Below are 56,440 nucleotides of genomic sequence, written 5' to 3'. Positions count from 1 at the left end.
CGGGCACGACCAGCGTCGCCGATATCGTCACCGACCCGACCGCGATTCCCGTGCTGCACGAGTCGGGCCTGCATGGCATCACCTACTGGGAGGTGATGAGCTGGACCAACGAGGACTGGCAGGACCGGGGCCGTCAGCTCATCGTGGAGGAGCTCGATCGCATCCCCACCACGCCCGGCGCCGGGCTCTCCCCGCACGCGCCGTATTCGCTCGATGCGATTCCCCTGCTCGATATCCCCGACATCGTGCGCCAGCGCGGGCTGCGCACGCACCTGCACCTCGGCGAGGCCGCGTTCGAGGGTGAGCGCGATGGCAGCGGCGTCGACGGCGAGCCCTGGCAGATGGTGAAGCTCGAGAGCTTCCGGGCGATGCGCTCGGCGGGCTTCGGGATGAGCGCGACCGAGTTCGTCGACCAGCTCGGCGTGCTCGGCCCCGACTGCCACGTCGCGCACGGCGTGTATATGACGGCGTCGGACCGGGCGCTGCTGCGCAAGCGCGGCACGAGCGTCGCCCTGTGCCCGCGGTCGAACGAGGTCATCGGCCTCGATGCGCCTCCGGTCGCCGAGTACCTCGTGGAGGGCAGTCCGATCGCGATCGGCACTGACTCGCTCTCGTCGAGTCCGTCGCTCGACCTCATGCACGACGTCGCGACGCTCGTCGAGGTGGCGCGCTCGCAGGGGTATCGGGGCGACGACCTGCACGAGCGGATCCTGTCGGCGGCGACGCTCGGCGGGGCGCACGCGCTGGGCCTCGACCTCGGTCCCGACCGCACCGGGTACCTCGCCGTGGGCGCGCGCGCCGACCTGGCGTTCTTCGACGTGCCCGTGGTGTCGGTGGCTGACGGTATCGTCGCGCTCGCCGAGGCGGGGGCAGGCCGTGCGTCCGCGACCATGATCGGCGGCGAGCTCGTCTGGGCCGCCGACACCACTGAGCTGGAGGTTTCACGTGGCTGAGCAGGGGAACGCAGAGCAGCAGCAGGGCGAGACGCAGGCGACTGCAGCCGAAGGGTCAGCTGCGCAGGGGCGTCGGGATGCGGACGCGCGCGAGCCGTCCCCCGTGCCCGCGCGCGCCAGGGAGCTGGGCCTCGAGCCCCATCCCGAGGGCGGCTGGTATCGCCGCACGTGGACATCGGGCGACCGCCTGCAGACACCAAACGGCGAGCGGCCCGCGGCCACGCTCATCCACTTCCTGCTCCCGCCAGGCGAGTCGTCGGCCTGGCACCTCGTGACGAGCGACGAGATCTGGATGTGGCACGGCCCCGGCTCGCTCGAGCTGCAGCTGGGCGGCAACGGATCTGCGCCGGATGCCAGCGAGCCTGTCACGCTCGACCTCCGGCACGCGCAGGCCCTTGTCCCCGCCGGGCACTGGCAGCGCACGCTGCCGGGCGAGGACGAGGTGCTCGTGAGCTGCCTCGTCTCCCCCGGTTTCAGCTTCGACGATTTCACGCTGGTCGACGATCACGAGGCGTGAGCCTGCCTTGCCTGCAACCAGGCGTAATGGGCGCATGCCTGCGTGCGCCTTCCCTTATCTTCAGCAGTGAACGAAAGGCTTGTCATGACTCTCTCCTCCCGCATCCGCAAGGGCGCTGCCGCCGCTGGCGTCATCGCCGCGCTGTTCGCGCTTTCCGCGTGCTCCGGCACGTCCACGACTGAGCCGGCTGCCGAGGGTGACGGGCTGCAGACGCTCACGCCGGGCAAGCTGACGATCGCGACCGGCGAGCCGGCGTACTACCCGTGGGTCATCGACAACGCTCCGGAGACGGGCGAGGGCTTCGAGGCCGCCGTCGCGTTGGCGGTTGCCGAGGAGCTGGGGTACGCGCCGGAGGATGTGGAGTGGGTGCGCACGACCTTCGACAGCGCCGTCGCGCCGGGGCCGAAGGACTTCGATCTGAACCTGCAGCAGTTCACGATCTCCGAGGAGCGGAAGAACGCCGTCGACTTCTCGTCGCCGTACTACACGACGACGCAGGCGATCATCACGACAGAGGGGTCGAGCGTCGCAAGTGCTGCATCGATCGCCGATTTCGCGGACGCCAAGGTTGGTGTCGCCGCGGCGTCGACGAGCTACTCGGTTGCGAAGGATGCGCTCGGCAAGGATCCTGAGGTCTTCAACTCGAACGAGGACACGGTGCTGGCGCTGAAGAGCGGCCAGATCGACGCGCTGGTCACCGACCTGCCGACGGCGTTCTACCTCACCGGGGTGGAGCTCGAGGATGGCAAGATCATCGGCCAGTTCGACTCGACCGAGGGTGGCGACGAGTTCGGCATCGTGCTGCCGAAGGACTCGGCGCTGACGGCGCCGGTCACGGCCGCGGTGGATGCGCTGCGTGACAACGGCAAGCTCGGCGAGCTCGAGACCGAGTGGCTCGAGACGTCGGTTGACGTTCCGACGCTGAAGTAGCTCGTGTCGCAGGTCCCTCCTCCTTCCGCCGACGTGTCGGCGAGCGCCGCGGCCGCCGAGCCGTGGTCGCCGAGTGCGATCGAGCTCGAGCGGCGCGCGTTCCGGCGACGCCAGTCGCAGCGTTCGGTGCTGGTGGCGCTCGTCTCGACGCTCGCGTTCGCGGTCATCGTGTGGGCGACGCTCATCAACACGCCTGGTTGGGCGGCGGTGTCTGAGACGTTCTTCGATCTCGACTACGCGATCGAGGTGCTGCCGACGGTGCTCGAGGGCCTGTGGTTGAACATCCGCGTGCTGGCCGTCGCCGTGGTGGGGGTCGCGATCTTCGCGACGCTGCTGGCGGTCATCCGCACGCTGCGCGGACCGGTCTTCTTCCCGTTGCGTGCCGTCGCGACGGTGTACACGGACCTGTTCCGGGGCATGCCGATCATCATCGTGCTCTACCTGGTGGGCATCGGCGTTCCGGCGTTGGGCATCTTCCCTCGCGTGGATGCGGCCGTCTGGGGCACCCTCGCGCTTGTGCTCGTGTACTCGGCGTATGTCGCCGAGGTGCTGCGGGCGGGTATGGAGTCGGTGCATCCGACGCAGCGCGTGGCCGCACGTTCGCTTGGCCTCTCGCACGCTGCCACGTTGCGCCTGGTGGTGATGCCGCAGGGTGTGCGGAAGGTGACGCCGGCCCTCATGAACGACTTCATCTCCATGCAGAAGGACGTCGGTCTCATCTCGATCCTGGGTGCGGTGGATGCGGTGCGGGCAGCGCAGATCGAGACGGCGCTCACCTACAACTACACGCCGTACGTGGTCGCGGGTCTGCTGTTCGTGCTGATCAGCCTGCCGATGATCCGTCTCACGGATTGGTACACGGCTCGGGCGCAGAAGCGCGAGCAGATCGGGGGCACGGTATGAGCGACGTGTACGCGTACGACGACGAGCCTGCCGCCGCGGGCGCTGCTGCATCCGCTGGCACCACCGTTGACCTGAAGCCGGTCCTGGAAGTTCGGGGCGTGCACAAGCAGTTCGGTGACGTGCAGGTGCTGCGCGGCATCGATCTTTCCGTGCTGCCGCATCAGGTGATCGTGCTGGTGGGATCGAGCGGTTCGGGCAAGTCGACGCTGCTGAAGACGATCAACCTGATCGAGCGGGTCGACGATGGGCAGATCTTCCTCGACGGCGAGGACATCTCCGACCCGCGCGCGAATGCCGACGCGGTGCGGAGCCGCATCGGTGTGGTTTTCCAGCATTTCAACCTGTTCCCGCACATGACGGTGCTCGACAACGTGACGCTCGCTGCCCGGAAGGTGCACAAGACGCCTCGGGCTGAGGCGGCAGCGCGGGGCACGGCCATCCTCGAGCGCGTGGGCCTGGGTGCGCATGCGACGAGTTATCCGGATCGCCTGTCGGGTGGTCAGCAGCAACGGGTGGCGATCGCCCGGGCCATCATGACGGAGCCGAAGGTGCTGCTGCTAGATGAGATCACGAGCGCGCTCGACCCGCAGTTGGTGGGTGAGGTGCTGGATGTGGTGCTCGAGTTGAAGGAGCAGGGAGCCACGATCCTGATGGCGACGCACGAGATGAGCTTCGCGCGCCGCGTGGCCGACCAGATCGTGTTCCTCAAGGACGGCGTGCTCATCGAACGCGCGGCACCCGAGCAGTTCTTCACGAACCCGCAGCGGCCCGAGACGGTGGAGTTCCTGTCGCGGGTGAACCTCGGGGCGTAGGTGCAAGCGCGCAGGGCTTTCGCGGTTGGGACATCTACGGGGCAGGGGTCGGCAGGAGTCCTGCGACCTGGCGCTGGGGCTTGCCCGAATCGCGGGGCAACGCATCTAAGTTGCTGGCGACGACCAGCTCAGCGAGGCGACGGGGCGCGGCGCGGCGCGGCGCGGCGCGGCGCGGCGCCGATGACGCCGAACCGGCCAGATGGGGCAGCTGTGACGCCGAAGTTTTGTGGATCGTCAGCGGATCGGGGTGACGGTGCGGCTCCAGCAAGACCATGGCGCGACCCAGTTTCCCGGGTGCCCGGGGAATGTTATCGGTCTTCTCCAGCGGGTCTAGGCTCGACGGAGGCCACACACGGGTCTTCCCGGAGAGCCGTCGTTCCAATGTCGGTGGCATCGACGACACTGAAGTCATCGCACTCGAGAGTCGTCCAACGATTTCAGGGGCCACAGCAACGGGCGCAGCGACTGAACCGACAAGAGGACAGATGAAGAGTTTCCGTCTAGGTGAGTTTTTCTCGGGACCCGGCGGCCTGGCGCTCGGCGCACTGGCCGCAGCGAAGGACGTCTCGGGCCTTGTGGCCTTGGAACACGAATGGGCCGTCGACATCGACCCTGATTCATGCCGGACATTCGTCGAAAACGTCCCCGGGGCTTCGGATGACTCAGTGCATGTCGGTGATGCCCGTGCTTTCTCGCGCCCGGACAAGCTCGCTGAGCTTGGCGATATCGATGGCTTCGCTTTCGGGTTCCCCTGCAACGACTTCAGCGTCGTCGGTGAGCACAAGGGACTCCAAGGGAACTTCGGAGGCCTCTACCGGACCGGCGTCAAGGTCTTGAAAGCGAAACAGCCCGAGTGGTTCGTGGCCGAGAACGTCGGTGGTATCCGGAGCGCCAACGGGGGTCTGGCCTTCCAGGTCATCCTCAGCGAGCTCGAGGCGGTCGGCTATGAGGTGACGCCACACTTCTACAGGTTCGAGGAGTACGGCGTTCCGCAGACGCGTCATCGTGTGATCATCGTGGGCATCCGCAAGGACCTTGTCGCTGACGGTATTCGATTCAAGGTGCCTGCTCCAACCCATGCGAGACCTGAGCTCGCCCCGCACCTCGGCCTGATTCCGTTCGTGACCTCGAGAGATGCGCTGGAGAAGGCGCTCCCACCCGGGACAACGCACACCGAGCTCACTCGCCAGTCTCAACGCGTCGTGGACCGTCTGAACCAGATCGATCCAGGTGAGAACGCCTTCAACGCGAAACGGCTGGAAGCGGACCTCAAATTGAATGTCCGCGGTGCCACCATCAGCCAGATCTACCGTCGACTGCACCCTGAGAAGCCCTCGTACACCGTGACGGGGTCCGGCGGCGGCGGAACGCACATGTATCACTGGGACGTACCTCGTGCCCTTACGAATCGCGAGCGTGCGAGGTTGCAGACATTCCCGGACGAGCACAAGTTCTCCGGAAATCGTGACTCCGTGCGAAAGCAGATCGGTATGGCAGTGCCGGTCAACGGAGCACGCGCGATATTCCAGGCTCTCTTCAAGACGATGCTCGGGCTTGAGTACGCGTCGATCGAGCCGAACCTCAAGGCTCACGTCCCTGAACCCGCACTTCATCCGGCCTGATCACCTAGCCTGCTGAACGAGCACCGACCGAACCTTTCGCGAATGGAGCCGCATTGGACACTCGATTTCTCGTTGAGACCATGGTCCAGAAGTTTCAACTCGACGCATCATTCGACGATGCCTTAAGACAGACCAAGCTCTTCTTCGAAGGCCAGGCACTGGACGGCCTTGACGAAGCACTCCAGCAAGTCGAGAGCAATCACTACGCAAGCGTGTCCTCTGCAACCAAATTGCACGAGACCTCGATCTCCCAGAAGCTGGACATGTTGCAGCAGCGCTGGTACGCGGGCCCGTTGAAGAACGGCCTCTGGCAGGAGCTTGCAGATCGGATGCGTTCGAATGGCCCGAAGGGGGCAGTCGAGGCCGTGGACGGTTCGACGGAGGCCATCGTCGCCGCGATGGCCGAGCCTCGCGTCGAACATGATCGGCGGCTTGGACTCGTCGTCGGAAACGTCCAGTCTGGCAAGACCGCCAACTACTCGGGTGTGATCGCCAAGGCCCTGGATCAGAACTACAAGCTCGTGATCGTGCTATCTGGCATTCACAACAATCTCCGCCGCCAGACCCAGATTCGCCTCGAGCGTGATCTCGGGGTGTCTGACAACCCCAGCGCCTGGCACGGGCTCACGTCGCCGGAAGCCGACTTCGGGACCACAGCGAAGCGAAACGCGAGCAGCATCATTTCGAACAACGCACGAATTCTCGCAGTTGTGAAGAAAAATAAGAATCGACTCGAGAATCTTCTGGAGTTCCTGCGCGCCCTCGACTCGGACGTGGTCCGTAGGACTCCGATCCTGATCATCGACGATGAATCCGATCAGGCGACGCCCGACTCCTCTCCGAAAGGCAAGGAGGAAGCATCGACCATCAGCAGGCTCATGCGTGAGCTCTGGGCCGAGGTCGTGAACGGAACCTACATCGGCTACACGGCGACCCCGTTCGCAAACGTCTTCATGAATCCGAGCGCGGAAGCTGCTGAGCTCTACCCGAGCAACTTCATCCACGTGATGCCCACTCCTGATGCGTACTTCGGAGCGGCACGGCTCTTCGGGCTTGACGCCGACTTGGCGGCCGTGGAAGTCGAAGCTCACGACGTACTCCGCTACATTCCCGACGCCGAGCTCGATGCGCTTCGTCCAGCTGGAAGGGATGCGGTATTCGACGCCGGAGTGACACCAGCACTGGCCGACGCCATCCGGTGGTTCATCGTGGCCGCCGCCGTCCGACGCGTGCGTGGTCAGCATGAGAAGCACTCGACAATGCTCATCCATACGACGCACAACGTAGACCCGCACTTCGACCTCCGCGATGCAGTGGTCAACTTCCTGGAACCGCGGCGAGCGCGTGCCCGCGACGGAGACGTCCGGGAGTTCTATACGACGTTCCACGAGGAGATAGACCGTGCTCCGGAACTGCTGACCGGCAATGCTCAGGAAGCGACGTGGCCGCGTGTGGAGCAGGAGATCCTCAGCGTGATGCGCAATCTCCGTGTCTCCGTCGACAACGGCCAGGCAGATGCGAGTGAGCGCCTTGATTATCGGGATGAGGACCCGCAGACCGTCATCGTGATCGGCGGGGGCACCCTTTCACGTGGGCTCACGCTGGAAGGACTGTTCGTCTCGTTTTTCACGCGTTCCTCGAATGCCTACGACACGCTCCTGCAAATGGGGCGCTGGTTCGGATATAGGAGCGGCTATGAGGATCTGCAGAGGATCTGGCTCAGTAGCGGTCTCGATGAGGACTACCGATTCCTTGCGCAGGTCGAGTATGAGTTGCGCCAGGACATCGACAGGCTGATTCGCTCGGGGCAGGCGCCATCGCAGATCGCTGTTCGGGTGCGTCAGCACCCGGGTCGCCTGCAGATCACGAATCCGAACAAGATGAAGCACGCGCACGAAGTCGAAGTCGATTTCGAGGGATACCCGATGCAGACCTACGTCTTCGATGTTGGATCTGAGGAGGCGCTCGAATCCAATCGACAGGCGGCTCGAGGCCTGCTCGAGCGCATCAGTGACCGGGTCGCCCAAGGTCAGCGCGCAGACGCCGGGGAATCTCGGGTATTCACGGGGGTTCCTGTCGAAGAAGTGGAGAGGTTCTTCCAGGACTTCTCGGTTCACAGCCATTTCGGCGACTCCTTCGCTGCTGCAGTGGCCTGGTCGGCGACCAAGCTCCCCGAGAAGCCCTGGAACGTGGTCCTTGCAAGTGGCAGCGAACACGGACAATTCGAGGCGGCAGGCTTCACGGTCTCCTCGGTCCGACGAGCCCCAATCAGCCCTGATGAGGACGCTGTCAAGGGAAAACACATCAACATCCGTGCACTCATGAGCGGTGACGACATGCTGCTCGATCTCAAACTCCTCGACACGGGTCCCGATTCCGAGCGTTCGAAGTACTCGAGGAGAGACCGCACATCTCAGAAGGCGATGCGGGCGGCGGTCAACGATGGCGACGGGAATGGCCTCTTGATCCTCTACCCGCTGAGTCCCCGATCCACTCCGACGACAAGGAGCCGAGTAGAGATGCAAGAGGCGCTCAGGAGGGTCAACCCCGATGCGAAGTTCAGCGACCAGCCCATCGTCGGGGTGGCGCTGGTCGCACCGATCGACAGTCGCCAGGAGCTGACCTCCAAGGGAACGTTCCTAGCCGTCACCCCGCACTTCCAAGCGGACGAGGACGTGGACGAGCTCCCGACACCCGACACGGAGAAGAACTTCACAGGTGTCGTCTGATGCGAGCAGAGGAGACCTTTCGTCAGGCACGGCTCCTAGGCGACGTCCTTCGCATCGATGAAGCTCGCGTCGCTCCCGTAGCCGGGACGCCTTCAGGACGTGCCGTCTGGTTGGGGTTGGATAGCAACGACGTGGCCGTCGCCTACTTCCAGGTTTCAGGTAGGCCCGATGTCTCGTTCGCAGTGAGCCAGCTGATGCTGGTCTCGACTGTGAACATCGGACTCAACGCCGACGGTGCTCACTACACTGCCATCAAGGTCGCCTGTCTCGATCGTTCTCTCGCTGCGATCTTCACGACGTTCATCGAGGACCTGATCAGCGAGCTGACGCTGCAGACGGACGTCCCGCAGCTGATCGTGGCATCGGCCGCCCGTTGGCGTCGTCTGCTGCAGGTGGCCGGCCGAGAGCTCTCGACGCACGCGATGGCAGGGATCTACGGTGAACTCCTGTTCCTCGAACGTGCAGTGGCAGAACTCGGCGCTTCGAGTCTGCACGATTGGCAACGGCAGAAGCACGATTCCCATGATTTCAGCGGTGCAACTGGGTGCGTGGAAGTCAAGACCACTGGAATGCAGTCAAGGGCCGCCGTAGGCGTCCACGGTCTGCAACAGCTGCTCCCCTGTTCACCGGCACCCCTTACACTCGCCGTAGCCGAGGTCGCTGTCACAGGAGCTGGCGAGTCGATCGATGATGTCATCGAACGCGTTCTGACCACCGGGGTCGACTCGGAGCTGTTCGCCGACAAGCTGGCCGACCAGGGGTATGTCTACAAGATGCCGGTGTCCGAGAAGATCTCTTTCGAGTTGCGGACATGGAGATTCTGGAGGATCGACGAGAACTCGCCGGTGCTCAGCTCGAGGCAGCTGAGCGAAGAAGTCATGATGGCTCTCGCCAATGTCTCATATGACCTCGTGCTCTCTGCGCTTGGCGAAGCTGACTCGAGTTTCGACTTCGCCGCGCTGGATGCGACCGGAGGCAGCGGATCATGATCACACACCCCTCGCTTCGACGGTTCTCCAAGCCCAGGCGTGCCGGAGACCAGACCAGCGGCGGGCGCGGGAAGCTACTTAAGACGAATTCTGATCTGACGCGAGTCGAGCTGCTGATCCGGGAGACGTTGCAGAATTCCTGGGACGCACGGCGTGACGACTTGCGTCCGACTTACGGTGTGCGCGTTCGCGAATCCGATGCCAAGCTCAAGTACCTCCTGCTGAACAACGTCTTCACCGACCTCCCGGAGTCGCTCGAGGGGCTGCGACGCAACCTAACCGCCGCAGGTTCCCACGTGCTCGAGATCTTCGATCGTGGAACCACGGGCCTCGATGGCCCGATTCGCGCATCGGTAGAATCGGCGCCCGGCGAACCCAACAATTTCAACTCATTCGTGTTCGACATAGGGACTACCAAGTCGACACCTGGCTCCGGCGGGACCTACGGCTTCGGCAAGACGGCGGCGTTCGAGGTTTCGGGGGCGCATGCCGTTGTCTACTGGTCAGTCTGCATCGGGGCCGATGGAGACCCAGAGCATCGGCTGATCGCGTCGGTCCTGCACGACCCATATGCCGAGGGGGGAGCCAGGTACACCGGGGCCCATTGGTGGGGTGACCCCGATGACGCAGACGTGATCCCGCTCACGGGATCGAGAGCCGATGAGCTCGGCCAGGCGCTGTTCCAGACGCCGTTCGACGCGGGTGAGCTCGGCACATCGATTCTCATCATCGATCCGGTCATCACCGTCGACTCCGGCCAGACGGACGAGGCCAGTCGACGGGTTGCCGTCCGCAACAGCGATCTCGCCGACCGTCTGACTGCGCAGATCGAGAGAGCAGTCGGGATTCATGCCTGGCCCAAGGTCACTCCAGATTCAAATGGCCAGGCGCCAATGTCGGTGCAGGTCTTCAGTCAGGATCGCGATCGCGAGCTTGGCCTGCAGATAAGGGAACGCTACTCACGTTTCGGCGACGCGCTCATGCAGGTTCGAGATGCGCAGGCGCCACTAGCAACCACGACGCAGACGCCTCGCCCGAGTCATATCGTTCGCGAGGAGACGTTCGCGATCCAGCTCCGTCCGTCTAGATCGCAGAAGCAGGACGATTCGGAGTTCTTCGGCGGCCGTGCGGACAACGTCGCCGGCCACGTTCACCTCAGCCTAAGTCTTGCAGACCCGGTCCCTCGTTCCGGCCTGATCAGCCCCTCGAACACACTCTGCCTGATGCGCTCACAAGCGGAGCTGGTCGTCTACTACGACGAGATCCTCCCCTTCGATGAGCCCGGACTCAGCTGGCACGCGGTGTTCAAGCCCACACCCGAATGCGACAAGCACTTCGCCTCCTCTGAGCCCTCAACGCACGACGCGTGGACGCCGAACGCAGCCGAGAACGAAGTGGCCACCTACGTCGTGAGCAAGTCGCTGGCTCAGATCCGACGCAAGGCTCGCAACTTCCTCGAGGAGACCAGGGCGATCAATGCCAAAGAGGAACGGAGTGTGCGACGAGTGGCCACTGCCCTGAGATCGTTCGTGCCTCTGGGACCGGAGTCCTCTGAGCAGGACAAGGTTGGAGCCGTCACCACGCCCAGAAGCAAGTCGGGCGCAGCCAGGCGGCAACCCAAGGTTCGTGCCGAAGTTACTGCGTCTCTGCCGGACATCGACGGCCTCGGTCACACGCTTTCCGTGCTCGTCAGCGCACTGGAAAACACCAACGTGCAGGTCAGGGCCACCCTCTTCGCGCGCACGCCGGACGGCAGAATGGAGTTGCTCGAGGACGAGGCCCGATTGTCCTGGAACCTCGGCGCAGAGTCCGTGAGCACAGCTTTCGAGCATTCGGTCCCATCGAACTCCTCGATCGAACTGCACGTGCGTACACGGACAGCTGTAGCACTTGAGGTAGTTCTCGATACTCTGGAGCAGGCATGAGCCGCACTCTCTTGTACCCGTATCCCCGACTCCAGCCTGCTGCCCTTTCTTGGTCAGTGTGGAAGCTCGTCGTGGACAGCCACGAGGTGAGCCCCGCAGAGTTCACCGATTCTTGGGACGCGAACTCTGCCATGGAGTTCAGTCTGTCGGTGTCGATCCCGGGTGAGGCGATGCTGCGGACGCGAGGCAGTGACCCCGTTCTCCTTCTGAGCGCGAGTTGCGCCGAGACCGCATTCACCCACACAGCGGAGACCCCCTTCATCGCCTCCCCGACGTCGTTGACCGCAGCTGGAAGCTTGTCGCTCTCCGGATCGGACATCAGCCAGAAGCTGACTCTGAGGGCTCAAGTTCTCCTGCCCGCCGCGGCCGAAGGTAGTGCACCCGAATGGACAAGTAGACGCATCCTCGGTGAGGCCCGCGCGCTCGAGCTGGAGCTCGATTCGGATCTCTCAGGCTTTCCGACCTCGGCGCGTTCATTCAGCGCCGCGCACCTGCCTGATGCGCCGTGGGATATCAAGGTCACCGCGACAGATCTCTCGGACTCGTTCTCCAACTCGATACGGCTGTACCTCAATGAGGACTACCCGCTGATCCGGGAGCTCATGAATGGGAAGCCAAAGCCCCACGTGGAAGCAGAGCTCTCTGCTTCCATAGCCCGTACTCTGCTGAACACCTCGAGGAGACTCTGGGATATGGCTCCGGAAGTCAGAAGTCCTGATGCCGTGGCCGAGGAACACCCGGACTCCATCGCTGCCGCCGGCAAGCGCGCGGCTGGCACCTATCTCCGTGTGAACCTGGCTGAGGCTATTCACCTGATGCGGTCAAGACCCGAGACCGTCGAATTCAGGATCGCATCGGCCGCGGGCGTGCTGAAGGGAAGATCATGACCGGACAGGTGCTGTTTCCCAGACTCACTCCCAGCCGTCGAGCTATTCTGCGCCTCGAGCTCGAGGAAGCGGATTCTCCTGGAGATGTGGTCTTCGCCTTACAGGCACTCCAGGATGCCTATGATGATTCGAGTGCATTCCCCGCGACTGGAGGTCGTCGGGTCACGATCGGTGAGCTAATCGAATTTCGAACGCGATGTCTCGAGGCAGCCGAACGTGTCCAGACGACCTCGGAGATCGAACGTGGACAGCTCTTCGACCTCGCCATCGGCCGTGTGATCTATGACTCGACGCGTGATTCTCGAGGACAGATGGGCCACCCGCAGGTCTGGGACTTCATCACCCTCGTGCTGCTCCGAGATCTGGCTTCGGCGCGCTTCGAGCCGTCTCGCAGTGTGCGGGCAGGCAGGTTCGACGGCGGGAGTCGCCGTCACGTATTCCAACGTCTCTGGAAGCGCTGGCAGTCGTTGGGGCCCGATCTCGTCGAGTCAGGTCGACTCACTGAAGATGACTATGTTGCGCTCATGGAACGGAAGATAACTCTGGAGCGGTCACCAGTCGCGCGCGCGGCGGCGAACGCGATCGTGAGCTCCCGGCTGACTGGGGGCCAGCGCCGCGAATACGCGCGCATCCTGATGCGGCACCTCGTCCAGATCTCCGGGATCGTGGCCGTCGGCGGTGAAGATGCCGAGCACCTCGAGGTGCTCTTCGCCCATCTGGACTCGAGTGCGCGAGAGGCCCTGCGAGAACGACCCAGCGTCGAGTTCGCGCACGCCGCCGGCTGATCTGAAACCATCTCTCTTGAGTTCCTGGGCCACAAGCGCCGCCACGCGGCGCACGATGATCGGCAACAAGCGTCGAGATACCAAGCCGGAGCTCGAGATACGTCGTCGGCTCCACGCGCTCGGGCTCAGGTACCGTGTCGACTTCCGGCTCGATGCGACATCCCGGACTCGGGCGGACATCGTCTTCACACGGCGTCGAGTAGCCGTGTTTGTGGACGGCTGTTTCTGGCACGGATGCCCGTTACACGCTGTCATGCCCAAGAGCAACGTCGACTACTGGGGGCCGAAGCTGCAACGAAACCAGGAGCGTGATCAAGCGACTAACTCGCACCTCAGGGAGACGGGCTGGCTAGTGTTGCGATTCTGGGAGCACGAGAACCCGGATGACGTCGCCGGCGTGATCTTTACAGCATGGACGGCTAAAGACCCCGCTTCGCGGACAGCCCCGGTCGAACTCCACCAACGAACGTGAGAACTAGAACCGACCAGATCTGAACGATGCCACAGGCTCAAGCCGGATCGACAACGGGAAGACCCCTGAGTGTCATTAACCCGAATCACGGCGGCCACTCAGCGCTCTTCGCTCATCTGGACGCCAGCACTCGGGACATAGTCAACCCGATGCCGCGCTTCGACACCACGGTGGCTGCAGGTTAAAGCAATTAGTACACCGGAGTTGGATTCATGAGCGAGCAGTGACGCTTCTCGCCGAACGATGCCTGGAAACAAGCGGCGCGACACAAAGCCGGAGCCAGGGGTCCGACTATTGCTCCACGCGGCTGGACCGCGATATCGAGTTGATTGCCCTCCCTCAACGAGCCTGCGCACGCATCAAGATATTGGTTTCACGCGTCGGAGGATCGCCGTCCTCATTAACGGATGTTCCTGGCACAGTTGCCCGTTGCACGCGGTCTCGCCGAGGAGCAACGCAGCCTACTGGGGGCCTAAGCACCCGCGCAACGGAGAACGCGATCAAACTACGAACCTCGCCCTGGGTGCGCTGGCTGGCGAGTGCGCCGATTCTGGGAGCATGAAGACCCCGACGGAGTCATGTGGCGAATACTAGGCGTCTGGCGCCAAAAATGAATGCACCTCTGCAATCCCAAAAACGCTAGTCGTCCGTTGAAAATCACTCAATGCTGTCACCCTCGGCCTGAGTCCGCCGAAGAGCACGGTTCGCAAATCGCAAGGCGGCGTGGCCCGCGGCATTTCTAGCTCTATCGACCCCTTGGGTCCCGAAGCGCTTCGCTTCTCCAAGTCGATCGCCAACGAGTTCGATTCCGGTGTCGCGAACATCGATGGCAGCATCCAACCACCGCCTCGCTTCAAGCGAACGCTCATCGTCCTCAATCTCAAGCCGGTCATGGAAATCCGCGACAGCTCCTGCAACTCCGCTGCTCAAACGGACGACGTTCACCGCGGCAAACGGATTGAGAAGTACTCTGCCATTGGCCATGTCGGCTGTGATCTGCATTCGTTGCAAGAGCACGGTAGTGGTTTGCGAGATGTGGATCAGTCGGTCCCGACGAGCAGTAAGCACTCCCACACGGTGACTTTCGAGGTCCGCAACTGAACTCTCCAGCGCGTGATCAATTTCCAGAAGGGCGAGCGCGTCGTTCACCTGGACACTGTGGGCGAGAACCGCCAGCCATTCCCGAGCTCTGACCTCGACGCCCTTGAGGGTCTTCTCCATGTCGTTCACACTCTGCGTCTCGAGCTTCTCTGCGAGCCCGGCCAACTGACGCAGGGCATAGGCCTGCGTGCGCGCCACTGTGAATGCGCCACCCTGCACCTTCGACCACGTCGTTTCAGAGACACGGCCAGTCGATTCCCGAATTGTCATGGCTTCTCGTATGACCATCTCTACACCGATCAGGTCGGCGAAGACATCATCTTTTTGTGCGCGGATGATGTCGTCGATTTTCTGATCGATCTCGGCAAGGTAGTCCTGGATGTCATCCATGGCCTGCTGGACTGCCATCTGCGTCATCAAGGCACCCGCGCTCGTGAGCACGGCAGGGTTCGAGAGGAACGATGCGGGTGTCCTCACGATCTCGATAAGGCCCGTGATTCTCCCTTTATCAGTGAGCACTGCGCGTTTGAGGCCCGGCGCCGATCCCTTCATGAGGCTCATCTGCTGCATCTTCCGTGCGGATTCCTCGGTGATTTTCACCCAGCGTCCGGATGACTCGGCGATCGCGCTCACTGCTTGGAATGCAGCACCACCGATGTTGCTGGCGGAACTCAGGCGCGGCAAGTTGAGATCACGTGCGGTCAAGCCTGCCTGGGCCAGAAGGCGATCAAGGACCGCAGGGTCACCGATGAACGCGACTCCGGTGCCGTCGCTGACCACTTCGATCCCTTGATCATCGTTGCTGCTGTCTGCGGATTCGAGCTCGGTCATCGAACACTCCAAGGTCATCGGCACCAGAACATGTTGAGTCAGTGCGGGGTGCGCCGAGTCGTCCTCGATCGGCGTCACCAACTCTATTCGCGATACTGCGGAAATGACCTCACTCCACTCCCGGTGCGATTCCACCGAACGAGAGGTAACGCACGTACCACCCCCGCGTCGCCTCGGGAACAGATGCGCCTGACGAGCAGGTCCATTCCTGCCCTCGTGAGGGATCTAGGTCGATGCTGCCTAGCTCCCCTGCACGCACCCCGGCGGCTGCGAGTTCCCGCTGATGGCGAAATCGTCGCAGGTGAGGAAGTGCGCCTGGTTGAGGCCGAGCACGTAGGCCACCACGACGATGCCGCCGACCACGGCGACGATCAGCCAGCGCCGATGCCGTGAGGTGCGGTCGACGAGGTCGGGCCACACGATGCGCAGCAGCACCCAGAGGGTGAAGGGCACGCACACGAGCACGACGAGGATCGCGGCGAGGTCCACGAAGGCGACACCGAGGTTGCCCGAGTCGTCGTCGACGAGGAAGTTGAGGACCAGCCACATCGTCGGCACGAGCAGCAGCCCCGCGCGCCACAGCCTGCCCCACACCCTCCGCCGTTCGAGCAGCACGAACACGAACGCGGCTGTCGATGCCGCCCAGAACCCGAGGATGTCGTCGAAGAACACCTCTCCCCACGCTCCGAGCGTGAACGCCGGCCACCAGGCGACCGCCGCCATGCCCACCATGACGACGCCGAGCGGCACGTCGCGCTGGCGCTCGTCGGCGGGCTCGTCGACCTCTCCTGGAGTGCTCACCCTCGAAACGTAGCGCCGATGCCGCCGACTCGGAAGCCTCCGCGGCGACCCGCGGTCCCGGCCGAGCGCTTGTGCGTGATCTCAGCCCCACATCCACCCATCGCCACCCAGCAATTCGCTCCGCCTTCGCGTGTAGCTTTCTCTCACCCCGTGTGAGAAGTTGAGTCCACCGGCACCCGAGATTCACCAGAATCCCCGTAGCGCTTCGTACGAAGGAGCACCAGATGTCGTTCCCCGCGCGCGCATGAGCGCCATTCTCGAGCTGCCCATCGTCGACTCGCCCGCGATGTGGATCATCTACCTCGTCGCGGTCGCCCTCACGATCACGCTGCTCGTGCGGGACCCCGACCCGAAGTGGTTCGTGCGCGCCTCCATCGGCGCCGTCGCGGGAGCGCTTCTCGGCATGGGCACCTACTTCGCCGGCAACCTGCTCGACCTCTTCGGCGTGAACCTGCCCCTCATGGTGGGCGTGTGGACGACCGCCATGTTCGCGGGCGTCGGCCTCGCCATCGCCTCCTTCCCGGACGCGAAGCCGTGGCGCAAGGTCGTCGCGAGCGTCGCCATCCTCGCCTACCTCCTCGCGGGGGCAACCGGCATCAACGCGTTCTACGGCCTCAACCCCACCCTCGGCTCCGTCTTCGGCGACGTCGAAGAAGCGCAGATCTCGCTCCCGGACTCCAACCCAGACAACCGGGCCGCACCCGCGCAGCCCCTCGCGGCAACCTGGCAGGCGCCAAGCAACATGCCCTCCGTCGGCGAGCGGGGCTCGGCCCCCATCCCCGGGACCGAATCCGGCTTCGTGGCGCGAGACGCGGGCATCTACCTGCCCCCGGCGGCTCTGGTCGACAACGCCCCCGCCCTCCCCGTGGTCATCATGATGATGGGGTACCCGGGAAACCCCGACGGCACGATCATCAGCGACGTGCTCGACGAGTTCGCCGCCAAGAACAACGGCCTCGCGCCGATCGTCATCATCGCCGACCAACTCGGCGCCGCCGGCGTCCAGGACCCGGCCTGCGCCGACTCCGCAAAATACGGGAACGCCGAGACCTACATCACGACGGACGTCGTCAACTGGGCGAACACGAACCTCAACGTCATCAAAGACCCCAAGTACTGGACCATCGCCGGCTACTCGAACGGCGGCGGATGCGCCGCGAAATACGGCGCCAAGCACCCCGACCTCTTCAAGAACGTCATCAGCGTCTCGGGCGAGGAGTTCCCCGGTTCCGAGGGCGCCGATGCTGCGACCGCCGACATCTACGGCGGTGACGCGACCGCTTTCGAAGCCTCCAAGCCCATCAACATCATGAAGGCTGCCCCCGCCGGCAGCTACTCCGGTATGACCGCGATCTTCACCGCTGGCAGCGAAGACCCCACGTTCGCCGCGGCGGCAACGGCCGTCTCGCAAGCGGCCGAGGCAGTCGGCATCGCCACAACCCTGTTCCTCGTGCAGGGCGCCGACCACGGCGGCGACGCCGTCAGCGGCGGCCTCACCGAGGGCTTCGACGTGCTCTACCCCATACTCGGACTCTCCACCGGCACCTGAACGAGCTCCCGCCAGCCCTCGGCCACCACGCTCACGAGCGACAGCTAGGGGCGGGCCGCCCCTACAGCGTCACGCGCTTCCGCAACGCGCCCCACCCGACGCCTCACGAGCGTCCACGCGATGCCGAGAACGACGAACCACACCGGGGTCAACAGCAGCGGCCCCCGAGTGTCGTCGAACATGCCGAGCACCACGAGCATGAAGACGAAGAACCCGAGCACCACCCACGAGAGCGGCACCCCGAAACGCAGCCGGTAGGCGGATGCGGCATGCAGCTCGGGACGGCGGCGCCGGTACACGAGGTACGACGCGAGGATCATCGACCACACGAAGATGAAGAGAATCGACGAAACAGCTGTGACGAGCTGGAACGCGTCGTCGAAGATCAACCCGAGCGATCCGCCCAGCAGCACGACCCCACACGACAGCAGCAGGGCACGGCCAGGCACGGCTGTCCGTGTCAGCTTCCCGAACATCGCGGGAGCCTGCCTCCTCGTCGCGAGGCCGTAGGCCATGCGACTCGAGGAGAAGAAGCCGCTGTTCGCGGCTGACACCGCCGACGTCATCACCACGGCGTTGATGAGGGCCGCCGCCCCACCGAGACCGATGAGCAGGAAGAGCGCCACGAATGGGCTCTCGCTCGGGTCGATCTCGCTCCACGGCGTCACGCACATGATGACGCCGAGCGCGAGCACATAGAAGAAGAGGATGCGCATCGGCACCTGGTTGATCGCCTTCGGCAGGTTCTTCTCAGGATCCTTCGCCTCGGCCGCCGTCGTGCCGACGAGCTCGATACCCGCGAACGCGAAGATCGCGATCTGGAAGCCGCCAAGGAACCCGATGAGACCGTTCGGGAAGAAGCCGCCGTCGTCCCACAGATGCGTGACGCTCGCCGTATCCCCGTTCGGAGCCGTGAACGCCGTCGCGATGAGGAAGATGCCGACCACGATCAGCCCGAGAATCGTGACCACCTTGATGAGCGCGAACCAGAACTCGGCCTCTCCGAACGCCTTCACGGCGATGAGATTCAACGCCAGCACAAACGCGACCGCGATGACCATCGGCACCCAACCGGGAAGATCCGGCCACCAGAACCTCGCATACGTCTGCACGCCCACCATGTCGGCCGTCGCGATCGAGATGAGACACAGCCAATACGTCCAGCCGATGAAGAAGCGCGCCCATTCACCGAGATAGTCGGCGGCGAAGTCCTGGAAGGTGCGATAGCCGAGATTCGAGAGCAGCAGCTCCCCCATCGCCCGCATCATCACGAACAGCATCGCCCCGACGACGACATACACGAGCAGAATCGACGGGCCAGCCTTATGGATGCCGATGCCGGAACCCAGGAAGAGTCCCGTTCCGATCGCACCGCCGATAGCGATCAGCTGAATGTGTCGGTTGCTGAGACCGCGCTCAAGGGATGGCCCGGCAGTTGGGGAATCGCCTTCGATACCGCTCATGGCCAGAGCCTAGATCCAGTGAGAGGAAAACTCACCAGAAAAGATTGGTGGAGGACTCTGGAATTGCACCAGACAAGGCGTCTCAAGAACGCATCCCCCAAGGATTCGAGTCTAAGCCCATGATCGTTCCGGGAGCAAGTTGGAAACGCCGAGAACGGATGCGAGAACCGGCGCTTTCCACCCGTCAGCCGCCGCGCTTCTGCGCATCGAGATCCCACACGAGCTCGAGCGGGGAGAAGCCCTCCTCACCATCGGAGTTTCGATACAGCTCGACGAAGCGTCCGATGTCCTCCTGCCAGCGCGCATTCGCCGGATCGACGTCGAGCGCGGCGATGGCCGCATCCCAGTCGTCGCAGATCACGTCGTGGAAGAGCCGATGCCCGGAGCGGAAGATCGTCCAGCTACGGATACCGACCCGGTCGAACGCGGCCATGAGCTCGTCAGGCACGACGGCGTGGCTGGCGCGGTACCCCTCGATCGATCCCGGCTTGATCTCCGAGTGGAGCGCGACCCTCATCGTGAGACTCGCATCCAGCGCTCGCCGCGGGCTGCAGCACACGTCTCGTCTTGAAGAAGGGCTCCATCGGTAGCTTCCATACTCGAATGCTAGCGACATCGTGTCCCCCGGGAGCGCAGCACATGGCATGCAGAATGGCCCAGCCACCTCGGGAGCGGTGACTGGGCCATTCGAGGCAGGGACCTAGGCCAGGGCGGCCTGCTGGTTGCTCGCGTTGCGCGAGTCGATCGACTTGGCGAGCACACCCGTGACGGCGATGAGGATCGCGACCGCGAGGGCGACGACGCCGACGAGCGTCGACTCGGGTGCATCCGCGAGCCGCCCGAATCCAACCCAGGCGACACCCCAGATGATGGCCGCCGACACGGCGAGGTTCTTCCAGCGCCACACGTAGAACGTCGCGAGTCCGAGGACGGCGACGAGGGCCGCGGTGGTCGAGATCTCGCCGAGCGTGCTCTCCGCAGCCACCCCGGTCGAGACGATGGCCGCCCCGAGGTTCGCGAGGGTCGCAACCGACACCCAGCCGAGGTAGAGGCCGAAGGTCGTGTCGACCGCGAGGCGCTCGCCCCAGTTCTCGGCAGGGCGCGCGGCGATGCGGCTCACCAGCGAGATGCACACGGCGAGCAGCGCGACGATGACGACGACGCTCACCCAGATCAGGCCGAACTGGGTGACAAGGAGCCATCCGGCGTTCAGGAGCATCGACAGCGCGGCCAGCCAGCCCGTGGAGCGAGCCTTGGCCGACGTGGCCTGCTTCGGCAGCCACTGCCAGACGACGTAGGCGAACAGGCCGAGGTAGATGACCGACCAGATCGAGAAGGCCGTGCCGGCCGGGGCGATGAGCGTTGCGTCGGCGGAGAGGTTGCCGCTCGACGACTGATTGACCTCAGTGCCGCCGAAGAGACCCACCCCGTAGAGGGTCCCGACGACGCAGAGGATTCCGGAGACGGTCACGAACAGACGGCGGAGAAGATCGGAGGACATGCAAAGAAGCTAAACGATCTAACTGAATGCGGCGTGGATGTTGACACTCTCGCGTGCCAGAGGCGATCGAGTCGCCGCAGCATGAGAAAACGCCCCCGACCATGAAGCGCACCGCGTGGTGCTCATGGTCGAGGGCGTCAGAGGAGTCCGGCTCCGAGCCGCCCGCGTGCCTGTTACAGCTCGACCTTGCCGCTGTCACCCTCGATGGGCTCTCCGGAGACCTTCGACTTGATGAAGCTGAAGACCGTCGCGATGCGGCCGCCCGGGGTGTCCCAGTACTCGCCACCGCTCGCCGTGAACTTCAGGACGCCCACGTTCGGGTCCTCGGGTCCGTCAGGGAACCACGCCTCGGCCGCAGGGTTCCAGAGCTCGCGCAGCTTCTCCGGCGCATCCACGATCCCCGCCGTCCCGGAGAGCGAGACCCACGAGTCGTTCGAGCTCAGTGAGACCCCGGCGCGAGCATCCGCTGCGAGGTTGCGGACCGTCGTCGAGTCCTTCTGGATGAGGAACCACAGGTCGCCGTCGAACTCCGCCTCCTGAATCGTGAGCGGATGCGCGACCAGCGACCCCGAGCCCTCGATCGTCGTGAGCATGGCGAAGCGGAACCCCTTGACGAGCTTCGCGATCTTCGCAACCTCGTCGGCATGCGAAGCGTTCGAGTGGGTTCCGTGGCCGTCGTGCGTCGTGTGGTCGGTCATGTGTTGCTCCTCGGGGGATCAGATCGTGCGCGTCGTCGCGCCCGTCGTCGGGCGCTCCCGCTGACGGGACCCGGCGAACGTACGCACGGGGCCTCCGAATCCCCCTCGTGTCTCCCGGATGCCCGCCGTGCACTCCCGGCGCGGCGCCTGGGAGCGAGACGAAAGGCGTGTGCTCTAGCGGCGAGCGCCGTAGCCGATCAGCTCGCGCAGCCAGCCGACACCCTTCACGGTCGCGCCGACGGCCGCGACGCGTTCGCTGAGCTCGCGATCGCTCGTGGCGACCGTCACGGTCTCGCCCCCATCGACCCGGCGACGTGCCTCATCGACGATCGCGTCGTCCCCTGACGCACTCGCGCGCACCACTCGAACCTGGGCGTGCTGTGCCTCGTCGTCCGACGGGCCGCGGATCTCCCGCGCGGCGCCCTCGACGACAACCGCGAACTCCGGGAACCAGCTCGTGCCACCCAGCCCCAGATCTTCGGCCGAGACGCCGGACGTCACCGACGTGGATCCGGACGACACAGGCGAGGCCGCTCCGGCTCGAGCGAAGGCCTCGACCTTCGACAGCAGCCGCTCAGCTGCGCCCGCACGGTCCCGCCACCAACCGTCGGGGACCGAGCCGACCACGTTCGCCGCGTCGACGACAACCGCCGGACGCACCTCGAGGGCGGCCCGCAGCGCAGGCCAGGAGGCTGCGAAGCCGTGGTGCAGCGGCAGCGTGTCCACCTCGTCGATGGGAACCCAGCGCAGCTCGAGGCTCTCCGCGTCGGCGATGACGGGATCGAACGGCTCGACGACGCGAGCGACGAGCGTCGTGTACCGCCAGAAGCCCAGCTCCAGCACGCTCGTGAAGAGCGGCGAGACGGAGCCGCACGGCACACCCGCTTCCTCTGCGGCCTCGCGGAGGGCGCCGACGGCCGGGGATTCGCCCTCGTGCAGCGCCCCGCCCGGGATGCCCCACGTGCCGCCGTGATGGCTCCACTCGGCGCGATGCTGGAGCAGGATGCCGCGCTGCGGGTCGACGGCCACAAGCCCTGCGGCACCGAACCTGCCCCAGTAGCGCTGTCCGGTCTCGGAGTACACCCACGCGTCGCCGGGATCGCGCGGCCCATGCAGCAGGCGGCGCGAAACCTGGTTGCCGGCGGGGGAAGTCGTCACCCCGCCAGCTTCACACGGCGCGGCTCCGCTGCCAAGAGCCCAGCCAGACGGGCGTAACAGATGCTCTCGCATGGACCGTGCGGGCGAGAGGCGACTCCGCAGACGCGCGGCCTGTGGACGCATCCCTTCCACAGGCGCGAGGGCAGCGCGGTAACGGCCCGTTCGTCGCGCGCACACTCGTCGCATGACAGCGATCCCAGCCCCGATGACCGAGCCCATCATCACCGACGAGGAGGTGCTCCGTCACGTGACCGGCCTCGTCGGAGAGGCCTATCGGCGCCAGCTCTGGCTCATGTTCCTCGACGCCGACGACCTCGCCCTCCCAGTGCTCATGCCGATCGAGGCCTACCCGAACAGGCCGACGAATCCGCACCTCGAGAAGATCGCGGGCGCCATCGCCGAGATGGTCGCCGAGCTGCGGGCCGCGAGCATCATCCTCACGTGGGAGCGGCCAGGCCCTGGCGACTCCACGCCAGACGAGCGGCTGTGGGCAGCCGCGCTCGGCATCGCGTGCGAGGTGCGCGAGCTCTCCGTGCGCGCGCAGCTCCTCGCGTCGCGCGAGGGCGTGCGCCATTTCGACAAGGCCGAGTACTTCGCCGTGGCAGCGTGACCGATGCTGACACCCCCTCCGAGGCTGTCGACAGAGGTCACACGAACCGTGGCGGCCGCAGCAACCGCCGCGGCGACACGGTCCGCCGAGTCAGTCGGTGGTCAGCACCACGAGGCGCTGCGTGGCCCGGGTCATGGCGACGTACCGGTCGACGGCACCCTCGATCCCGGTCCCGAACTGCTCGGGATCCACGAGCACGACCAGGTCGAACTCGAGGCCCTTCGCCGTCTCCGGAGTGAGCGAGCGCACCCGGCCTCGGTTGTCGAACTCGACTTCGCTCGGGCCATCACCGCCACCGTTCTCGCTCCCGACGGCCGTGATGACGCAGGCGATTCCCTCGAGGTTCTCGTCCAGCCACGCATCCAGCACCTGCTGGAGGTCAGCGACCGATCCGTGCACGACGGGCAGCCCGCTGCTGCGCACCGACACCGGAACGTTGGCATCCGGCAGCGCCGCCAGGATGACGGGCGCAGCTTCAGCCATGACCTCCTCCGGCGTGCGGTAGTTGATCGTGAGCTGCGCCACCTCGACCTTCGGCAGGCCGATGCCTCGCAGACGCTCCTCCCACGTCTCGCGGAAGCCGTGTCTCGCCTGCGCCCGGTCGCCGACGACCGTGAAGCTGCGCGAGGGGCACCGCGCAAGCAGCATCGCCCACTCGGCATCGGTGAGCTCCTGCGCCTCGTCGATCACCACGTGCGCGAAGGGGCCAGCCAGCTCGTCGAAGTCGACCGGGGGCAGGGAATCCTCGTCGATGAGCGAGTGCTGCGCATCCTCGACCCGGAGCATCGTGACGACACCCTCGCCGTCGTCGTCGCCCTCGATGAGGTTGTCGACCACGTGCGACATGTTCTCCTGCTGCGACACCAGTGCCTCGGCCCGCCGGGCCCGCTGCCGGAACTCGTTCGGGTCGCCCGTGAGTCGCCTCGCCGCGTCGATGAGCGGGAGATCCGAGACGGTCCACGAGCGAGCATCCGCCCGCTGCAGCGCCCGAACCTGTTCGGCGCTCAGCTCAGGGGCGCACCACTGCAGGTACGCCGGCACCGACCAGAGGTCGGCGATCACGGAAGCCGGGTCGAGCAGCGGCCACGCCTTCGCGAACGCGGCCCGCAACCGCTCATCACGCACCAGCGACGCCCGCACCGCATGCTCGGAAGCCTGCGGCGAGCGCTTGTCGACGAGGAGCCGCAGCACCTCCTCCCACACCTGCTCACGAGCCTCGTTGTGCGTGAGCCCGGGCTCGTACGCCACGAACGCCTCCGCCCAGTCGCGGGCATCCAGGGTCAGCTCCTGCGAGTCCGTCGTCGTCACCGAGAACGGCGCCCGCGGTGGACGCTGGTGGTACCGCACCGCCTTGCCCACGGCCCGCACCAGGTCGAGCGACGACTTCAGCCTGGCGACGGATGCATCCGTCTCCTCCCGCGCGTCGGCCCCCTCCGGGAGCAGGTCGCGGAGCGTGCACAGCTGCACGCTGTCCTCGCCGAGGCTCGGCAGCACGTTCGCCACATAGTTCAGGTACGGGCGGCTCGGGCCCACGAACAGCACCCCGCCGCGCCCCTGCTTGAAGCGGGGGTCCGAGTACAGCAGGAACGCCGTGCGGTGCAGCGCCACAACCGTCTTGCCGGTGCCGGGCCCGCCATCCACGACCAGCGCGCCCCGCGAAGGGGCGCGGATGATCGCGTCCTGATCGGCCTGGATCGTGCCGAGCACGTCGCGCATCTCCCCCGACCTCGCCGACCCGAGACTCGCGATGAACGACGACTGGTCGTCCAGCGCCACACGGCCGACGAGATCTCCGGGCACGAACACCTCATCCCAGTAGTCGACGACCCGCTCCACGTTCCAGCGGTACCGGCGGCGACTCGCCAGGCCGAGCGGATTCGCGTGCGTCGCCGCGAAGAAGGGCTCAGCCGCCGGCACACGCCAGTCGATGAGCAGTCGACGCCCGGCCTCGTCGGCGAGACCGAACCGCCCGACGTACACGTCGGGCGAACCATCCGCCGGCGTCATGCGCCCCAAGCACGCATCGACCCCGAAGCGCTCCAGGCCACGCAGCTGCCGCGACAGGCGATGGATCTCCGTATCCCGATCAAGCGCCTGCTGCCCCGCGCCGCCCTCCGTCAGCCGCAGCTCGTCGAGCCGCGCCGCGAGCTCGCCCTTCTGCAGGGCCAGCGCCTCAGCGACCGCAGCGAACTGCTCAGCATCAGCACCCACCAGTTCCGGGTCGGACTTGAAAGAAAGGTGGGGCGGGAGGGCAAAGACTTCAGCAGAAGATGTCACGATCGCTCATTCTGGTGCCTCGACGGGGCCTTGCGGCAAGCCCCCTGGTGATTTATAACTTGGAAGAGGCAGGCAGGCGCTCGAGAACCACCGCGATCGCCACCGCGACAGCCACCCCGATGAGCGTCTCCACACCCCGCTCGAGCAGCAGCTGGCCGGCCGAGACATCCCCCGCGAGGCGCCCCATGACCAGCACAAGCGGCGTCAGGAACAGCAGCCCCAGCGTGTAGTTGCGCACGATGAACAGCTCGACCCCACCTTGCAGGGCGATCACCAGCAGCACCACGACCAGGCCGCTCGGCTCGAACGCCATCAGCACGGCCGCCACCCCGAGGCCGAGCACCGTCCCCACGAGCCGATGCGTCGCCCGCAGCACCCGATGGAACCCCGTCGCCGCCGACAGTCCCGCGATCGCGGACACCATCGCCCAGTACGGATGCCCGATGCCGATCAGCAGCGGAATCGCCCCAGCCACCAGCGTGCCGACCGCGAACATCCACGCACGCCCCACCGGCGTCGACCTCGCCGGACGAACCGACCTGATCGACCCCGTCGACAGCGAACCCACAGCGGAGGCCCCCGAGGCGGGTGCACCCGTAGCGGAAGCCCCCGAGGCGGTTGCTCCCGCTGCGGCTGGCCCCGAGAAAGCTGGCCCCGGAGCCTGAGCAGGAGCACCGGCCCCGCCGCCAGCAGCGCGCGCCGCTCGGCCCCTGTCCACGAGCTCCCCGACCGCGCCGAACACGAGGCCGAGGAGCAGCGACCACACGGCCGTCACGACGGCCACGCCGAGACCGCGCAGCAGCACCGCCCCGTCCACCGCGAGCGCCGCGATCGCGGCGAGGGCGAAGATCTGGAACATGGGGCCGGGAGGCGCCCACCGCACCCGGTCGCCGAGGAGGGACATGAGGAACGCCCATGCGGCGGCGATGGGCAGCACGAGCAGCCCGCGCTCGGGCGACAAGGAAATGAGCGCACCCACCCCGACGGAGACGAGCAGCGCCCCCGCGGCGATCGACTGCAGCCGGAGGCGAGCGAAGACGTCCAGCCCGCGACCGTAGACGCTCGTGAATGCGCCGAACACGGCGAAGATCGCCAGCTGCATGGATCCGGTCGCCCACAGGAGCACCAGTGGCGCGCCGATCGCCAGCGCAACCCGCAGCGCCACCCAGTGGTCACGTCGGTAGGGCCCCATCGTCACGAGGTCGCGCCAGCCAGGAATCAGCTCGTGTCGGGAAAAAGGCATTGCGCCATTATCTCCCCGCCCTGGGGACTTCTCCCCGTCTGCCACCCCTGACCACGTCCCCGAACTTAAGATAGGCTCGCCTTACTCAAAGCCGAGTCGCGTTGGACGTTCAGCGCGACGCGCAGGCTTGGCCCGTCCGCCCCCAAAGCGCCCGTGCGGCCCCTGCAACGGCTCCACTCTCTGTGCGCGCAGCACAGCACATCCCCGAACCGAGGATCCGCCATGCCCGAAACGCTCACGACTTCCACGCGGCGCACGGCCGCCCGCATCCAGGGTGCCGGCCTGCTCGCCATCTCCGCGCTCCTCCTCGCCGGATGCGCCCCAGCGGCCACCGGCGCCGCGCCCGAAGAGACCGCCGCTGCATCCGGAACCGTCACCATCACCGACAACCACGGTGAGATCGAGGTTCCCGTCAACCCCGAGCGCGTGATCGCCCTCGACAACACGACGTTCCAGACCCTCAGCGACTGGGGCATCAACGTCGTCGCAGCCCCCAAGCCGCTCATGGAGAGCGTCTGGCCCGACCTCGCTGGCGGCGACGAGGTGCTCGACGTCGGCCTCCACCGCGAGCCAGACCTCGAGGCCGTCATCGAAGCCGAGCCCGACCTCATCATCGGCGGCTACCGCTTCCAGGACTACTACGAGGACCTCAAGGGCATCCAGCCCAAGACCATCGAGATCAACCCCCGCGACGGCGAAGAGGCCACGAGCGAGCTGAAGCGCCAGGTCGAGATCCTCGGCCAGATCTTCGACAAGGAAGCGGAAGCTGCCGAGACGGTCGCCGCGTTCGACACCGCCATCGCCGACGCCAAGAGCGCCTACAACGGCACCGACACGGTCGTCGGGCTCATCACCTCAGGCGGCGAGATCGCCTACGCGGCACCCGGAGAGGGACGCGGCGTCGGCCAGCTCTTCCCCACGATCGGCCTCACCCCCGCCATCGACCAGGCCGCTGAGGACGCCTCCCACGGCGACGACATCAGCGTCGAGGCCATCGCCCAGGCCAACCCCGAGTGGATGATCGTGCTCGACCGCGACGCCGGCACCGGCGAAGAGGGCGCGACGGCAGCAGCCGAGCTGATCGCCGGCGCCGAGGCCCTGCAGAACGTGCCAGCCGTGCAGAAGAACCAGATCGTCTACCTCGACCCGTCCTTCTACCTCGACGAGGGCATCCAGGCCTACACGGGCCTGTACACGGACGTCGCAGCGGCGTTCTCCGGCGCGAGCAGCTAGCCACGCTCCGGGCTCTCGTGCCCCGCCGCTCCCGCGGTGCCCTCGCGGCACCCGAGCGGCGGGGCACGAACCGGCCCCGGGCTCCCCGGGGTCTCCCGCCGCGACAGCCGCGCAATCCGCGACAGCCGCGCAATCCGCGGCAGCCGCGCGGCACCCCTCCGCACGTCACCCACGACAGCGAGCGAATGACAGCAACAGCCCCACCCCCAGCAGCGCCGGCGCCCCGAGTCGCGCCGAAGCCGCACGTGCCGCTCCTCAACCGGCGAGGGGCGCTCCCCATCGGCATCGTCACCGTCGCCGGTCTCGCCGTCCTGTCGCTCTTCGTCGGTGCCTACGACATCGCCGGCAACGAGTTCGGCGGCGAGATGATCTGGATCTCCAGGGTCCCCCGCACCGTCTCGCTCGTGCTCGCGGGCTGCGCGATGAGCGTCTCCGGCCTCATCCTGCAGCTGCTCACCCAGAACCGCTTCGTGGAGCCCACGACGACCGGCACCACCGAGTGGTCGGCCCTCGGCCTGCTCGTGAGCTACATCGTCGCCCCGGCGGCCGGCCTCACGACCCGCATGGTCATGGCCAGCGTCTCCGCCTTCATCGGCACCATGGTGTTCCTCGCCGTGCTGCGCCGCGTCGCCCTCCGCTCCGCCCTCATCGTGCCGCTTATCGGCATCATGCTGGGGGCCGTCGTCTCCGCCTTCACGACCTGGCTCGCCATCGAGACGAACTACCTGCAGATGCTCGGCACCTGGTTCATGGGCAGCTTCACGAGCGTCGTCCGCGGCCGCTACGAGGTGCTGTGGATCGTGGCCGTCATCGTCGTCATCGCGTACTTCGTCGCCGACCGCTTCACCGTCGCGGGCCTCGGCAAGGACATCGCCACGAACTTCGGGCTCAACTACACCCTCGTCATGTTCATCGGCACGGCCCTGGTCGCCATCGCCACCGGCGTCACCACCGTCGTGGTCGGCTTCCTGCCCTTCCTCGGGCTCATCGTGCCGAACCTCGTCTCCATGGCGCGCGGCGACAACCTCAGATCGAACCTGCCCTGGGTGTGCGTGCTCGGCGTCGGCATCATCATCGTCTGCGACATCATCGGCCGCGTCATCCGCATGCCCTTCGAGCTGCCCGTCTCCATGATCCTCGGCATGGTCGGCGCCGCCGTCTTCATCACCCTCCTGCTCCGGATGCGCCGCAATGGCTGAGACCGTGCCCCGCTTCCCGAGATCCACGTCCCGTCGCATCGGCGACCAGGTCAGCGACGCCAGCCGCCCCGCGAAAGCTCCCCGACTGTGGCTGCGCTTCAGCATCCTCGGCGCCCTCGTCATCCTCGCCGCCGTCGGCGTCCTCACCTACGACATCGCCATGGAGCCCGGCAGCCGCGGCTTCTGGCTCGCCGTGAACCTGCGCGTCGTGACCGTCGCGACCGTCATCGTCGTCGCCGCCTGCCAGGCCGTCGCGACCGTGCTGTTCCACACCGCGACCGGCAACCGCATCCTCACCCCCTCGATCATGGGGTTCGACGCGATCTACGTCGTCTTCCAGACCGCGCTCGTGTTCTTCCTCGGCGGCGCCGCCCTCGCCTCCACCGACGGCCTGCCCAAGGTGTTCCTGCAGAGCTTCCTCATGGTGGGCTTCGCGACGCTGCTCTACACGTGGCTGTTCTCCGGCAAGCGCGGCAACCTGCACATCATGCTGCTCATCGGCGTCGTCTTCGGGGTGGGCTTCGGCTCGCTCTCCACCTTCATGCAGCGCCTCCTCACCCCGAGCGAGTTCGACGTGCTCTCCGCGAAGCTCTTCGGCAACCTCAGCAACTCGAACCCCGAGTACCTGCCGTGGGCTGCGCTCATCATCGCGGTCGTGCTCGCCTTCATCTGGCGCACCCGGAACACCCTCGACGTGCTCGCCCTCGGCCGCGACACCGCCGTCAACCTCGGCGTCGCCTACAAGCGCAAGGTCACGGTGCTCCTCATCCTGACGGCCGTGCTCATCTCCATCTCGACGACCCTCGTCGGCCCCATGACGTTCTTCGGGTTCATCGTCGCGACCCTCGCCTACCAGCTGACGGGCTCCTCCCTGCACAAGCACGTCATCCCGTTCGCGATGCTGCTCGGCATGCTGACGCTGCTCGGCGGCTACTTCGTGCTGCGCCACGTGTTCTACGCGGCCGGGTCCCTCTCGATCATCATCGAGTTCGTCGGCGGCCTGTTCTTCATTGTCTACCTGCTCCGAAAGGGTGCACTGTGACTCCGACTGGCTACCTCCTCCGAAAGGGTGCTCTGTGATCTCGCTCTCGAACGTCACCAAGACCTACGGCAAGACCACCGTGCTCGGCCCCGTGACCCTCGACATCCCGGCTGGCGGTATCACGGCGCTCGTCGGGCCGAACGGCGCAGGCAAGTCGACGCTCCTCACGATCGTCGGCAGGCTGACGGATGCGAGCACCGGCACCGTCACCGTCGGCGGACACGACGTCACGAAGGCCAGGAGCCGCGACCTCGCGAAGGTCGTCTCGATCCTCCGCCAGGAGAACCACTTCGTCACCCGGCTCACGGTGCGCGAGCTCGTCGGCTTCGGCCGCTTCCCCCACTCGCAGGGGCGCCTCACCGCCGACGACAAGGTGCACATCGACCGGGCCATCGAGTTCCTCGACCTGGCGGCACTCGAGGACCGCTACCTCGACCAGCTCTCCGGCGGGCAGCGCCAGCGCGCCTACGTCGCCATGGTGCTCGCCCAGGACACCGACTACATCCTCCTCGACGAGCCCCTCAACAACCTCGACATGAAGCACGCCGTCGCCATGATGGGCCAGCTGCGCCGCGCCGCCGACGAGCTCGGGAAGACGTTCGTCATCGTCATCCACGACATCAACTTCGCGGCCGCCTACGCCGACAACATCGTTGCCCTCACCGACGGCCAGCTCGCGCACTCCGGCAGCCCGAGCGAGCTCATGACCACCGAGACGCTCGAGCAGGTCTTCGGCACCCCCATCCAGGTGCGCCACGACGGCGACTACCCGCTCGCCGTCTACTACCGGTAGGCACTCGCCGTAGCGCACCCCCCCCCTCCCCATCCCACCCCACGGAAGTCGTTCACCATGCACACACGCACCACACGCAGAGCCGCAACGCTCATCGCCTCCGCAGCCCTCACGGGCCTGCTGCTCGCCGGATGCTCGGCCGGAGCCGCGGACGCCCCGACCGCGGGAGACGCGGAGGGCAGCGCATCCGGGACCCGCTCCGTCGAGCACGCCCGAGGCACGGCTGAGGTCCCGAACGACCCCCAGCGCGTCGTCGTCCTCGAACCCGTCGAGCTCGACACTGCCGTGGCCCTCGGCGTCACCCCAGTGGGGGCAGCAGTCGCGAGCAACGTCGCCGGCGTGCCCGAGTACCTGGGCGTCGACGGCGTCGAGCCCGTCGGTACGGTGCCGGAGCCCGACCTCGAGGCCATCGCCGCCCTCAAGCCCGACCTGATCCTCGGCACGGAGTCGCGGCACTCGAAGCTCTACGAGCAGCTCGGAGCCATCGCCCCCACCGTCTTCATGGCGAGCCAGGCCGACCCGTGGCAGGAGAACGTCCTCCTCATCGGCGAAGCCCTCGGGCAGCAGGACGAGGCACAGGAGCTGCTGACCGGCTTCAACGACCGCTGCGAGGAGATCAAGACCGAGTTGGGCGTCGACGGCAAGACCGCCAACCTCATCCGCCCCCGCGACGAGACGACGCTCAGCCTCTACGGTCCGACCTCGTTCGCCGGCGGCGCGCTCGAATGCGCCGGCCTCACCATCCCCGAGCAGGAATGGGAAGACGGACTCCAGGCCGACCTCTCCCCCGAGAACATCCTCGACGCCAAGGCCGACTACGTGTTCGTGACGACCGCCGACGTCGACGACGCATCGACCGTCCCCGCCGCGATCACCCAGAACGCCGCCGAGTTCCCCTCGGTGACCCTCGTCGACACCAGCTACTGGGTGTCCGGCGTCGGCCCCAAGGGCGGCGCGCTCGTGCTCGACGACATCGAGCGCTTCCTCGAAACCCAGCGGTGACGCTCCTCCACACCGATCGCACCCCGGCTCGACTCAGGGCGGGGTCACGAGCGCGCGCAACCATCGGCGCCCTCGTGCTCCTCGCCCTGCTCGTGACCGCAGTGGCACTCTCCCTCATGCTCGGCTCCAACGCGCTCCCGCCGCACGTCGTGCTCGACGTGCTGCGGGGCGGCGGCTCCTCCGAAGCGCGCTACGTCGTCGCCGAGCTCCGGGTGCCGCGCACGGTCACGGGCATCGTCGTCGGCGTCGCCCTCGGCGTCGCCGGATCCCTCATCCAGGCCTTCACCCGCAACCCGCTCGCTGACCCCGGCATCCTCGGCGTCAACGCCGGGGCCGCATTCGCGATCGCCATCGGAGTGGCGTTCCTCGGGCTGCGAGACATCTCGTCGTTCGTGTGGCTGGGGTTCCTCGGCGCCCTCATCGTGACCGTCGCCGTGTACCTCATCGGCTCCTCCGGCCGCGGCCCCGCCGACCCCATCCGCCTCACCCTGGCCGGGGTGGCCCTCGGCGCCGTGTTCTCGGGGATGACCACCGGCATGACCCTCAGCAACCCGGACGCCTTCGAGCGGATGCGGTCCTGGAACGCGGGCTCGCTGCTCGGCCGCGGCTTCGACGTCCTGCTGCCGGTGCTCCCCTTCATCGCGCTCGCAGTGCTCGGCGCCCTCCTGCTCGCCCCCGGCCTCAACGCCCTCGCCCTCGGGGAGGACGTCGCCCGATCCCAGGGCGCCAACGTCGGCGCGATCCGAGTCGGCGTCATCCTCGCCGTCACCGTGCTCGCGGGGACCGCGACCGCACTGGCCGGCCCCATCTCGTTCATCGGCCTCATGGTGCCGCACGTCGCACGGTGGCTGTTCGGCGTCGACCAGCGGGTCATCCTCGTCATCTCCGTGGTCCTCGCCCCCGTCATCGTGCTCCTCTCGGACGTGCTCGGCCGCGTCCTCATCGCGCCCGCCGAGATCCCCGTCGGGATCGTCACGGCGTTCGTCGGAGCCCCGATCCTGATCGCCCTCGCCAGACAGCGGAAGGCGAGCACCCTCTCGTGACAGCGACCCGCACCCCGACCCCCACCGAGGACCGCCTCGAGCCCGTCGACCTCGGCTACCGGCGGCTCCGCCTCGGGGCCGGCCCCATCGCCGTCTCCGTCCGCCTGCGCAGCGCCATCGTCGGTGCGGCCGTGGCCGCGGCCGTGCTGGTCCTCGGAATCCTGGGCCTGGGGCTCGGCACGTATCCGCTCAGCCCCGATGCCGTCGTCCGCGCCCTGCTCGGCGGCGGCGACGCACTCGACCGCACCGTCGTCTACGAGTGGCGACTCGCTCGGGTCATCGCGGCCATCACCCTCGGCGCCTTCCTCGCCGTCGCCGGCGCCCTCTTCCAGACGGTCACGAGGAACCCGCTCGCCAGCCCCGACATCCTCGGCCTCTCCAACGGCGCCTTCACGGGCATGCTCGTGAGCGTCGTCGTGTTCTCCGCATCCTGGCCGCTCATGACCGCCGGTGCGGTGATCGGCGGCCTCCTCACCGCCCTCGTGATCTGGGCGTTCGCGCATCGCGGTGGCGCGCAGGGGTTCCGCCTCATCGTGATCGGCATCGGCGTCTCGGCCATGCTCGCCTCCGCGAACACGTGGATGCTGCTCGAGGTCGAGCTCGAGACCGCCATGTTCGCCTCCGCGTGGGGCGCCGGCACCCTCAACGGCGTGACCGGGCCGCCCCTCGCCGGCGCGATCGCCTGCGGCATCCCGCTGTTCGCCGTGCTGCTCTTCCTCGCCCCGCAGCTGCGTCAGCTCGACCTCGGTGACGACGTGGCCGCCGCGACCGGCGCCAGGCCGCAGCTCGTCCGCGCGCTTGTCCTGCTCGCCGCGGTCGGCCTCGTGTCGATCTCGACCGCCGTCATCGGCCCCGTCGCCTTCATCGCCCTGGCGGCTCCCCAGATCGCGCGCCGCATCGCGCGCACCCCGTACCTGTCGCTGCCGCTCGCAGCGCTGGTCGGGGCCCTGCTCCTCCTCGCCTCCGACCTCATCGCCCAGCACGTCCTTCCCGTCACACTGCCGGTTGGGGTCGTGACGGTCTCCGTCGGCGGCCTCTACCTCGTCGTCACCATCGTCCAGGAGATCCGCCGCCGTGCCTGAGCACCAGCCACCACCCACCGCCCGCACGCACCGAGAGCGCGCCACGCTCCCCGCCTCGTCGCGCCTCAGCGCCGAGGACATCACCCTCGGCTACGACGGCAGACCGATCATCGAGCACCTGAGCGCCGATATCCCCGACGGCTCCTTCACCGTCATCATCGGCCCGAACGCGTGCGGCAAGTCCACCCTGCTCCGCGGCCTGTCCCGCCTGCTCGCGCCGGACGCCGGCCGGGTCGTGCTGGACGGGAAGGCCATCACGAGCATGCGGGCGAAGGACGTCGCCCGCCGCCTCGGCCTGCTGCCGCAGTCGGCCCTGGCCCCGGATGGCATCACCGTCGCCGACCTCGTCGGCCGCGGCAGGTTCGCGCACCAGCGTCTCCTGCGCCAATGGTCCGAGTCCGACGAGCGAGCGGTCCGCGATGCCCTCGACGCGACGGGCACCCTGCCGTTGGCGTCGAGACGCGTCGACGAGCTCTCCGGCGGCCAGCGCCAGCGGGTCTGGGTCGCGATGGTCCTCGCGCAGGAGACCGAGCTCCTCCTGCTCGACGAGCCGACGACGTTCCTCGACATCGCGCACCAGGTCGAGCTCATGGAGCTCTTCGCGCACCTCAACCGGCAGGGCCGCACGATCGTCGCCGTGCTGCACGACCTCAACCACGCCGCGCGCTACGCCGATCACATCATCGCGATGCGCGACGGGCGCATCCTCGCCTCCGGCACACCCCGCGACGTCGTGACGAGCGAACGGGTCGAGGAGATCTACGGCCTGCCGAACGTCGTCATCGAGGACCCCATCACGGGCGGGCCGCTCGTCGTGCCGCGCGGGATGCCCCACCCTCGCTCGACGGAGAGCGCGCGGGAGGGCACGGGCTCCGCGGCCTAGTTCCCGCTGGCGTCGTTCCCGCCGGCTTTGTTCCCGCCGGCCTGGACGGGATCGAGCGCGTCGATCCAGCCACCGACGACGGTCCGCGCGGCGGCCGTGAGGCGTGGGGCGAGCGCGAGCGCATCCGCGCGGATCTCCCGCGGGTCCAGCTCGTGGATGGCCAGCTCGTAGGCGTTCGCGATGAGCCAGGTCTCGACCATCCGCGGGTCGACCTCGAGGTGGAACTGCAGTCCGAGAAGGTTCCGGCCCGCGGCGAACGCCTGGTTCGGGAAGCCGGGGGTCTCGGCGAGTCGCTCGGCTCCGACGGGGATCTCGAACTGGTCGCCGTGCCAGTGCAGCACCGGCACGTCGGCGAGTCCGCCCAGCACCGAAGCTGCCCCATCCGGGGTCAGCGTGAGCGGCGAGAAGCCGATCTCCACGCGCCCCGTCGGCGCGACCGCCGCGCCCATGGCTGCCGCCATGAGCTGGGCCCCGAGGCACACCCCCAGCGTGGGCCGGCCTCTTTCGACGCGAGCCCTGATGGCGGCGATCTCGGGGGTCAGGAACGGGTAGCGCTCCGCATCCCCCACCCCGATCGGCCCGCCGAGCACCACGACGAGGTCGGCATCGACGAGCAGCTCGGCAGTGATCTCGTCCTGCCCGGCCTCGAGGTAGCGGATGTCGTAGCCGCGCTCCGTGAGCACGTCACGAAGCAGCCCGAGGTCCTCGAAGACGACGTGGCGGACGACCAGAGCGGTGAGGGACACGGCGGGCTCCTTGGAGTTGGGTGCGACTCGAGGCGACGAGTCGGGCGTCGAGGCAGGGCGTTGAGGCAGGGCGTTGAGTCAGGGCGTCGGGTCAGAGCGTCGGCGCCGGGGCGATGCGCGCGTAGGCGGCGAGCACGGTGCGCTCGGAGCGCACGAGGTACTCGTCGAGAGCCTCCGCCGCCCCGGCCGTATCGCCGGCGAGGTGGAGCTCAAGCACGCGCTGGTTGAGCTCGATGTAGGGCGCGTGCAGGTACTCGAGATCCTCGAGGAAGCCGAACGCGAGCCGCAGCTCCGCCGAGACGTTCGCGTAGACGCGGTCGAGGCGCTCGCTGTCCGCGAGCGCGACGATCGCCGTGTGGAACGCCATATTGGCGGTGCCGACCGCCGCCCAGTCGCCGGCCTCTCGCCCTCGGATGGCGTGCTCGACGGCCTCGCGCATCCGCACCCCGGCCGGGTGCCGCCCGGGGGCGGCGCGCAGGGCCTGCACCTCGATCATTCGCCGGACCCGGTAGATGTCGAGGATCGAGGCCAGCGAGGGGATGGCCACGAAGACGCCCGCGTTGGGGCGCCGGGTGAGCAGCCGCTCCGCCGTGAGCATGCGGAAGGCCTCGCGGAGGGTGTTGCGCGAGACGTCGAGTCGCTCGGTCATGGCGCTTTCCGAGAGGCGCTGCCCTGGCACGATCTCGCCCGTGACGATCATCTGGCGGAGGCTCGAGGCCGCCCGTTCCGCCCTGTCGAGGGTCTCGTCGGCTGCGTTCACGCTTCGCACTCTACCGGCGGCACTCCGCGGCGACCCATTCCACGAAATACCCCCGATACATCTTGTAACAAGACATTTACGCGTCTATCGTTGAACAATCTGTTGCTCAGCGTTGAACAACCGTAGGGTTGCCGCAATCACTCGCTGCTCCCCTACCGAACTGGAACGAGTCATGACCTCCACACCTCCTCCCGCTTCCCCGGCGTCCCCAGCGTCCGGCTCTTCCGCCGCCGACGAGGCGAGCACCCCCGAGAAGCTCAAGCAGTACGCCAAAGCACGCCGCACCTCGCTGGTCGGCGCGCTCTTCCTCATGGCCACCTCGGCCATTGGCCCCGGCTTCATCACCCAGACGGCGACCTTCACCCAGCAGCTCGGCGCCGCGTTCGCCTTCGGCATCCTCATCTCGGTGCTCATCGACCTCGCCGTCCAGCTCAACATCTGGCGCATGATCACGCTCTCCGGGAAGCGCGCGAGTGCCCTTGCCAACGACGCCCTCCCCGGCAGCGGCTACGTGCTCGCCGTACTCATCGTCATCGGCGGCCTGGTCTTCAACATCGGCAACATCGGCGGCGCCGGGCTCGGCCTGAACGTGCTGCTCGGCCTCGACGTCAAGGTCGGCGCCGTCATCAGCGCCGCCATAGCGATCGCCATCTTCCTCATCAAGCGCGCCGGCATCGTCATGGACCGGGTCGTCATCGTGGCCGGCGTCGCGATGATCCTGCTCACCGTCATCGTCGCCATCGTCGCGCAGCCGCCCATCGGCGACGCACTCCGCCAGACCGTCCTCCCCGACACCATCAACTTCGCGACCATCACGACAATCGTCGGCGGCACCGTCGGCGGGTACATCGTCTACTCGGGGGCGCACAAGCTGCTCGACTCCGGCAACGCCGGACCTGAGCACATCAAGGAAGTCAACCGCGCGGCCGTGACCGGCATCCTCATCACGGGCATCATGCGCTACGTGCTGTTCCTCGCCATCCTCGGCGTCGTCGCGAGCGGCGTCGTGCTCGACACGACCCTCAACCCGGCAGCAGACGCCTTCCAGGCAGCAGCCGGCGAGGCTGGCTTCCGCATCTTCGGCGCCATCTTCTGGCTCGCCGCCCTCACGAGCATCATCGGCGCCGCCTACACCTCGGTGTCGTTCCTGCCGGTCTTCTCGAAGCGCATCGCCGGCCGCACCGCCGACTTCTGGACCGTGGGCTTCATCCTCTTCTCGCTGGCCATCTACCTGTCGATCGGCACCCCGCCCGCGACGCTCCTCGTGTTCGTCGGCGGCTTCAACGGCCTCATCCTGCCGATCGGCCTCACCTTGTTCATGTACATCGGCTGGTTCCGCCCGTCGAAGCTGGGCGGCGCGAAGTACCCGAAGTGGCTGCTCATCATCGGCACGCTCGCGACGCTCATCACCTGGTACATGGCCGTCAACGCGGTCGGACCGATCTTCGACCTCCTCAACACCTGATCCGTATCCCGAGCGAAAGGCTGACCACATGAACGCACGCTCCATCGACCTCAACAGCGACCTCGGCGAGGGCTTCGGCCGCTGGACCCTCGGCGACGACCAGGAGATGCTCGGCATCGTCACGAGCGCGAACGTCGCCTGCGGCTTCCACGCCGGCGACCCGCGCGCCATCCGAGCCACCGTCAAGGGGGCGGCGGATGCGGGGGTCGCGATCGGCGCGCACGTCGGCTACCGCGACCTGGCCGGCTTCGGGCGCCGCAACATCGACGTCGCCTCCGACGACCTCGTGGCCGATGTGGTCTACCAGATCGGCGCCCTGCAGGCACTCGCCGCCGCCGAGGGGACCAGCGTGCGCTACGTCAAGCCGCACGGCGCCCTCTACAACACGATCGTGCACGACGAGCGGCAGGCGGCGGACGTCGTCGAGGCCGTTCGCCTCGTCGACCCGAGCCTCGTGCTCCTCGGCATGCCGGGCTCGGCCGTGCTCCGCCTCGCCACCGAGGCGGGCATCCCCACCGCGATCGAGGCGTTCGCCGACCGCGCCTACACGCCGCAGGGCACGCTCGTCTCCCGCCGGGAGCCCGGCGCCGTGCTGCACGACGTCGACGAGGTCGCGAAGCGCATGGTGCGCCTCGCGACCGAGGGCCTCCTGGAGGCGATCGACGGCAGCACGCTCGAGCTGCGGGCCGACTCGATCTGCGTGCACGGCGACAGCCCTGGGGCCACCGACATGGCGAAGCAGGTGCGGCTCGCGCTCACGGAGGCCGGCGTCGAGCTGCGTCCGTTCGCCGCCGCGCCGGCAGCCGCCGCAAAGCTGGCCTGACCCCATGAAAGTCCTCACCGCCCGCGACGATGCGGTCCTCATCGAGTGCAGCAGCCTCGACGAGACGATCGCGCTCTTCGACGCCCTGACCGCACTGCGCATCCCCGGTGTCGGCGAGATGGTGCCGGGTGCGCGCACCCTGCTCGTCCCGTTCCGGCCAGCCCGGGTCACCGCCGAGGAGATCGAGGCCGCCGCGGCGGCAGCCGACCTCAGCGGCGTGCGCACGGGAGAGCCGAGGCGCCTCGAGATCCCGACGCGGTACGACGGTGAGGACCTCGCGGAGGTCGCCGAGCTCCTCGGCATCTCCGCCGACGAGGTCGTGCGCCGCCACACGAGCTCGACCTTCACGGTCGGGTTCGTGGGCTTCGCGCCCGGCTTCGCGTACCTGACGGGCGACGACCCCGTGCTCGACGTGCCGCGCCGGTCGACGCCCCGCACGCGCATCCCCGCGGGCTCCGTCGCACTGGCAGGCACGTACAGCGGCGTCTACCCGCGCGAGAGCCCCGGCGGGTGGCAGCTCATCGGCACCACCGAGGTGCCCATGTGGGACCTCGACCGCGACCCGGCCGCGTTCATGGCGCCGGGAGACCTCGTCACGTTCAGCGTCGCCGCCGCGACCGAGCGGGCGCGCTCGACCCTGAGCGCTGCCAGGGCGAACGCGCCCCGGGAGGCAGAACCCGAGCATCCCAGGGGCAACGCCGACCGCGGGTCCGCCCTCGAGGTGGTCTCCCCCGGCCTGCAGACCCTGTTCCAGGACCTCGGACGCGACGGCTACGCCGGCATGGGCGTCTCCGCCTCCGGGGCACTGGATGCGCCAGCCCACCGCCAGGCGAACCGCCTCGTCGGCAACACCGCGGCAGCCCCCACCCTCGAGGTCGCCTACGGCGGGCTCCTGCTGCGGGCGCGCGGCCCGCAGGTCGTCGCTGTGACGGGTGCCGAGGTGCCCCTGACCGTCTCCGGCGCCGTTCCCCGCACCGCCCCGTTCGGAGCGGCGTTCGCGCTGGACGACGGAGACGAGCTGCAGCTCGGCTCCCCTGCCGCCGGAGTACGCAGCTACCTCGCGGTGCGCGGCGGGTTCGACGCGCCCCCGGTGCTCGAGAGCCTCGCGACCGACCTCCTCGCGGGGCTCGGCCCCGACGCCCTGCAAGCCGGAGACGTGCTCGGCGTCCTCGCGCCGCACGCCACCCTCGTCGCTGCGAGCCCCGTCGCGGATGCCCAGCCTCGGGAGCTTCCCCGGGCCGGCGGTGACACCGTCGAGCTGCGCATCGTGCTCGGCCCCCGCGACGACTGGTTCTCGGCCGAGGAGATCGAGCGTTTCACGAGCCAGGACTGGCACGTGACGCCACAATCGAACCGGGTCGGCGTGCGACTCGACGGCGACGCCCTCACTCGAGCGAAGAGCGGCGAGCTGCCCAGCGAGGGCTGCGTCAGCGGCGCGATCCAGATGCCCCCGAACGGGCAGCCGGTGCTCTTCCTCGCTGACCACCCCCTCACTGGCGGCTACCCCGTGCTCGGGGCCGTCATCACCGACGACCTGCCCCTCGCGGGCCAGCTGCCCGTCGGCGCCGCCGTGCGATTCCGCATCGTGGCACCACGCACCCACACACCACGCACCCAGACTCCAGGAGAACTCCGATGACCCGCATCACCAAGGTCCTCATCGCGAACCGCGGCGAGATCGCCGTGCGCGTCGCCCGCGCCTGCGCCGACTACGGGGTCGCCTCCGTCGCCGTGTACGCCGACGGCGACGCCGATGCGCTCCACGTGCGCCTCGCCGACGAGGCCGTGCCGCTCGAGGGCGCGACGTCGAAAGAGACCTACCTCGACGCCGACAAGCTCCTCGCTGCGGCCAACGCGACGGGCGCCGACGCCGTGCACCCGGGCTACGGCTTCCTCTCCGAGAACGCCGAGTTCGCGCGCGCCGTCGAGGGGGCGGGGCTCGTCTGGATCGGCCCGTCACCCGAGGCGATCGAGCTGCTCGGCGACAAGATCTCGGCCCGCCGCCTCGCCGAGCAGGTCGGCGCGCCGCTCGTCGCCGGAACCAGCGGCCCCGTCGACTCCCCCGCAGAGGCGAGCGCCTTCGCGGAGGAGCACGGCCTCCCCATCGCGATCAAGGCCGCGTTCGGGGGCGGTGGCCGCGGCCTCCGCGTCGCGCGCCGCCTCGACGAAGTCGAGGAGCTCTTCGCCGCCGCCGGGCGAGAAGCCGTCGCCGCCTTCGGCCGGGGCGAGTGCTTCGTCGAGCAGTTCCTCGAGTCGCCGCGCCACATCGAGGCGCAGGTGCTCGCCGACGAGCACGGCAACGTCGTCGTCGTCGGCACCCGCGACTGCTCGCTGCAGCGCCGCAACCAGAAGCTCGTCGAGGAGGCACCTGCCCCCTTCCTGACCGCGGAGCAGCGGGAGCGCATCCACACCTCTGCCCGCGACATCTGCGCGGCCGCCGGCTACCGCAGCGCTGGCACCGTCGAGTTCCTCCTCGACGCGAACGGCGTCATCTCGTTCCTCGAAGTCAACACGCGCCTGCAGGTCGAGCACCCCGTCACCGAGGAGACCGCTGGTGTCGACCTCGTCGTCCAGCAGCTCCGCATCGCCGACGGGCTCGCGCTCGACGCAGCCGAGTTCACGCCCCGCGGGCACTCGCTCGAGTTCCGCATCAACGCCGAGGATCCGGCGCGCGGCTTCCTCCCGGGGCCGGGCACCATCTCGCTGTTCCGCGCACCGTCCGGACCGGGCGTTCGCGTCGACTCGGGGGTCGAGACCGGCTCCGTGGTCTCCGGCCAGTTCGACTCCATGCTCGCGAAGCTCATCGTCACCGGCGCGACCCGCGAGGAGGCGCTGCGCCGCGCGCGCCGCGCCCTCGCCGAGTTCGGGGTCGAAGGCGTGCCGACGGTGCTGCCCTTCCACCGTGCGGTGCTCGAGGACCCGGACTTCATCGGCGGCGAGAGTGCCGACGGCGTCCCCGGCTTCGGCGTGCACACGCAGTGGATCGAGACGACCTTCGCCGAGCGGGTCCCCGAGCAGGCGCTCGCCGTCGAGCCGAGCGACCCCTCCGTGGTCTCGACGTGGGTCGAGCTCGACGGCCGTCGCGTCGCCCTCCGGCTCCCTGCGACGCTCTTCGCCGCTGGCGGCTCGGCTGCCGCGGCGTCGCCTGCCGGTGCGGCAGGTTCTGCAGGGGCAGCGGATGCTGGCAGCGAGTCCGGCTCGTCGGTCACGGCCCCCATGGCGGGCACGCTCCTGCGCTGGCTCGTGGAGGACGGCGCCGAGGTCGAGGCGGGGACCGCCGTCGCCGTCGTCGAGGCCATGAAGATGGAGACGCCCGTGCAGGTCACGGCCGCTGGCGTCCTCCGCCAGCGCGCCGAGGCGGGGAGCCCGATCGCAGCCGGCGAGGTGCTCGCGGAGCTCGACGCGGCAAGCTGATCTCCTGCCAGGCGACGGTGAAATGTCGGTGGCTGCGGGCAGACTGGTTGGCATGACGGAACCAGCAGCCCGCGCCCACCATTCCATCGACTACCTCGAGTTCGGAGTCACCGACCTCGCCGTGGCCAAGCAGTTCTACGGCGATGCCTTCGGGTGGAGCTTCAACGACTACGGCCCCGGCCCCAACTACGTCGGCATCCGGCGACCCGGCGGTGACGCGACCGACGAGGTGGGCGGCTTCCGACTCGACCCCCAGGTCACGCCAGGCGGGGCGCTCGTGCTGCTCTACTCCGACGACCTCGAGGCGAGCGTCGCGCAGGTGCGCGCGGCCGGCGGCGAGGTCGTGAGCGGGCCCTACGAGTTCCCCGGTGGCCGCCGCTTCCACTTCACCGACCCTGCGGGCAACGAGCTCGGGGTCTGGTCGAGCTCCTAGCGCGAGACCGAGCTGGAACGAGCGGCCGCGATGCGCGCCCGCACCTCGTCGAGCGTTCTCATGATGGCGATCGACTCGTCGAGCGGCATGCGCGGGCTCTCGAGCTCGCCGGCGCTGAGGCACCGTTCGACCTCGAGCGCCTGGAACTGCATGCCGCGACCCACGTGCTGCGGCTTGTCGAAGCGGAGGACCTCGCGCTGCCCTCGGCCGCCGTCGTAGACCGTGAACGAGGTCGACGCGTAGAAGACCGAGTCGATGTCGATCCAGCCGTCCGAGCCGACGATGGCCGCGCGGTTCGAGCCGGGCGCATCCATGCGCGTGAGGGTCGCCGAGGTGCGGCCGGCACCATGACGCAGGAGCACGGAGGCCGAGAGGTCGACCCCGAGCTCCGAGGCCTCGCCGTCGACGAGCATCGAGGTGGGCTCGCCGAGGTACCTCGAGGCGAACGAGATGCCGTAGACGCCGAGGTCGGCCATGACGCCGCCGCCGAGCTGTGGGTTCCCGTGGCGGCTCGTCGGAGCCACGTCGAGGTTCTGGAAGTGCGAGCTCGAGACGCTCACGAGCTCGCCGATCGAGCCGCGCTCGAGGACGTCGCCGATCGCGTCGGCCGTCGGCAGGAAGCGCGTCCACATGGCCTCCATCACGAACACCCCCTTGGCGCGGGCCGCCGCGACAACCCGCTCGGCTTCGGGGGCGTCGTTCGTGAACGACTTCTCCACGAGCACCGGCTTCCCGCCGTCGATCGCGAGCAGCGCCTGCTCGGCGTGGAACGCCTGCGGCGTCGCGATGTAGATGACGTCGACGCCCGGGTCGGCGACCAGGGCCTCATAACTGCCGTAGGAGGTCGGAATCGACAGCTCGGCGGCGAACTCGGCGGCGCGCGTCGCCTCCCGAGAGGCGACTGCCGCCACCTCAAGGCCCTGCGCCACGAGGTCGCCCACGAAGGTCCTCGCGATGTTGCCAGCCCCGAGAATTCCCCACCGCACCCGTTCAGTCGTCACGGAAAAACCCTAGCCGGGCGCCGCGCGCACCGCGAGGGCTCCGCGCGTCGAGCAGGAGTCCTTCTCGAATGGCAAGACGGAGCAGTCCTTCGACGTCGCCGGGTGAGCCGCGTCTCGCGGATGCGGGCGCGCGTCAGTCGCTGAGCCCGGCCCGACGCGCGAGCACGGCGGCCTCCATCCTGGACACGACGCCGAGCTTCGCGAGCACCCGCGAGACATGGGTCTTCGCCGTGGAGGCGCTGATGTGCATCCGCTGGCCGATGCCGGAGTTCGACAGCCCCTCGCCCAGTGCGGAGAGCACCTCCCGCTCTCGCGCCGTGAGCTCGGCGAGTCCGGGCACCTCCGGAGTCGGCGTCGGAGCGCCGTCACCCGTCTGCGCGAAGCGATCGAGGAGACGCCGTGTCACCTCCGGCGACAGGGCTCCCTCGCCCCGAGCCACCGCCTCGACTGCGGCCTGGAGGGCCGGCCCCGACGTCGTCTTCAGCAGGAACCCGGCGGCCCCTGCCCGCACGGCGCCGAACACGTACTCGTCGAGGTCGAAGGTGGTGAGCACCAGCACCTGCGCGAGCGAGTCGGCGACGATGGCTCGCGTGGCCTCGATGCCGTCGGTCCCCGGCATGCGGACGTCCATGAGCACGACGTCGGGTCGCAGGGCGCGCGCGTTCCTGATCGCCGCGGCCCCGTCGCCGGCCTCGCCCACGACCTCGACGCCGTGGGCCTCGAGCAGCAGCCGCAGCCCGGCCCGGATCGCGGCGTGGTCGTCGGCGACGAGCACACGGATGGGGCCGTCGATCTCCTCGGTCACGATGCGCTCCCCTCGGGTCGTTCAGTGGTCTGCGCCCTCGAGCCCGAGGTGCGCGGCACCGTCGCTGCGACTCGCCACCCAGCGCCCTCTGCCGTCGGCCCAGCTTCGAGGTGGCCGCCGAGGCGCTCCGCCCGCTCGCGGATGAGACCAAGCCCGTTGCCGGTGCCCGGCGCTGCCTCCATCCGGGTGCCGCCCGTCGAGGTCACGACGACGGAGAGCCAGTCCGCCCGCTCCTCGAAGCGCACCTCGACGACCGCACCCGGCGAGTGCCGCCCGGCGTTCGAGACGGCCTCGGCCACCACACGGGCGAGGGCCTGCTCGGTGGCGGCAGATGCACTCGGCACCTCCCCGACGATCCTCGCCTCGACCGACTCCGCCGAGGCCACGAGCTCCGCGACCTGAGCCAGCCTCGGCGGCGCCGCGACCTCCCCGTCGCCGGCACCGCTTCGGAGGATGAGGATCATCGACCGCATCTCGTCGAGCCCGTCGAGGGCCGAGTCGCGGATCGCCTGCAGCGCCCCCGCCTCCCGGCCTCGAACCCCGGACCCCGCGAGGGCCGCCTCCGAGGTGATGGCGATCGCCGAGAGGTTGGCCGCCACAACGTCATGGAGGTCGCGGGCCATGCGCTCCCGCTCGTCGCGCACCGCCTCCTCCCGCTCCAGCACGAGCAGACGCTCGGCGTCGTCCGCGCGCGCTTCCTGCACTCGCGCGAGTTCCGCGCTCTGACGCACCGAACTCGCCCACCAGAGCGGCGTGCCGAAGATCGCGAGGGCCTGCAGTCCGAAGAACACGCCCTGCCGCAGCGCCTCGCCAAGCAGCACGGGCACGGCGAAAGCCGCCACCACGGCCACCGCGACGAGCACCTGCACCGCTCGCAGCGCCGCCGGCGGGCTGTACCGGCCGACGATATAGAGGGCATCCAGCACCAGAACGGCCCCGCCGATGACGCCGACGAGCACGAAGGCGGACACCGAAATGGTCACGCAGATGAGCAGCACCAGCACGGGGAAGCGCCGCTTCTGAGTGAGCGCCAGCCCGCCGAGCGCAACCGCACCGAGGCTCAGCGCGATGTGCTGGGGCGAGTCGAAGAGCGCCAGCAGGACGGCAGCCGCGATCGCGAAGATCGTGGTCGTCGCGTCCTCGTCGGGCCGCCAGCCGGCGCGCGGGTGCCGGGTTCCCGGCGCGACGGCGCTCTGCGGTTCGGTCATGGCACCATCCCAGCACACGGACGCCAGCGCGCGGTCACCCGAACGATGTACGCGAGCACCGCGGCTGGCATCTTTCAGCGGATGCGGCCGGGAGCCGGCGCGCAGGAGGGTTGCGGCATGTCCACTGAACTCCTGCTCTCGCTCCTCGGTCTCGCGCTCGTCGACAGCCTGAGCGCGGGCACGCTCCTCATCCCGATCTTCTTCCTGCTCGCGACCGGCCGCGTCCGCTTCGGACGCATCCTCACCTACCTGGGGACGATCGCCGGCTTCTACTTCCTCGTCGGGCTCGCCCTCACGGCCGGCGCCTCCGCCTTCCTGGAGAACGCGGCTGCCGTGCTCGAGACCCCTGCGGCCTACGCCGTTCAGCTGGTGGTCGGCGGCGGCCTCCTTGTTGCGGGCATCTGCATGCCGACCAAGAAGCGGGACCGGGTCGCGGCCGGGGCCGGGGCCGGGGCCGCTCAGGACGGGAGCGCGCTGCCGGCACGCCCCGGGGAGCCGGTGAATCCCGCCAAGGGCAGGCTCGCCCGCTGGCGCGACCGCGCCCTCGGAGATGGCCCACCCGTGACCGTCATCGCGCTCGCGCTGGCGGCGGGGCTCATCGAGCTCGCGACGATGATCCCGTACCTGGCGGCGGTCGGCCTCCTCACGGGCTCGGGGCTCGGCATCGCCGGTTCGGCTCCGCTCCTCGCCGCCTACTGCGTGGTCATGGTCGCGCCGGCGCTGCTGCTGCTCCTCGGCCGCGTCGCCGCTCGACGCGCGGTCGAGCCGCGCCTGCGTCGGCTCGCCGACTGGCTGAGCCGCAACGCCGCGGAGAACACAGCCTGGATCATCGCCATCGTCGGCTTCTTCCTGCTCAGAGACGCGCTCGCGCATTCGGCGAGCTTCGACTTCTGGCCGTTCAACACCTGACGGCCGAGGTGCCGGCGCGGGTTGCCACCAAGACCGCCGTCAGCGCACGCTGAGCTCGATGAGCTGCGCCTCGACCGACTCACGCAGCGGGGACCCGTCGAAGCGACCGGCGCGGTTCCCGTCGGCGTCGAGGAGCAGCACCGTGGGGGTCACCACGATGTCGTAGGGCAGCACGAGTTCGGGCCGGATGCTCGTGTCGACTTCCGCGAGCACAACCCCCGCCGAGGTCGCCGCGACGTCCTGCAGCATCCACCTCGTGGCGGCGCACTCCGCGCTGTCGGGGGCGGTGAAGAGCACGATCGTCGCGCGGCGGCCGGGCAGCACGTCCTCGGGCAGGAGCTCGAGGTCGATCTCGGACTGCTCGGGCTCGGGCTCGCCTTCGCCGTCGAAGCGGCTCACCCCTCGTCGCGCGACCCACCCGACGACGGCGACGATGAGCACAAGCGCCATGATCACGAGCAACACCACTGATCCGTCCACGCGCTCAGCCTCCCATACTCGGGGGTTCGGAGGTCAGGTCCGCGGGCGTTCGCGTCACGAGCTGAGCTGCAGGAGCTGCGCCTCGAGCTCAGCTCGTCTCGGAGGGCCGCCGATGCGTGCGACCCGCTTGCCGTCGGCGTCGAGCACCAGCACGGTCGGCGTCTGCCGCACGTCGTAGCTCCTGGCCAGGTCCTGACGGTCGGTGAGGTCGACCTCGGCCACGACGACGCCGGGGGCCGTCGAGGCGAGCTGGTCGAGCATCCACTTCGTGGCGGGGCACCTCGCGCAGAACTCCGTGGAGAAGAGGATGATCGTGGCGCTGTCCCCCGGCTCGACGCCGGCCCCGAGGAGGTGCAGGTCCGCGGCCCCCGCGGCTGCACCGCCTGGGGCACGCGAGGTCTTCAGGCGACCGTTCGTCCGCTGCAGGACGACGCCGATGACGCTGGCGACGACGACGAGTCCGACGAGCACCATGACGGCAAGCGAGGCATCCACGGGCGCCTCCTTCAGGCCTGCACGCCGCGCGGGCGGATGACGCCGACCCGAAGGAGCAGGACGTACAGCTGGCAGCCGAGGCAGTAGCCGAAGGCCGCGTTCAGGAAGGCCGCGATGAAGGCCGCCCCCGCGGCCACCGGCACGGCGAGCGGAACACCGAGCACGTGCAGCACGACGCCGACGAGGGTCACCGCGAACCCGACTCCCTGCGCGAACGTCGGCGGCGCCGCCTCCTCCGTCTCGGCGGGTGGCGCGAGCCGCGGTCGGATCACCGCGGCGAAGAAACGCCCGTAGGGGTGCCGCTGGATGCCCGCGAACGCACCCCACGCGAAGAGCGCCGTCAGGGCGGCAAGCAAGAGGAAGCCGGGCTGCACGAGCCTGCCTGCAAGCGTCTCCGCCGCCGGGGCGACGAGGCCGAGGAAGACGGTGGCGAGGAGCAGGGCAGCCGTGATCGCTGCCCCGAACCGCGGCCCGCGTGGGTCGATGCGAGTCTGTGCCGACATGATGCTCCGTCTTCCAGGGGTGACCTCGGCGACGGCTTCGAGCGAAGCCAGACCCGGGGCGGCAGCGGATGCTGTGCCGAAAGGGTAGGCGCGCTCGGCCCAGAGGGGAACGACTGTGACGCTCCGCGACGACCAGGTTCGGCGGGAGGTGGCTTGAGATGATGCCCGCATGAAGACCTTCACTCTCCCCCAGACCGACGTGCGTGCCTCGAGCATCGTCCTCGGTCTCATGCGCATCATGGACCTCGACGACGAGCAGCTGCGCACCCTCGTGGGCACGGCCCTCGACGCTGGCGTCAACGTCCTCGACCACGCCGACATCTACGGCGGCGAGCGCCACGCCTGCGAGCGTCGCTTCGGCGAGGCCATCCGCCTGTCCCCTGCCGAGCGCGAGCAGGTGCTCATCCAGTCGAAGGTGGGCATCCGCGAGGGCTACTTCGACTTCTCGGCCGAGCACATCCTTCGCACGGTCGACGAGTCACTCGAGGCCCTCGGCACCGAGTACCTCGACGTGCTCCTGCTGCACCGTCCCGACACCCTCGTCGAGCCGGAGGAGGTGGCGACGGCGTTCAACGAGCTCCACAGCCGCGGCAAGGTCCGCCACTTCGGCGTCTCCAACCACACGCCCGGTCAGGTCGAGCTGCTGAAGTCGGTGGTCGCGCAGCCCCTCATCATCAACCAGGTGCAGCTCAGCATCACCCACGCTCCGATCATCGCGTCGGGGATCGCGGCCAACATGGTCGGCCTCGACCAGTCCATCGACCGCGACAACGGCATGCTGGACTACGCGCGCCTCAACGGCATCACCCTGCAGGCGTGGTCGCCGTTCCAGAAGGGGTTCTTCGACGGCGTCTTCCTCGGCGACCGCGAGCACTTCGCCGAGCTCAACGACGTGCTGGAGGCGCTTGCCGACAAGTACGGCGTCACGCCGATGGGCATCGCGACGGCCTGGATCACGCGTCACCCCGCGAACATCCAGGTGGTGCTCGGCACGACGACCCCGTCGCGCGTCGCCGAGTCGGCCGCGGGCTCGGACGTGCACCTGACGCGCGAGGAGTACTACCGCATCTTCACGGCGGCCGGCCACACGCTGCCGTAGCGTCGGCACGCTCCCGAGCCTGCTTGAGCCTGCTTGAGCCTGCTTGAGTGCAGAAGTGTGGCCCGGTGCTGCTCCCGATCTCGGGAGCAGCACCGGGCCACACTTCTGCGGGTGGGCGGCCGTACACGCGGGGCGGGCGGCCGTGCACGCGGGGCCGGCGCCGGCCTCAGTCGACGGCGAGCGCCGCGACTGGCGAGACTCGGGTGGCTCGACGAGCCGGCAGCAGCGAGGAGGCGACGGTGATGAGCAGCGTCACGAGCAGCACGGCGGCGACGGTCACCCACGGGATGCTGGGCGGGACGAGCTGGCCGACGAGCGACCCGAAGGTGGCCTGGGCGCCGACCCACCCGTAGAACACCCCGAGGAGCAGACCGAAGAGCGCGGATGAGGCGATCATGGCGACCGCCTCGGTCACGATCATCCGCCGCACCTGGCCGACGGTGAAGCCGAGCGCTCGCAGCAGCCCGAGCTCCCGCCGCCGCTGCATGACGCTCAGGGAGAGCGTGTTGACCATGCCGACGGCGGCGAGCAGCACGGAGAAGCCGAGGAGCACGCTCATGATGGCGGTCGTGACGTCGATGACCTGCTCGAAGGCGGCGTACATCTCGGGCTCCATCTGCCCGAACTGGAGGGTGATGGCGCGGAAGGTCTCGCTGGCGACCGCGAACATCGTGACGAGCGTGATGCCGATCACGAGGCCGATGACGGCGCGGCTGCTTCGCGCGGGGTTGCGCACGGCGTTGGCGGCGGCGAGGCGCGGCACCGGGCCGCGACCGAGGGCGCTGCCCACGAGGCTCATGAGGGGCGGGAGGATGACGGGAGCGCCGATGATGACGCCGACGAACGAGAGCATGCCGCCGCCGAGGCTCACGAGCACGCCGCTGGGGCTCTGCAGGCCGAAGAACACGCCGCCGATGAGCATGGCGATGCCGAGGGCGATGAGGATCGTCGCCGTGACGCTGCGCCCGCGACCGGCGCGGAGCTCCTGCATGGTGGGCTCTGCGCTGGACGAGGTCGCCGCGATCGGCGAGACCGTGAGCACCCGTCGCGAGCCGACCCAGGACGCGATGATGGTCGCCGCCGTGACGGCGATGACGGGCGCCAGGATCGCGGGGTGCACGATCGGGAACGGGAACGGCTCGAGCGCGCCGTTCGTGATGGCGAGCTGCGCGCCGAGGGCCGTCAGCCCGACACCGAGGGAGGCCCCCGCAACGGCACCCGAGGCACCCTGGACGAGTCCTTCGCGGACCGTGCGCCGGCGCAGCGACCGTCCGGACGCGCCGATGAGGCGCAGCAGCGCGATTTCCTTGGTGCGTCCGGCGATGACGGTGGCGACCGAGTTCGACGTGACGACGGCGCCCACGAAGAGCGCGATCGCGAAGAACAGCGCGGCCACCGTGCCGAGCACGCTGGCGAGGGCGCCGATCTCGCTGAGGCCCATCGCGTCGAAGTAGGCGGCCAGGTCGGCGACGATCATGATCAGCACCGTGCCGAAGGCCGCCGAGAGGGCGGAGACGAGCACGACGGCGGCGCCTCCGCTGCTCTGCTGGGACTCGGGGGCGCGCTGCGCCTTGGCGGCGCTGCTGGCCTGCGCCGCAGGTGCGGTGCTCGTGGCACTCATGCTGCCGTCTCCATGGAGAGCATGAGGTTCGCGATCTCGGCGGCGCTCGTGCGCGGACGATCGGCGACCACCTTGCCGTCGGCGAGGAACACGACGCGGTCGGCGTGGCTCGCGGCGATCGGGTCGTGCGTCACCATGGCGATCGACTGCCCGTACTGGCTGCTCGCCGTCGAGAGCAGCGAGAGGACCTCGCGGCCGGTCTTGGAGTCGAGGTTTCCCGTGGGCTCGTCGGCGAAGATGAGCTTCGGCCGGGTCGCGAGGGCCCGGGCGATGGCGACCCGCTGCTGCTGCCCGCCGGACAGCTCGTACGGGCGGTGGGCGAGACGCTGCGAGAGCCCGAGCGTCTGGATGAGGTGCGAGATCCAGGCTTCCTCGTCGCGCGAGACGGTCCGGCCATCGAGGTCGAACGGCAGCATGATGTTGCCGCGCACATCCAGTGTGGGCACGAGGTTGAAGGCCTGGAAGATGAAGCCGACCGCTCGGCGCCGCAGCACTGTCAGCTCGCCGTCGTTCATGCCCGTGATCTCGGTGTCGCCGAGGAACACGCGCCCGGACGAGGCACCGTCGAGGCCGGCCATGACGTGCATGAGCGTCGACTTGCCAGAGCCGCTCGGGCCCATGATGGCCGTGAACTCACCGCTTCTGATGCCGAGGCTCACGCCGTCGAGGGCGGCGACGCTGCCGTGGGTGCCGTAGATCTTCCGAACGTCGACGACGCTCGCGACAAGTGGGGGTGTGGTGTTCATGTCATCGACGCTACGGACGCGCCCCGCTGGGTCGCGTCCACCCCAGGTCGCGGCCGCATGCTCCTCTGGGATGACACGGCCGAGCCTCACGTCCAGCCAGCGAACGAGGTTCGCCCAATAGCCTTGCCGCATGGCCTCCCCAACGCTCGTCTGGTTCCGTGACGACCTGCGCATCCACGATCACCCGGCCCTCCACGTCGCGCTCGAGCGCGGTGGGCCCGTCATCGCCCTGTTCGTGCTCGACGAGGAATCCCCAGGCGTGCGCGCGCTCGGGGGCGCCGCGAAGTGGTGGCTGCACCACAGCCTGCTCGCCCTGCGCGAGCGCCTCGAGGAGATCGGCGGGGCGCTCGTGCTGCGCCGCGGCCAGGCCGAGGAGATCGTGCCAGCAGTCGCCGAGGACGCGGGCGCCGAGCTCGTCGTCTGGAACCGGCGCTACGGCGGGGCAGAGCGCGAGATCGACGCTCGCATCAAGCAGGGCCTCGTCGACGGTGGGATCGAGGCGCATAGCCTCCCCGGGTCGCTCCTCACGGAGCCCTGGCAGATCCAGACCGGTCAGGGTGAGGCCTACCGCGTGTACACGCCCTTCGCCAACGCCTGCCAGAGCCGCTTCCAGCACGAGCCGCCCCGCGTGCCGCTCGAGGCCCCGGACGCGCTGCCCCGCGGCTCGAAGGCGAGCTCGCTCGACTCCGACTCCCTCGACTCCTGGGAGCTGCTCCCCACACGACCTGACTGGGCCGAGGGCCTCCGCGAGGAGTGGACCCCCGGTGAGCACGGCGCCCACGAGCGTCTCGAGGCGTTCCTCGACGGGGTCGTCGGCGACTACAAGGCCGATCGCGACCGGCCAGACCTCGAGGGCACGAGCCGGCTCAGCCCGCACCTGCGCTGGGGCGAGATCTCCTCCGCCCAGGCCTGGCACGCCCTCGAGGGCCGCACGGGCGAGGGGGCGGCGACCTTCCGTCGCGAGCTGCTCTGGCGGGAGTTCGCCTGGCACACGCTCTACAGCTTCCCTGAGCTGCACACGCGGCCCTGGCGAGCCGCCTACGAGGACTTCCCGTGGCCCGAGCTCGACCGCGATGCGCTCGACGCGTGGCAGCGCGGCAGCACCGGGGTCCCCATCGTGGATGCCGGCATGCGCGAGCTCTGGCGCACGGGCAGCATGCACAACCGCATCCGCATGGTCACCGCCTCCTTCCTCACCAAGCACCTGCTCACCGACTGGCGTCGCGGCGAGGAGTGGTTCTGGGACACACTCGTCGACGCCGATCAGGCTTCCAACCCCTTCAACTGGCAGTGGGTCGCAGGCTCCGGTGTGGATGCCGCGCCCTACTTCCGGGTCTTCAACCCGGAGCGCCAGGCCGAGCGCTTCGACCCGCACGGGGCGTACGTGCAGCGATGGGTCCCCGAGGCCGGCAGCGACGAGTACCCGGAACCCATCGTGGGGCTGAAAGAGGGGCGGAAAGCCGCCCTCGCCGCCTGGCGCGAGGTTCGCTGACACCCGAGAGCGACCCGTCCAAAGCACCTCCGGGAACTGTCGGCGGCCGGTGCTAGATTGCCCGCACGTTGCACCGTCGACGCACCGGCATCCACCGGTCGCGGCCGAACGGCACACGAGGGGAACCAGGGGCATCATCATGGTTGAGTACCGCATCGAACTCGTCGGCGTTCCCGTCGCCGACGTCGACCGCTCGCGCGCCTTCTACGGCGAGACGCTGGGGTGGCCGGTCGACCACGACCAGGTGGTGAGCGACGAGATCCGGTTCGTGCAGGTGACTCCTCCGGGCTCCGCATGCTCGATCGCGTTCGGCATGGGCATCAGCGACATGCCTGCAGGTTCCCTGCGCGCGCTCCAGTGCGTCGTCGCGTCCATCGAGGAGGCGCACGCCGACCTCGAGAGCCGAGGCGTCGCCGTGAGCGACATCGACGAGCAGGCGTGGGGGCGCTTCGTCTCCTTCGCCGACCCTGACGGCAATTCCTGGTCCATCCAGGAGCTGCCCGACTCCTCCAAGATGGCCTGACCCAGTTCCACCGAAACGCAAGATCACCGACGAAAGGGATGCACCACATGACGGAAAAGAAGAGCGGATACGAAGAGTTCAAGGTCTCCGGGGAGAACCTCCTCGGCAAGGTCAAGGAGCTCATCCACGAGGGCAACGTGCGTCGCGTGTTCATCAAGAACGACGACGGCACGACGCTCCTCGAGATCCCCCTGACCGCTGGCCTCGCCGTCACCGTCGTCGCCGCGGCACTCGCCCCGGTGCTCGTCGCGGTGGGTGCGATCGCAGCGCTCGTGACGCAGGTGACGGTCGGCGTCGAGCGCCGCGGCCCGGACTCCACCGACCGTGCGGGCAGCTCGGCTGACACCGACGGCGTGCCGAAGAGCGACGTCGTCGCGCCTGCGCCCGCCGCGGAGGCCACCGACCCGGACCTGGGACCGACGACGGCGTAGCTTGTCCTTCACACCGCCGGAGCTTCGGCTACCGGCGGTGTGAAGCTCGCGCTTGCTACTCTGTGGGTTCCCAGAGCCGAGAGGCGCGTGACCAGTGCCAGAACCAGAGACCGTCACCCCCAGGTCCGACGCGGAGATCGCCGCTGCTTCGACGTTCGCCGATCAGGCGGGCGACGCCGCCGAGCTGGGTGCCCGACTCCGGGTGCTCCGTGAGGAGGCCGGCCTCTCCCTCAGGGAGCTGGCGAGGCGCCTCGACATCTCCGCCAGCGCCGTCTCCCAGATCGAGCGTGGCGTCATGCGGCCGAGCGTGAATCGGCTGATCGCGATCGTCGGCGAGCTGGGTGCCTCCATCACGGATGTCTTCGCGGGCGGCACTGGCGCTCATGCCGAGCGTTCGAGCTTCGGCAGCTACAGCCTGCTCCGGCAGGGCGAGGTCGCCCCTGTGGTGCTCGAGAACGGCGTGATCTACCGCCGCCTCTCCGGTTCGCGCACCTCCGGCATCGACCATTTCGAGTCGACCTTCCCGCCCATGACCTCCGCCTCTGCGGGCGACGCGAGCTCGTTCGCGACCCACACGGGCGTCGAGTCAGGGGTCGTCATCTCCGGCGAGCTCACCGTCGAGGTGCATGGCGACACCGTGACCCTGCGTGCCGGCGATTCCATCACGTACTCCTCGGAGACACCGCACCGTGTGAGCAACCGCTCGCCGGAGCCGTGCGTCGCGAACTGGGTCATCGCAAGGGCCCCGCACTCCGACCCGAGCGATCCGCTGTTCTCCGAGTCGCACACCGCGCGCAGCTGACGGCAGCTCACCCCTCCGCTGAGGCGGGCTCGTCGGCGCTGAGGTGAGCTCGTCGGCGGTGTTCTCGAAACGCATCGAAACCTCTCTTTTACCTCGCTGAAATCTCCCACGGGGCGTGAAGGGATAGCTTTACGGTTATCCGCCACGGAGGGATCTGCCTGTGCTCATCAGCGACTTCAATCGGCTCAGCGAAGCCGATGCAGCCGACTTCGCCGCGACGCTCGTCGCAATACCCACCTTCACGACCACGATGGTTCGATCGCGACCGTTCGCCTCGAAGGCCGCCATGCGAGAGCGCGCCGCCGAGGCGGCGTCCGCCTGGAGCCAGGCTGAGGTGCAGCTCGCGCTGTCCGGCCACCCGCGCATCGGCGAGCGGGCCAGCGCCGCCGAACCGGGCGCCGGGCACTCCGCCAGGGAGCAGGGGGCAGTCGCCACCGCGGGCGATGAGCTCCGCGAGCGCATCGCCGAAGGCAACCGCCGTTACGAGGCGCGCTTCGACCGCATCTTCCTCGTCAGGGCGGCGGGCCGCTCCCCCGCAGAGATCCTGGAGCAGCTCGAGGCGCGCCTCGAAAACGAAGACGACGCGGAGCTCGCCGTCGTCGCCTCGGAACTCCGCGACATCACCCTCCTCCGCCTCGAGGAATCGGTGACCGAATGACCAGCCACATCACGAGCCACGTGCTCGACAGCTCTGTCGGACTGGCCGCCCCGGGTGTGCGCATCCGCCTCCGGACACTCGACGGCCGGGAGCTGGCGCAGGCGGTGACGGATGCGGACGGCCGCGTCACCGACCTCGGCCCGGAGGCCCTCCCCGCCGGCTCCTACGAGCTCGTCTTCGAGACGGGCGCGTACTTCGCCGAGCGCGGCGTCGCGACCTTCTACCCGCACATCACGGTGGCGTTCACCGTCGCGAGCGCACCAAGCACGGCCGGCGACGGCGACCCGCCGCACTGCCACGTGCCACTGCTGCTGAGCCCATTCGCCTACTCGACCTACAGGGGGACCTGACCATGACCGACGTCACCGTGAGTCTCGGCGCGAACAAGTACGGCAAGGCGGAGAACCGCCTCGTCAGGATCACCCGCGACACCGATCGCCACGAGATCGAAGACCTCAACATCACCAGCCAGCTGCGCGGAGCGGCCCTCGCCGGGTCCTACCTGGACGGCGACAACTCGCTCGTCGTCGCCACCGACACGCAGAAGAACACCATCTTCGCGTTCGCCCGCGAACACGGCGTCGGCTCCCCCGAGAGCTTCCTCCTCAAGCTCGGCTCGCACTTCGTCGACGCGTTCGAGTGGATCGAGGGCGGCCTGTGGCAGGCCGAGCAGTTCGAGTGGGAGCGCATCCGCGTGGACGGCGCCGAGCACGACCATGCCTTCGTGCGCAAAGGCCAGGCGACCCGGCTCGCGACCGTGCAGAAGATCGACGGAGGGACCCACGTCACGGCCGGGCTCAAGGACCTGACGGTGCTCAAATCGACGGGCAGCGAGTTCCACGGCTTCCCGCGAGACAAGTACACGACCCTCGCGGAGGCGACCGACCGCATCCTCGCGACCTCCGTCACGGCGCGCTGGCGCTACATGCCAGAGGCCGTGGATGCGGAGCCCGACTACAACGCCCTCTACGAGGCGATCTCCGCGGTCCTCAT

56 protein-coding genes (2 of these 56 cut by a window edge) are annotated in these 56,440 nt (G+C 68.3%); 37 read left to right on the top strand and 19 right to left on the bottom strand.

The window, feature by feature from the left end; all coding sequences use genetic code 11:
* The 13 genes from C5B99_RS06990 to C5B99_RS06930 all read left to right on the top strand — a co-directional run.
* Positions 1 to 953 carry the 3' portion of an amidohydrolase family protein gene (locus tag C5B99_RS06990; RefSeq protein ID WP_258063108.1) on the top strand. Its footprint begins 379 nt before the window's first position, so the window shows 953 of its 1,332 coding nt (coding positions 380–1,332); the start codon falls outside the window, past its left edge; its stop codon occupies positions 951 to 953.
* Positions 946 to 1,470, top strand: coding sequence for a cupin domain-containing protein (locus tag C5B99_RS06985; RefSeq protein WP_258063107.1), 525 nt, complete (start codon positions 946 to 948; stop codon positions 1,468 to 1,470). The genes C5B99_RS06990 and C5B99_RS06985 overlap by 8 nt, the downstream gene beginning before the upstream one ends.
* An 84-nt stretch (positions 1,471 to 1,554) precedes the next feature.
* Positions 1,555 to 2,400: an ABC transporter substrate-binding protein gene (locus C5B99_RS06980; protein WP_104241059.1), complete on the top strand. Its 846-nt coding sequence runs from the start codon at positions 1,555 to 1,557 to the stop codon at positions 2,398 to 2,400.
* 33 nt (positions 2,401 to 2,433) lie between these two features.
* Positions 2,434 to 3,303 carry an amino acid ABC transporter permease gene (locus C5B99_RS06975; RefSeq protein ID WP_104241997.1) on the top strand — a complete coding sequence of 290 codons (870 nt, stop codon included), beginning with the start codon at positions 2,434 to 2,436 and terminating at the stop codon, positions 3,301 to 3,303.
* Positions 3,300 to 4,115, top strand: coding sequence for an amino acid ABC transporter ATP-binding protein (locus tag C5B99_RS06970; protein WP_104241058.1), 816 nt, complete (start codon positions 3,300 to 3,302; stop codon positions 4,113 to 4,115). The genes C5B99_RS06975 and C5B99_RS06970 overlap by 4 nt, the downstream gene beginning before the upstream one ends.
* A 485-nt stretch (positions 4,116 to 4,600) precedes the next feature.
* Entirely contained in the window at positions 4,601 to 5,737 is a 1,137-nt protein-coding gene (locus tag C5B99_RS06965; RefSeq protein WP_104241057.1) for a DNA cytosine methyltransferase, read from the top strand.
* Positions 5,738 to 5,790: 53 nt separating this feature from the next.
* Positions 5,791 to 8,466: a Z1 domain-containing protein gene (locus C5B99_RS06960; RefSeq protein WP_104241056.1), complete on the top strand. Its 2,676-nt coding sequence runs from the start codon at positions 5,791 to 5,793 to the stop codon at positions 8,464 to 8,466.
* Positions 8,466 to 9,455 (top strand): PD-(D/E)XK motif protein, encoded by a 990-nt coding sequence (locus tag C5B99_RS06955; protein ID WP_104241055.1) that lies wholly within the window; start codon positions 8,466 to 8,468, stop codon positions 9,453 to 9,455. The genes C5B99_RS06960 and C5B99_RS06955 overlap by 1 nt, the downstream gene beginning before the upstream one ends.
* On the top strand, positions 9,452 to 11,380 hold the full coding sequence (locus C5B99_RS06950; protein ID WP_104241054.1) for a hypothetical protein: 1,929 nt from the start codon (positions 9,452 to 9,454) through the stop codon (positions 11,378 to 11,380). The genes C5B99_RS06955 and C5B99_RS06950 overlap by 4 nt, the downstream gene beginning before the upstream one ends.
* The gene (locus C5B99_RS06945; RefSeq protein WP_104241053.1) at positions 11,377 to 12,267 is read left to right on the top strand and encodes a hypothetical protein; all 891 of its coding nucleotides are present in this window, start codon (positions 11,377 to 11,379) and stop codon (positions 12,265 to 12,267) included. The genes C5B99_RS06950 and C5B99_RS06945 overlap by 4 nt, the downstream gene beginning before the upstream one ends.
* Positions 12,264 to 13,052 carry a hypothetical protein gene (locus C5B99_RS06940; RefSeq protein WP_146081957.1) on the top strand — a complete coding sequence of 263 codons (789 nt, stop codon included), beginning with the start codon at positions 12,264 to 12,266 and terminating at the stop codon, positions 13,050 to 13,052. The genes C5B99_RS06945 and C5B99_RS06940 overlap by 4 nt, the downstream gene beginning before the upstream one ends.
* A complete protein-coding gene (locus tag C5B99_RS06935) occupies positions 12,952 to 13,524 on the top strand; it encodes a very short patch repair endonuclease (RefSeq protein WP_104241051.1) in 573 nt (190 codons plus the stop codon). Before C5B99_RS06940 ends, C5B99_RS06935 begins: the two co-directional genes overlap by 101 nt.
* A gap of 243 nt (positions 13,525 to 13,767) precedes the next feature.
* On the top strand, positions 13,768 to 14,118 hold the full coding sequence (locus C5B99_RS06930) for a very short patch repair endonuclease (RefSeq protein ID WP_258063105.1): 351 nt from the start codon (positions 13,768 to 13,770) through the stop codon (positions 14,116 to 14,118).
* Positions 14,119 to 14,181: 63 nt separating this feature from the next.
* Here the strand turns inward: C5B99_RS06930 and C5B99_RS06925 are convergent, their stop codons facing one another.
* Entirely contained in the window at positions 14,182 to 15,456 is a 1,275-nt protein-coding gene (locus C5B99_RS06925; RefSeq protein WP_146081956.1) for a hypothetical protein, read from the bottom strand.
* Between the two features lie 240 nt (positions 15,457 to 15,696).
* Positions 15,697 to 16,257, bottom strand: coding sequence for a hypothetical protein (locus tag C5B99_RS06920; protein WP_258063104.1), 561 nt, complete (start codon positions 16,255 to 16,257; stop codon positions 15,697 to 15,699).
* Between the two features lie 244 nt (positions 16,258 to 16,501).
* On the opposite strand from C5B99_RS06920, the gene C5B99_RS06915 reads away from it, so the two are divergent.
* On the top strand, positions 16,502 to 17,806 hold the full coding sequence (locus tag C5B99_RS06915) for an esterase family protein (RefSeq protein ID WP_104241049.1): 1,305 nt from the start codon (positions 16,502 to 16,504) through the stop codon (positions 17,804 to 17,806).
* 44 nt (positions 17,807 to 17,850) lie between these two features.
* Here the strand turns inward: C5B99_RS06915 and C5B99_RS06910 are convergent, their stop codons facing one another.
* The 5 genes from C5B99_RS06910 to C5B99_RS06890 all read right to left on the bottom strand — a co-directional run bounded on the left by C5B99_RS06910 (position 17,851) and on the right by C5B99_RS06890 (position 22,626).
* Entirely contained in the window at positions 17,851 to 19,269 is a 1,419-nt protein-coding gene (locus C5B99_RS06910) for an amino acid permease (protein ID WP_104241048.1), read from the bottom strand.
* Between the two features lie 184 nt (positions 19,270 to 19,453).
* On the bottom strand, positions 19,454 to 19,786 hold the full coding sequence (locus tag C5B99_RS06905; protein WP_104241047.1) for an L-rhamnose mutarotase: 333 nt from the start codon (positions 19,784 to 19,786) through the stop codon (positions 19,454 to 19,456).
* A gap of 183 nt (positions 19,787 to 19,969) precedes the next feature.
* On the bottom strand, positions 19,970 to 20,770 hold the full coding sequence (locus C5B99_RS06900) for a tryptophan-rich sensory protein (RefSeq protein WP_104241046.1): 801 nt from the start codon (positions 20,768 to 20,770) through the stop codon (positions 19,970 to 19,972).
* 173 nt (positions 20,771 to 20,943) lie between these two features.
* Positions 20,944 to 21,468: a pyridoxamine 5'-phosphate oxidase family protein gene (locus tag C5B99_RS06895; protein ID WP_104241045.1), complete on the bottom strand. Its 525-nt coding sequence runs from the start codon at positions 21,466 to 21,468 to the stop codon at positions 20,944 to 20,946.
* Between the two features lie 174 nt (positions 21,469 to 21,642).
* On the bottom strand, positions 21,643 to 22,626 hold the full coding sequence (locus tag C5B99_RS06890; protein ID WP_258063103.1) for an NUDIX domain-containing protein: 984 nt from the start codon (positions 22,624 to 22,626) through the stop codon (positions 21,643 to 21,645).
* 184 nt (positions 22,627 to 22,810) lie between these two features.
* On the opposite strand from C5B99_RS06890, the gene C5B99_RS06885 reads away from it, so the two are divergent.
* Positions 22,811 to 23,236, top strand: a complete 426-nt coding sequence (locus C5B99_RS06885; RefSeq protein ID WP_146081955.1) for a hypothetical protein — start codon at positions 22,811 to 22,813, stop codon at positions 23,234 to 23,236.
* A 90-nt stretch (positions 23,237 to 23,326) separates the two neighbouring features.
* On the opposite strand, the gene helR is transcribed toward C5B99_RS06885, so the two are convergent.
* Together helR and C5B99_RS06875 are read right to left on the bottom strand one after the other, a co-directional pair.
* A complete protein-coding gene (gene helR, locus C5B99_RS06880) occupies positions 23,327 to 25,516 on the bottom strand; it encodes an RNA polymerase recycling motor ATPase HelR (RefSeq protein ID WP_104241042.1) in 2,190 nt (729 codons plus the stop codon).
* A gap of 49 nt (positions 25,517 to 25,565) precedes the next feature.
* Positions 25,566 to 26,756, bottom strand: coding sequence for an FUSC family protein (locus C5B99_RS06875; protein WP_104241041.1), 1,191 nt, complete (start codon positions 26,754 to 26,756; stop codon positions 25,566 to 25,568).
* Positions 26,757 to 26,978: 222 nt separating this feature from the next.
* Here C5B99_RS06875 and C5B99_RS06870 point away from each other — a divergent pair, with 222 nt between their 5' ends.
* The 8 genes from C5B99_RS06870 (at position 26,979) to C5B99_RS06835 (ending at position 35,033) form a co-directional block, all read left to right on the top strand.
* The gene (locus C5B99_RS06870) at positions 26,979 to 27,989 is read left to right on the top strand and encodes a siderophore ABC transporter substrate-binding protein (RefSeq protein WP_104241040.1); all 1,011 of its coding nucleotides are present in this window, start codon (positions 26,979 to 26,981) and stop codon (positions 27,987 to 27,989) included.
* Positions 27,990 to 28,174: 185 nt separating this feature from the next.
* A complete protein-coding gene (locus C5B99_RS06865) occupies positions 28,175 to 29,188 on the top strand; it encodes an ABC transporter permease (protein WP_104241039.1) in 1,014 nt (337 codons plus the stop codon).
* The gene (locus C5B99_RS06860; protein ID WP_104241038.1) at positions 29,181 to 30,230 is read left to right on the top strand and encodes an iron chelate uptake ABC transporter family permease subunit; all 1,050 of its coding nucleotides are present in this window, start codon (positions 29,181 to 29,183) and stop codon (positions 30,228 to 30,230) included. The genes C5B99_RS06865 and C5B99_RS06860 overlap by 8 nt, the downstream gene beginning before the upstream one ends.
* 34 nt (positions 30,231 to 30,264) lie before the next feature.
* Positions 30,265 to 31,023 carry an ABC transporter ATP-binding protein gene (locus C5B99_RS06855; RefSeq protein WP_104241037.1) on the top strand — a complete coding sequence of 253 codons (759 nt, stop codon included), beginning with the start codon at positions 30,265 to 30,267 and terminating at the stop codon, positions 31,021 to 31,023.
* A 57-nt stretch (positions 31,024 to 31,080) separates the two neighbouring features.
* Entirely contained in the window at positions 31,081 to 32,025 is a 945-nt protein-coding gene (locus C5B99_RS06850; RefSeq protein WP_104241036.1) for an ABC transporter substrate-binding protein, read from the top strand.
* Positions 32,022 to 33,068, top strand: coding sequence for an iron ABC transporter permease (locus tag C5B99_RS06845; RefSeq protein ID WP_104241035.1), 1,047 nt, complete (start codon positions 32,022 to 32,024; stop codon positions 33,066 to 33,068). The genes C5B99_RS06850 and C5B99_RS06845 overlap by 4 nt, the downstream gene beginning before the upstream one ends.
* A complete protein-coding gene (locus C5B99_RS06840) occupies positions 33,065 to 34,150 on the top strand; it encodes an iron chelate uptake ABC transporter family permease subunit (protein ID WP_104241034.1) in 1,086 nt (361 codons plus the stop codon). Before C5B99_RS06845 ends, C5B99_RS06840 begins: the two co-directional genes overlap by 4 nt.
* A complete protein-coding gene (locus C5B99_RS06835; RefSeq protein ID WP_104241033.1) occupies positions 34,143 to 35,033 on the top strand; it encodes an ABC transporter ATP-binding protein in 891 nt (296 codons plus the stop codon). Before C5B99_RS06840 ends, C5B99_RS06835 begins: the two co-directional genes overlap by 8 nt.
* On the opposite strand, the gene C5B99_RS06830 is transcribed toward C5B99_RS06835, so the two are convergent.
* Positions 35,030 to 35,779, bottom strand: a complete 750-nt coding sequence (locus C5B99_RS06830; RefSeq protein WP_104241032.1) for a glutamine amidotransferase — start codon at positions 35,777 to 35,779, stop codon at positions 35,030 to 35,032. The two genes, C5B99_RS06835 and C5B99_RS06830, sit on opposite strands and share 4 nt — an antisense overlap.
* A gap of 91 nt (positions 35,780 to 35,870) precedes the next feature.
* Positions 35,871 to 36,539 carry a GntR family transcriptional regulator gene (locus C5B99_RS06825; RefSeq protein WP_258063101.1) on the bottom strand — a complete coding sequence of 223 codons (669 nt, stop codon included), beginning with the start codon at positions 36,537 to 36,539 and terminating at the stop codon, positions 35,871 to 35,873.
* A gap of 172 nt (positions 36,540 to 36,711) precedes the next feature.
* On the opposite strand from C5B99_RS06825, the gene C5B99_RS06820 reads away from it, so the two are divergent.
* From C5B99_RS06820 to C5B99_RS06800, 5 genes are read left to right on the top strand one after another with little or no spacing between them, the layout of a single operon-like run.
* Positions 36,712 to 38,004 (top strand): NRAMP family divalent metal transporter, encoded by a 1,293-nt coding sequence (locus tag C5B99_RS06820; protein ID WP_104241031.1) that lies wholly within the window; start codon positions 36,712 to 36,714, stop codon positions 38,002 to 38,004.
* 28 nt (positions 38,005 to 38,032) lie between these two features.
* Entirely contained in the window at positions 38,033 to 38,827 is a 795-nt protein-coding gene (locus C5B99_RS06815) for a LamB/YcsF family protein (protein ID WP_104241030.1), read from the top strand.
* A gap of 4 nt (positions 38,828 to 38,831) precedes the next feature.
* Positions 38,832 to 40,466, top strand: a complete 1,635-nt coding sequence (locus C5B99_RS06810) for a 5-oxoprolinase/urea amidolyase family protein (protein ID WP_104241029.1) — start codon at positions 38,832 to 38,834, stop codon at positions 40,464 to 40,466.
* Positions 40,463 to 42,241 (top strand): biotin carboxylase N-terminal domain-containing protein, encoded by a 1,779-nt coding sequence (locus C5B99_RS06805; RefSeq protein WP_258063100.1) that lies wholly within the window; start codon positions 40,463 to 40,465, stop codon positions 42,239 to 42,241. Before C5B99_RS06810 ends, C5B99_RS06805 begins: the two co-directional genes overlap by 4 nt.
* A 52-nt stretch (positions 42,242 to 42,293) precedes the next feature.
* Positions 42,294 to 42,674 carry a VOC family protein gene (locus tag C5B99_RS06800; RefSeq protein WP_104241028.1) on the top strand — a complete coding sequence of 127 codons (381 nt, stop codon included), beginning with the start codon at positions 42,294 to 42,296 and terminating at the stop codon, positions 42,672 to 42,674.
* On the opposite strand, the gene C5B99_RS06795 is transcribed toward C5B99_RS06800, so the two are convergent.
* From C5B99_RS06795 to C5B99_RS06785, 3 genes are all read right to left on the bottom strand, one after another.
* Entirely contained in the window at positions 42,671 to 43,675 is a 1,005-nt protein-coding gene (locus tag C5B99_RS06795; protein WP_104241027.1) for a Gfo/Idh/MocA family protein, read from the bottom strand. The genes C5B99_RS06800 and C5B99_RS06795 overlap by 4 nt on opposite strands.
* Positions 43,676 to 43,808: 133 nt before the next feature.
* Positions 43,809 to 44,480, bottom strand: coding sequence for a response regulator transcription factor (locus C5B99_RS06790; protein WP_258063099.1), 672 nt, complete (start codon positions 44,478 to 44,480; stop codon positions 43,809 to 43,811).
* On the bottom strand, positions 44,477 to 45,688 hold the full coding sequence (locus C5B99_RS06785) for a sensor histidine kinase (RefSeq protein WP_104241026.1): 1,212 nt from the start codon (positions 45,686 to 45,688) through the stop codon (positions 44,477 to 44,479). The genes C5B99_RS06790 and C5B99_RS06785 overlap by 4 nt, the downstream gene beginning before the upstream one ends.
* Before the next feature lie 117 nt (positions 45,689 to 45,805).
* On the opposite strand from C5B99_RS06785, the gene C5B99_RS06780 reads away from it, so the two are divergent.
* Positions 45,806 to 46,597 carry a GAP family protein gene (locus C5B99_RS06780; protein WP_104241025.1) on the top strand — a complete coding sequence of 264 codons (792 nt, stop codon included), beginning with the start codon at positions 45,806 to 45,808 and terminating at the stop codon, positions 46,595 to 46,597.
* 39 nt (positions 46,598 to 46,636) lie between these two features.
* On the opposite strand, the gene C5B99_RS06775 is transcribed toward C5B99_RS06780, so the two are convergent.
* Genes C5B99_RS06775 through C5B99_RS06765 form a run of 3 tightly spaced genes read right to left on the bottom strand, consistent with a single transcriptional unit; the run spans position 46,637 to position 48,075 of the window.
* Positions 46,637 to 47,077 carry a thioredoxin family protein gene (locus tag C5B99_RS06775; RefSeq protein ID WP_146080186.1) on the bottom strand — a complete coding sequence of 147 codons (441 nt, stop codon included), beginning with the start codon at positions 47,075 to 47,077 and terminating at the stop codon, positions 46,637 to 46,639.
* Positions 47,078 to 47,131: 54 nt separating this feature from the next.
* Positions 47,132 to 47,572: a thioredoxin family protein gene (locus C5B99_RS06770; protein WP_104241023.1), complete on the bottom strand. Its 441-nt coding sequence runs from the start codon at positions 47,570 to 47,572 to the stop codon at positions 47,132 to 47,134.
* An 11-nt stretch (positions 47,573 to 47,583) separates the two neighbouring features.
* On the bottom strand, positions 47,584 to 48,075 hold the full coding sequence (locus C5B99_RS06765; protein WP_104241022.1) for a DUF4395 domain-containing protein: 492 nt from the start codon (positions 48,073 to 48,075) through the stop codon (positions 47,584 to 47,586).
* 169 nt (positions 48,076 to 48,244) lie between these two features.
* Between C5B99_RS06765 and C5B99_RS06760 the strand changes: the two genes are divergently transcribed.
* The gene (locus C5B99_RS06760) at positions 48,245 to 49,174 is read left to right on the top strand and encodes an aldo/keto reductase family oxidoreductase (protein ID WP_104241021.1); all 930 of its coding nucleotides are present in this window, start codon (positions 48,245 to 48,247) and stop codon (positions 49,172 to 49,174) included.
* 166 nt (positions 49,175 to 49,340) lie between these two features.
* On the opposite strand, the gene C5B99_RS06755 is transcribed toward C5B99_RS06760, so the two are convergent.
* Complete coding sequence (locus C5B99_RS06755; protein ID WP_258063098.1) at positions 49,341 to 50,795, bottom strand: ABC transporter permease; 1,455 nt, start codon at positions 50,793 to 50,795, stop codon at positions 49,341 to 49,343.
* Positions 50,792 to 51,541 carry an ABC transporter ATP-binding protein gene (locus C5B99_RS06750; protein ID WP_104241985.1) on the bottom strand — a complete coding sequence of 250 codons (750 nt, stop codon included), beginning with the start codon at positions 51,539 to 51,541 and terminating at the stop codon, positions 50,792 to 50,794. Before C5B99_RS06750 ends, C5B99_RS06755 begins: the two co-directional genes overlap by 4 nt.
* Positions 51,542 to 51,671: 130 nt before the next feature.
* Here C5B99_RS06750 and C5B99_RS06745 point away from each other — a divergent pair, with 130 nt between their 5' ends.
* From C5B99_RS06745 to pucL, 7 genes are all read left to right on the top strand, one after another.
* Positions 51,672 to 53,033 carry a deoxyribodipyrimidine photo-lyase gene (locus tag C5B99_RS06745; protein ID WP_104241020.1) on the top strand — a complete coding sequence of 454 codons (1,362 nt, stop codon included), beginning with the start codon at positions 51,672 to 51,674 and terminating at the stop codon, positions 53,031 to 53,033.
* A gap of 139 nt (positions 53,034 to 53,172) precedes the next feature.
* A complete protein-coding gene (locus tag C5B99_RS06740; protein WP_181064957.1) occupies positions 53,173 to 53,556 on the top strand; it encodes a VOC family protein in 384 nt (127 codons plus the stop codon).
* Between the two features lie 47 nt (positions 53,557 to 53,603).
* Positions 53,604 to 53,987 (top strand): DUF4342 domain-containing protein, encoded by a 384-nt coding sequence (locus C5B99_RS06735; protein WP_104241981.1) that lies wholly within the window; start codon positions 53,604 to 53,606, stop codon positions 53,985 to 53,987.
* Between the two features lie 94 nt (positions 53,988 to 54,081).
* Positions 54,082 to 54,789: a helix-turn-helix domain-containing protein gene (locus C5B99_RS06730; protein WP_258063097.1), complete on the top strand. Its 708-nt coding sequence runs from the start codon at positions 54,082 to 54,084 to the stop codon at positions 54,787 to 54,789.
* A gap of 160 nt (positions 54,790 to 54,949) precedes the next feature.
* Positions 54,950 to 55,447: a 2-oxo-4-hydroxy-4-carboxy-5-ureidoimidazoline decarboxylase gene (gene uraD, locus C5B99_RS06725; RefSeq protein ID WP_181064956.1), complete on the top strand. Its 498-nt coding sequence runs from the start codon at positions 54,950 to 54,952 to the stop codon at positions 55,445 to 55,447.
* Complete coding sequence (gene uraH, locus C5B99_RS06720; protein ID WP_104241018.1) at positions 55,444 to 55,797, top strand: hydroxyisourate hydrolase; 354 nt, start codon at positions 55,444 to 55,446, stop codon at positions 55,795 to 55,797. Before uraD ends, uraH begins: the two co-directional genes overlap by 4 nt.
* 2 nt (positions 55,798 to 55,799) lie before the next feature.
* Positions 55,800 to 56,440, top strand: partial view of a factor-independent urate hydroxylase gene (gene pucL, locus C5B99_RS06715; protein WP_104241017.1) — the 5' portion only. Its footprint extends 277 nt past the window's final position; the window shows 641 of its 918 coding nt (coding positions 1–641); its start codon is at positions 55,800 to 55,802; its stop codon lies beyond the right edge, outside the window.

Source organism: Pseudoclavibacter sp. Z016 (assembly GCF_002931215.1).
Taxonomy (GTDB): domain Bacteria; phylum Actinomycetota; class Actinomycetes; order Actinomycetales; family Microbacteriaceae; genus Pseudoclavibacter.
The sequence above is the reverse complement of the archived record's forward strand: the minus strand, read 5'-3'. Positions and strand labels throughout refer to the sequence as shown.

What these genes read in the sequence shown, in the direction of transcription:
- C5B99_RS06925 (WP_146081956.1), bottom strand. Translation starts at nt 15,456, where the DNA reads ATGACCGAGCTCGAATCCGCAGACAGCAGCAACGATGATCAAGGGATC.
- C5B99_RS06915 (WP_104241049.1), top strand. Translation starts at nt 16,502, where the DNA reads ATGAGCGCCATTCTCGAGCTGCCCATCGTCGACTCGCCCGCGATGTGG.
- C5B99_RS06970 (WP_104241058.1), top strand. Translation starts at nt 3,300, where the DNA reads ATGAGCGACGTGTACGCGTACGACGACGAGCCTGCCGCCGCGGGCGCT.
- uraH (WP_104241018.1), top strand. Translation starts at nt 55,444, where the DNA reads ATGACCAGCCACATCACGAGCCACGTGCTCGACAGCTCTGTCGGACTG.
- C5B99_RS06940 (WP_146081957.1), top strand. Translation starts at nt 12,264, where the DNA reads ATGACCGGACAGGTGCTGTTTCCCAGACTCACTCCCAGCCGTCGAGCT.
- C5B99_RS06895 (WP_104241045.1), bottom strand. Translation starts at nt 21,468, where the DNA reads ATGACCGACCACACGACGCACGACGGCCACGGAACCCACTCGAACGCT.
- C5B99_RS06930 (WP_258063105.1), top strand. Translation starts at nt 13,768, where the DNA reads ATGCCTGGAAACAAGCGGCGCGACACAAAGCCGGAGCCAGGGGTCCGA.
- C5B99_RS06850 (WP_104241036.1), top strand. Translation starts at nt 31,081, where the DNA reads ATGCACACACGCACCACACGCAGAGCCGCAACGCTCATCGCCTCCGCA.
- C5B99_RS06910 (WP_104241048.1), bottom strand. Translation starts at nt 19,269, where the DNA reads ATGAGCGGTATCGAAGGCGATTCCCCAACTGCCGGGCCATCCCTTGAG.
- C5B99_RS06945 (WP_104241053.1), top strand. Translation starts at nt 11,377, where the DNA reads ATGAGCCGCACTCTCTTGTACCCGTATCCCCGACTCCAGCCTGCTGCC.
- C5B99_RS06820 (WP_104241031.1), top strand. Translation starts at nt 36,712, where the DNA reads ATGACCTCCACACCTCCTCCCGCTTCCCCGGCGTCCCCAGCGTCCGGC.
- C5B99_RS06980 (WP_104241059.1), top strand. Translation starts at nt 1,555, where the DNA reads ATGACTCTCTCCTCCCGCATCCGCAAGGGCGCTGCCGCCGCTGGCGTC.
- C5B99_RS06810 (WP_104241029.1), top strand. Translation starts at nt 38,832, where the DNA reads ATGAAAGTCCTCACCGCCCGCGACGATGCGGTCCTCATCGAGTGCAGC.
- C5B99_RS06735 (WP_104241981.1), top strand. Translation starts at nt 53,604, where the DNA reads ATGACGGAAAAGAAGAGCGGATACGAAGAGTTCAAGGTCTCCGGGGAG.
- C5B99_RS06935 (WP_104241051.1), top strand. Translation starts at nt 12,952, where the DNA reads ATGCCGAGCACCTCGAGGTGCTCTTCGCCCATCTGGACTCGAGTGCGC.
- C5B99_RS06780 (WP_104241025.1), top strand. Translation starts at nt 45,806, where the DNA reads ATGTCCACTGAACTCCTGCTCTCGCTCCTCGGTCTCGCGCTCGTCGAC.
- C5B99_RS06860 (WP_104241038.1), top strand. Translation starts at nt 29,181, where the DNA reads ATGGCTGAGACCGTGCCCCGCTTCCCGAGATCCACGTCCCGTCGCATC.
- C5B99_RS06740 (WP_181064957.1), top strand. Translation starts at nt 53,173, where the DNA reads ATGGTTGAGTACCGCATCGAACTCGTCGGCGTTCCCGTCGCCGACGTC.
- C5B99_RS06900 (WP_104241046.1), bottom strand. Translation starts at nt 20,770, where the DNA reads ATGTCCTCCGATCTTCTCCGCCGTCTGTTCGTGACCGTCTCCGGAATC.
- C5B99_RS06765 (WP_104241022.1), bottom strand. Translation starts at nt 48,075, where the DNA reads ATGTCGGCACAGACTCGCATCGACCCACGCGGGCCGCGGTTCGGGGCA.
- C5B99_RS06875 (WP_104241041.1), bottom strand. Translation starts at nt 26,756, where the DNA reads ATGCCTTTTTCCCGACACGAGCTGATTCCTGGCTGGCGCGACCTCGTG.
- C5B99_RS06755 (WP_258063098.1), bottom strand. Translation starts at nt 50,795, where the DNA reads ATGAGTGCCACGAGCACCGCACCTGCGGCGCAGGCCAGCAGCGCCGCC.
- C5B99_RS06950 (WP_104241054.1), top strand. Translation starts at nt 9,452, where the DNA reads ATGATCACACACCCCTCGCTTCGACGGTTCTCCAAGCCCAGGCGTGCC.
- C5B99_RS06805 (WP_258063100.1), top strand. Translation starts at nt 40,463, where the DNA reads ATGACCCGCATCACCAAGGTCCTCATCGCGAACCGCGGCGAGATCGCC.
- C5B99_RS06905 (WP_104241047.1), bottom strand. Translation starts at nt 19,786, where the DNA reads ATGAGGGTCGCGCTCCACTCGGAGATCAAGCCGGGATCGATCGAGGGG.
- C5B99_RS06885 (WP_146081955.1), top strand. Translation starts at nt 22,811, where the DNA reads ATGACAGCGATCCCAGCCCCGATGACCGAGCCCATCATCACCGACGAG.
- C5B99_RS06865 (WP_104241039.1), top strand. Translation starts at nt 28,175, where the DNA reads ATGACAGCAACAGCCCCACCCCCAGCAGCGCCGGCGCCCCGAGTCGCG.
- C5B99_RS06745 (WP_104241020.1), top strand. Translation starts at nt 51,672, where the DNA reads ATGGCCTCCCCAACGCTCGTCTGGTTCCGTGACGACCTGCGCATCCAC.
- C5B99_RS06815 (WP_104241030.1), top strand. Translation starts at nt 38,033, where the DNA reads ATGAACGCACGCTCCATCGACCTCAACAGCGACCTCGGCGAGGGCTTC.
- C5B99_RS06955 (WP_104241055.1), top strand. Translation starts at nt 8,466, where the DNA reads ATGCGAGCAGAGGAGACCTTTCGTCAGGCACGGCTCCTAGGCGACGTC.
- C5B99_RS06760 (WP_104241021.1), top strand. Translation starts at nt 48,245, where the DNA reads ATGAAGACCTTCACTCTCCCCCAGACCGACGTGCGTGCCTCGAGCATC.
- C5B99_RS06965 (WP_104241057.1), top strand. Translation starts at nt 4,601, where the DNA reads ATGAAGAGTTTCCGTCTAGGTGAGTTTTTCTCGGGACCCGGCGGCCTG.
- C5B99_RS06870 (WP_104241040.1), top strand. Translation starts at nt 26,979, where the DNA reads ATGCCCGAAACGCTCACGACTTCCACGCGGCGCACGGCCGCCCGCATC.
- C5B99_RS06800 (WP_104241028.1), top strand. Translation starts at nt 42,294, where the DNA reads ATGACGGAACCAGCAGCCCGCGCCCACCATTCCATCGACTACCTCGAG.
- C5B99_RS06750 (WP_104241985.1), bottom strand. Translation starts at nt 51,541, where the DNA reads ATGAACACCACACCCCCACTTGTCGCGAGCGTCGTCGACGTTCGGAAG.
- C5B99_RS06785 (WP_104241026.1), bottom strand. Translation starts at nt 45,688, where the DNA reads ATGACCGAACCGCAGAGCGCCGTCGCGCCGGGAACCCGGCACCCGCGC.